This is a genomic window from Massilia sp. TWP1-3-3 (genome assembly GCF_049897805.1).
Lineage (GTDB): Bacteria > Pseudomonadota > Gammaproteobacteria > Burkholderiales > Burkholderiaceae_D > Telluria_A.
Genome location: NZ_JAFCWX010000023.1, coordinates 1 through 56,241 on the forward strand (window position 1 = coordinate 1; position 56,241 = coordinate 56,241).

Consider the following 56,241-nt stretch of genomic DNA (forward strand, 5'->3'; position numbering starts at 1 on the left):
CCAAACTTCCAAAGACATATTTCCTATAGGCCCGCAACGCGGCTCACGGGCCGGGCTTGTCCAACAAACGGTTCAGATCGAGGCGTCGCTACGCTCGCTCGATCTAACCTTATTCGTTAGGCGGGGCACTGCAATGGCATTTCGCGGCCATGTGGCTGCTGGCGGCCAACGGAATCGCGTACTTGGCCATCAATGTGGCATCGGGCCGCCTGCGCATCAAATTTTTTCCGATAGCACCACGCCAGCTGCTGCTGGATATGAGCGCAGCGTTCAAAGGCAAACTGGCCCATGCCGATCCGCAGCAGTACAACAGCGTTCAACGCCTGGCCTACCTGTTCGTCATGGTCGACTGCATCGTGCTGGTGCTCTCTGGACTGGTGCTTTGGAAATCGGTGCAGTTTCCACTGCTGCGCGAGCTGCTGTTCGGCTACGAGGGGGCGCGCCGCGTGCATTTTTTTGCGATGGCCGGCCTGTGCGCTTTCATTGTCGTGCATGTGGTGATGGTGGCGCTGGTTCCGCGCAGCCTGCTGGCCATGCTGCGCGGCCGCTGATCAAGGAGAATCGAGCATGACACTATTGAAAAAACGCGACATCGTGGTTCCCGCTGAAGGCGCGCAGATGCTTGCCGACGCCCTCAACCGGGTCGCCCATCCAGCGCGCCGCGCCTTCCTGCAGCGCAGCCTGAGCCTGGGCGGCCTGGCGCTCCTAAGCGGCTGTTCGACGGGCGACGAGGACAGCATCGACGCGGCCTTACGGCGCATCGACAGTTTCAATGACCGCGTCCAGGGCTTGCTGTTCGACCCAACGCGGCTGGCGCCAACCTACCCGGAATCGATGATTACCCGTCCGTTCCCGTTCAATGCCTATTACGGCGAGGACGAGGTGCGCGAGGTGGACGCCGACACGTGGCGCCTTGAATTGAGCGGCATGGTGGCCGACCGCAAGCCGTGGACGCTGCAGCGCCTGCGCGCGCTGCCGCAGCAAGACCAGGTCACGCGCCACATTTGCGTGGAAGGCTGGAGCGCGATCGGCAAGTGGGGCGGCGTATCGTTCGGCCACTTTCTGCGCCACGTTGGCGCGGACCTGAGCGCGAAATACGTCGGCTTCAAGTGCGCCGACGATTATCACACCAGCATCGACATGGCCACGGCGCTGCATCCGCAGACATTGATGGCGCTTACCTATGACGGGCAGGTTCTGCCGCCGCGCTATGGCTTTCCGATGAAGCTGCGCATGCCCACCAAGCTTGGCTACAAAAATCCCAAGCACATTCAGGCCATTTTTGTGACGAATACCTACCCTGGCGGCTATTGGGAAGACCAGGGGTATAACTGGTTCGGCGGCAGCTGAGCCGGACTGACGCAGCACGCAGTACCCACGTTGTTCAATCTACGTTGTTCAATTTACTTTACGAGGAATATCATGAAAAAAGTTACTACCGTCTTGTTCGCTGCTTGCCTGATGTTGACCGGCGCCGTCCACGCGCAGGACGCCATGAAAAAAGATGCGATGGCCAAGGACGAGATGCACAAGGACGAGATGCACAAGGACCAGATGCACAAGGACACGATGACAAAGCCAGCCATGAAGCACGACAACATGGGCAAAACAGGAATGAAGAAGGACGCCATGACGAAAGGCGCGATGAAGAAGGATGAGATGAAAAAAGGCGAGATGAAACAGGATGCCATGGGCAAGGACAGCATGGGCAAAGACGGCATGGCCAAGTAATAGTCCGGCCCGGCCCGGCCCGGCCCGCGCGGCCGGGCATTTCACTAGCGGCGCCATGGTCAGTGCTGACGCGCATGCCTGACTGTTTACAGTGCGGCCAGCTCACCCCAAATATGCTGCATCGTGAAGCGCAGCCTGGCAGTGTCTTCATGCAGGGCTTCAGCGATCGAGCAGTTTGCGTCGGCCGTGGAGCGCGGTTCGGGCAGTGCCAAAGGCGTGCCGTCGCTCAAGCGCAGCACATGCACCCGCAGCGCGCCGGCCTGGTCGGCTCCGCTGAACACGACGCCGGTCTCCCCGTTTGCCAGCCGCACCAGCGTGCCCGGTGGGTAGGCGCCGATCCGCGCGCTGAAGTGGGCGACAAGGTCCGGGTCGACTGGCATGTCGCTCCCGCCGGCCAGGCAGGCCAGGGCCATCGGCGGCAGCAGCGAACGGCGGTAGTTGCGCGCCGAGACAAACGCGCAATAACGGTCGGCCAGCCCGATCAATTTGGCATTTTGCGAGATTTCCTCGCCCAGCCGTCCCTGCGGATAGCCGCTGCCGTCTTCATTTTCGTGGTGCAGCAAGACCAGGTCGAGCCACGCTTCGTCGGCGATGCCGGCCCAGCGCAGCATGTCGACGCTGTCGGTCGGATGGCGGCGCACGATGGCCCGCTCCTCGTTCGACAAGGCGCCGTCGCGCCCCTGGAAGATTTCGGTCTGGCGCACCATGCCCACATTCATGGTCAGCGCGGCGGCGGCCATGATCAGCAGTTCGGCCGGGTCTTTGTGCATGGCGCGCGCGATCAGGCACACGACGATGGCAGCTTCGGTGCAGTGGCGGATCGCATAGGCGCCGGCGATCTGGTTCAGGAAGATGGCGGCCAGCGCGATGTTTTCGTCGCGCGCGACGGCGTCGATCAGTTCGCGGGCGATGGCGCGCAGTTCGGTGTCGGCGCTGGCCACGTCGCGCAGGTCCATCAGGATGCGCTCGAGGCGGCGGTTGATCTGGTTCAGGCTTTGCAGGACGGAGGCGGGCACGCCCGCTTCGGCATACAGGCCGGTTTCAAGCAGGGATAGCTGGTCAGGGGCGACCAGCGCGCCTTTTTCGAGCACTGACCGCTTGGCCAAGGGCGCACTGAAAACGTCCCAGGCAAGCGGCTTGCCAAAGGTGAGGTCGGACAGCTTGAGACGCCTGAATGCCATGATCATCCACCGATTTTTGCTGCCTTCATACGCATTTTACAAACGCGCCAACCGCTCCAGCGCGAGCTTCAGGGTGTCATCTTGTTTGGCGAAGCAAAAGCGCACAATACCCGCTTCCCGACCCTGTGCGTAGAACGCCGAAACGGGGATGGCGGCGACCTTGATTTCGGTAGTCAGCCATTGTGCGAATTCCGACTCCAGTATAGAGGAAATTGCATCGTACCTGACACATTGAAAGTAGGTTCCGTCGGCTGGCAGCAACGTGAAGCGCGAGTTCGCCAGACCGCCGCGAAACAGATCGCGCTTGCGCTGGTAAAAGGCGGGCAAGTCGCGGTAGGGCGCGCTGTTGCCCATGTAGCTGGCGATCCCGTGCTGCATGGGCGTATTCACCGTGAACACATTGTATTGGTGGACCTTGCGAAATTCGGCGCTCAGGCTGGCCGGCGCGGCCACGTAGCCCACCTTCCAGCCCGTGACATGATAGGTCTTGCCAAAGCTGGAGACAACGAAGCTGCGTTCGGCCAGCTCCGGATGGCGGCACACCGATTCATGGCGCTGGCCGTCGTAGACCATGTGTTCATAGACTTCGTCGGACAGGATCAGCAAGTCGGTGCCGCGCACGATGTCGCGCAGGGCGTCGATATCGGCCGCGCCAAACACGGTGCCGGTGGGGTTGTGCGGCGAGTTGACGACGATCAGGCGCGTGCGCGCGGTGACGGCCGCGGCCACTTGACCCCACGGTACGCCAAAGCCGCCGTCGCCCAGGGCCATTGGCACCGTCACCGCCACGGCGCCGGCCAGTGCGATGGCCGGCAAATAGCAGTCGTAGGCAGGTTCAATGACGATCACTTCGTCGCCCGCGCGAACGCAGCACAGAATGACGGTGGTGATGGCCTGCGTGGCGCCGGCGGTGATGGTGATCTCGCTGGCCGGGCAGTAACTGGCACCGTACAGGGCGCCGATCTTGGCAGCCACCGCTTCGCGCAGCGGCGGGGCGCCGGTCATCATCGGATACTGGTTGTGGCCGGCGCGCATGGCGTCGGTCACCCGGTCGACCAGCGCCGGATCGCAGGCAAAGTCGGGAAAACCCTGGCCCAGATTGACCGCGCCGTGTTCGGCGGCCAGGGCGGACATGGCGGAAAAGATGGTGGTGCCCACGGCGGGCAGTTTGGTGGACAGCGGAGGAGTAGGCATGGACGGCTCAATCGATTGCATGAGCGTGCATTTTATCGCAGGCCGGCTATTCAAGCTTGAGCCAGGCTTCCGGCACCATGATGCGGAACATGCCGGCCTGAGCGGTCTTGCGGGCCAGTTTCAGCAGTGCCTTGTCTTTGGTGATCAAAATCTCGGCCGACCCGTCGCGCGCCACTTCCAGAAATTTCTGGTCATCCTTGTCGGTGCAAACCGGCAGACGCACCAGTTTCGCCTCGGGCGAAACCACCTTGATCAGGCGGTCGAAGCTGGCGGCCGACACCGCTCGGCTGTCCTCGTCGAGCGGCAGATGCTTGTAGTGCAGCACGATCAGGTATTCGTCGCGGCAATCGGCACGGGTAATGGCTTCGACCGCGCCGCTTTCAAGTGCGGCCAGCAGGCCGTGCCAGCGCGGGTCGTTAAAGACGAACAGGTCGAGGCAGACATTAGTGTCTAGCACGATGCGTTTGGCTGGAGCAGGTATCATATTGGTCTATTTAAATGTATCGCTGATTGAGTCTATGTTGATTGTACTGTCCCCAGCCAAAACGCTGGACCTTGAAACGCCCGTCACAACCAAACTCGCCACGACAGCCGACTTTCTGGACCGCTCCGGCCAGCTGATCGACGTGCTGCGCCGCTATTCGCCGGGGCAGATCAGCGATCTGATGAGTATTTCCGATACGCTGGCGCACCTGAACGTGGGGCGCTACGCAAGCTGGAACGCCGACACCCACCATACGGACGAAGGGCGCCAGGCGATCATGGCCTTCAATGGCGACGTCTATGCCGGGTTCGATGCCCGCTCGCTCAAGCCGGCGCAGCTGGCGTACGCGCAGTCGCATGTGCGCATCCTGTCCGGCCTGTACGGCGTGCTGCGTCCGCTCGACATGATTCATCCGCACCGGCTGGAAATGGGCACACGCCTTGCAACGCCAGCCGGCAAGGACCTGTATGCATTCTGGGGCGAGTCCGTCACGGCCGCCTTAAACGGCGCGGCCGAGGCCAATAATGCCGAGGTGCTGGTCAACCTCGCGTCCGAGGAATACTTCAGGTCGGTCAAACCGAAGCTGTTGTCGGTGCCGGTGATCACGCCGGTATTCGAGGACTGGAAAAACGGCAAGTACAAGATCATTTCGTTTTTCGCCAAGCGCGCGCGCGGGATGATGGCGCGCTATGCAGCGGTCAAGGGCATTACCGACGCGGCCAAGCTCAAGCGTTTCAAAGTGGATGGGTATGCGTTCGACAAGAAGGCGTCGGATGAGACGAACTGGGTGTTCCGGCGCAAGCTGGAAGTGTAGGCCGCGAAAAAAAACCGCTCATCTCCGAGCGGTTTTTGTTAATTACTTGTTCGACTTTGACCAGAACTTCCACCACGCGCCATCGGGCCCGTTCGGATTCATGAACTTGCTGTTCCGGTAGTTCTTCGCGAACACGCGCGCCGTATCCTTTTGCAGGTCCGTCATGCCCAGTTTTTCGTAGTTACGCACCATCAGGTACAGCGCTTCTTCGCGCGCCGGTGCATCCTGGTAATCCTTGACGGCACCCATCGCGCGGTTCAGCGAAGCAAGGTAGGCGCCGCGGCGGAAGTAGTAGTTAGCCACGTGCACTTCATACTGCGACATGGCCGTTATCAGGTACCGCATGCGGTCGGCTGCATCGGGCGCGTACTTGCTGTTCGGATAGCGGTCAACCAGCGCCTTGAACGCGGCGAACGATTCGCGCGTCGCCTTCGGATCGCGCTCGGTCGGGTCTTGCGAGTACACCACGCTCAGCAAACCGATCTGGTCGTTAAAACTGATCAGGCCGCGCAGGTAATACATATAGTCCACTTGCGGATGGGTCGGATGCTCGCGGATGAAACGGTCGGCGGCGGCCAGCGCCAGAGCCTGGTCTTGTGTCTTGTAGTGCGCGTAGGCGATTTCCATCTGCGCCTGCGTTGCATAATTTCCAAACGGGTAGTTCGTTTCGAGGCGTTCCCACAGCTTGATTGCCGCTTCGTAGTGGCCGCCATCCATTTCCTCGCGCGCCTCAGCGTATAATTTCGCCACTGGCCAGCTTTTGGTCTCGTCGGTTTTTTCCGGCAACCAGCTGCAAGCCGTCATGGCCAGCAGAACACATGTAGCAACAACAGAAGATAATTTTTTTTGCATAGCTTTGTGCAGAAGAGTATTAACCGAGATTCAACGAAAGGCTGATTATAGCCGATGGGACTGCCGTGATATTAACTCCAACGCCGAATTTGGCGGATTTACCGATAGACCCTGATTTCGACGACGAGATCGACGCCGAGCTTGATGCCGAGTTTGTTCCAGACCACGGCGGCATTGATTTGTCGCCCATTACCCTGGAGCTGACCCCCGACGCGTGCGGCCACCGCCTCGACAAAGTCATTGCCGCCTTGGTGCCGCAATTTTCGCGCAGCCGCCTGCAATTATGGTTCGACAGCGGCCACGTGCACGTGGACGGCAAACCGGCGCGCGGCAAGGATACCGCGTATGGTGATGAAACGGTCGTTATCGTGCCACAAAGCGCGCCCGAAGACCATGCCTACACGCCTGAAGCAATCGACCTGAACATCGTCTTCGAGGACGAGCACATCATGGTCATCAACAAGCCGGCCGGGCTGGTAGTGCACCCTGGCGCAGGCAATTGGTCCGGCACCCTGCTCAACGGCCTGCTGCACCATTGCCCGCAGCTGGCAGGCGTGCCGCGCGCCGGCATCGTGCACCGGCTCGACAAAGATACCAGCGGCCTGATGGTCATCGGCAAAACGCTGGCGGCGCAGACCGACCTGGTGCGCCAGTTGCAGGCGCGTACCGTCAAGCGCGAGTATTTTGCGCTGGTGTGGGGCACCCCGCAGCTGAGCAGCACGATTGACGCGCCCATGGGCCGCCACCCCAAGGACCGGGTCAAGATGGCTGTGACCACCAGCCTGTCGGCCAAGCCGGCCATTACCCATTACCAGCGCCTCGAAACAGGCATGCTGGACCGCCGTCCCGTCACGCTGGTGCAGTGCCAGCTTGAAACGGGCCGCACCCACCAGATCCGCGTACACATGCTGCACATCGGCTACGCGCTGGTCGGCGATTCTGTGTACGGCAAGCAGCACCTGACGCCCGTCTTCCCGCGCCAGGCGCTGCAGGCGCGGCGCCTGGGCCTGGTCCACCCGGCCACTGGCGAACAGTGCGAATGGATCGTGCCGCTGGCCGATGACTTTGCCGAGCTGATCGCAAAAGCCGGCATTCCCGAGCCAGAGCAGGTCTGATGCCGAGCCGGTCTCGCAACTTGTCACCGATCGTGCCTGACTGGCCCGACTTGCCTGCCAACATGGGCGCTCTGGCGAGTACCCGTCAGGGCGGCGTCAGCGTGGCGCCTTACGATGACGGGCAGGGCGGCGGCGGGCTCAATCTCGGCTTGCATTGCGGGGACGACGCCGCACTGGTGCAGCAAAACCGTGCGCGGCTGGCGGCCTTGCTGCCGGGCCAGCCGGCCTGGATTTCGCAAGTGCATGGCATTGCCGTGGTCGATGCAGCCAGTGTCCGGCCCGGGCAGCCGGTGCAGGTGGCCGACGCCAGCGTTGCCAGCGCGCCCGGCGTGGTGTGTGCGGTAATGACGGCTGATTGCCTGCCGGTGTTGTTCGCCGATCTGGAAGGCAAGGTCGTCGCGGCGGCGCACGCCGGCTGGCGCGGCCTGGCGGGGGGCGTGCTGTCCGAAACCATCAACGCCATGCGCGCTGCGGGCGCGGGCGATATCACCGCGTGGATGGGGCCGGCCATTGGTCCGGAACAGTTTGAAGTGGGCGCCGATGTGCTCGACGCTTTTATTCGTGGCGCGCCGATAGGCGATGTCGATGCGCTCAAGGCGGCTTTCACGCCGTACCCCGGTCGCGAAGGCAAGTTTTTGGCGGACATTTATACGTTGGCCAGGCTGATGTTGGCGCGCGACGGCGTGACCCGCGTGGCTGGCGGCGGGCATTGCACCGCTACCGACAGCGCGCGCTTTTATTCGTATCGCCGCGATCGCGTCACGGGTCGCCAAGCGAGTTTGATTTGGATCAAATGAGGGTACGCCCAGCGGCCAATACTGCCCTAGTCGCCGCCGCTACTGCTACTGCTGTCGCTGCTGCCAGTGTCGGCGCTGTTGCTGCTGCTGTCGCTACTGCTGCTTTCACTGCTGGACGAGGTGGTATCGCGGCTGCCCTGATTGGACTGCTCCCTTGCCCTGCGGGCGCGGCGCGCTTTTCCACCCGTCAGGTAGAGCAAGATTGACAAAGGCAACACGCAATACCCTAAAAAAGTCATAATTCCGGCAACAACACTAGGTTGGCTCACGGCGATCAGGCCGACGACATAGACCCATGCAACGACGACAATCCACATACTATTCCTTGAGATCGTTTTATTAAAAGGCTGAAAATTAATGGACGCAAACAACACCATGCCAGACCCCCAAGCCATGGCCGCCGCCTGGATGAACCAGTTTTCGGACCCGGCCGCGTGGCAGGCGGTGTTCAAGACCCCTGCGCTGGAAGCGAGTCCCGTGGCAGCGATGTTCACCGATGCCAGCGCCATGCTCAAGCCCGAAAAGCTCGAAGCGCTGCGCGACGACTACCTGCAAAAGGCCGCCGCCCTGTGGCAAGACTTTCTGGCGTCCAAGACGCCCGTGCTGGAGGACCGCCGCTTTTCGTCGCCCGAATGGGCAGCGAACCCGATGTCCGCCTTCAGTGCTGCATCATACCTGCTTAACGCCGAGTTTCTGACCACGATGGCCAATGCCGTGGAAGCGCCGCCCAAGGAACAGCAAAAGATCCGCTTCGCGGTCCAGCAGATGGTCGACGCCATGTCGCCGGCCAATTTTTTAGCTACCAACCCCGAAGCGCAGCAAAAGCTGATTGAAACGAAGGGCGAGAGCCTGACCAAGGGCTTGTCCAACATGCTGGCCGACTTGCAAAAAGGGCGCATTTCCCTGTCCGACGAGTCAGCCTTTGAAGTGGGCCGCAACGTGGCCACCACCGCCGGCCAGGTCGTGTTCGAGAACGAACTGTTCCAGCTGATCCAGTACACCCCGGTCACGCCCACCGTGCACCAAGTGCCGCTGCTGATGGTGCCGCCGTGTATTAACAAGTTCTACATCCTGGACTTGCAGCCCGAAAACTCGGTCGTCCGTTACGCGGTGGAGCAGGGCAACACCGTGTTCCTGGTTTCGTGGAGCAATCCGGACGAGTCGCTCAAAGGCACCACCTGGGACGATTACATCGAGCATGGCGCCATCAAGGCGATTGAAGTCACGCGCGCCATCTCGGGCGCCGAGAAAATCAACGCGTTCGGCTTTTGCGTGGGCGGCACCATCGTCAGCACCGCGTTGGCCGTGCTGGCGGCGCGCGGCGAGCAGCCGGCGGCGAGCCTGACATTGCTGACCACGCTGCTCGACTTTGCCGATACCGGCGTGCTCGACGTCTTCATCGACGAGCAACAAGTGTCGCAACGCGAAAAAGCGCTGTCCAAAGGCGGATTGATGCCGGGCCGCGACCTGGCGACGACGTTTTCGGCGCTGCGTCCGAACGACCTGGTGTGGAATTACGTGCAGTCGAACTACCTCAAAGGCAACGAGCCGCCGCCGTTCGACTTGCTGTATTGGAATTCGGACAGCACCAACTTGCCTGGTCCCATGTTCTGCTGGTACTTGCGCAACACCTATTTGGAAAACAGCCTGAAGCAGGCGGGCAAGCTCACAGTGGCCGGAGAGAAAGTCGACCTGGCCAGCATCAAGGCGCCCGTGTTCATTTATGGATCGAAGGAAGACCACATCGTGCCGTGGAATGCCGCGTATGCATCGATGCATCTGCTCAATCCCGGCAACGCCAAAGCCAACCGTTTCGTGCTCGGCGCGTCCGGCCACATTGCCGGCGTCATCAATCCGGCCTCGAAAAAGAAACGCAGTTACTGGACCAACGATGCCAAGGCCAAGGGCGTGACTGCGGCTGACGCCTGGATGGCCGGCGCCAGCGAGCACGTCGGCAGCTGGTGGCCCGAATGGTCGGCATTTTTGGCCGACCACGGCGGCAAGTCGGTCAAGGCGCCCGCCAAGGCCGGCAACGCCAAGTTCAAGCCGATCGAGGCGGCGCCTGGACGCTACGTGAAAGTGCGCGCAGACTAGCGGCTACGGCAACCGGAGTTGCTTTCCGGTTGCTATTTGGTTGCGTTGCAATAAATGGTGCGCCTAACGGCGCAAAGTGGTATTTTCGGGAACATCCATCCTATAATGCAAAAAGTAGGCTTGTCAGGAGCGGACCGAAGTCCGCTTTTTTTTCGTAATCATTACAACTGCGCTGCGGCGCAATAAGTGGAACTTGAGATGAGTAGTGCAAAAAAGAGTACGGAACGCCTGATCAAGAAATACCCGAACCGACGCTTGTACGACACCCAGACCAGCTCGTACATCACGCTGACCGACGTCAAGCAACTGGTGCTCGACGCCGACGAGTTCACCGTGATCGATGCCAAGTCGAACGAAGACCTCACGCGCAGCATCCTGCTTCAGATTATTCTGGAAGAAGAAGCCAACGGCGCGCCCATGTTCTCAAGCAACGTGTTGTCGCAAATTATTCGTTACTACGGGCATGCCATGCAGGGCATGATGGGTTCCTACCTGGAAAAAAATGTCCAGGCCTTCACGGACATCCAGACCAAGTTCACGACCGGCAGCACGGGTACGTTCGAGGGCAAGCCGTTCAGCCCGGAGATGTGGACCCAGTTCATGAATGTGCAAGGGCCGATGATGCAGGGGATGATGAACAACTATATCGACCAGAGCAAGAGCCTGTTCGTGCAGATGCAGGAACAGATGCAAAGCCAGAGCAAGAATATTTTCGGCACCTTTCCTTTCCCCCCAGTCGAGAAAAAGTAAGCGGCGCACGGACAGCAGGCACAGGGCAGGGCGGAAAAGCCCGAAGGGGCTCGGCCCTCGGTTACAATAGCGGATTCCCCTGCCTTTTTGCGCCCCTATCATGTCCGAACTTCGCCGTATTCCCCTTCCTGGTGCCGCTCCAAAAGTTGGCTTCGTTTCGCTCGGCTGCCCCAAGGCGCTGGTCGACTCCGAACAGATCCTGACCCAGTTGCGCGCCGAAGGTTACGAGACGGCCAAGTCCTATGACGGGGCCGACCTCGTCATCGTGAACACCTGCGGCTTCATTGACGCTGCCGTGCAAGAGTCGCTCGACGCCATCGGCGAAGCGCTGGCCGAAAACGGGCGCGTCATCGTCACCGGCTGCCTGGGCGCCAAAAAAGATGCTGCCGGCGACGACATCATCATGAAGATCCACCCCAAGGTGCTGGCCGTGACGGGTCCGCATGCACTGGCCGAGGTGATGGATTCAGTTCACCTGCACCTGCCCAAGCCGCATGCGCCGTTTTTCGACCTGGTGCCGGCGCAGGGCATCAAGCTCACGCCGAAGCACTACGCTTACCTCAAGATCTCCGAAGGCTGCAACCACCGCTGCAGCTTTTGCATCATCCCGTCGATGCGCGGCGACCTGGTCTCGCGTCCGATCGCCGACCTGATGCTGGAAGCGGAAAACCTGTTCAAGGCGGGCGTTAAGGAGTTGCTGGTCATCTCGCAAGACACCAGCGCCTATGGCGTGGACGTCAAGTTCCGCTCGGGCTTCTGGAACGGCCGTCCGGTAAAAACCCACATGACGCAGCTGGTGGAAGCGCTTGGCCAGCTGGCCGCGCAATACGGCGCGTGGGTGCGCCTGCACTATGTGTACCCGTATCCGCACGTCGACCAGATCATCCCGATGATGAGCGGCGGCCATGTGCTGCCTTACCTCGACATCCCGATGCAGCACGCGCACCCGGATGTGTTAAAGCGCATGAAGCGCCCGGCCAGCGGCGAGAAAAACCTGGACCGCATCCAGGCATGGCGCGCCATGAATCCGGATTTGACGATCCGCTCGACCTTCATCGCCGGCTTTCCGGGCGAAACGGACGAAGAATTCGAGTACCTGCTGGACTTTCTGAAGGAAGCCCAGATCGACCGCCTGGGTTGCTTTGCCTATTCGCCGGTGGAAGGCGCCACGGCCAATTTGCTGGCCAACCCGGTGCCTGAAGAAGTGCGCGAAGAGCGCCGCGCGCGCGTCATGCTGCTTCAGGAAGACATTTCGGCCAAGCGCCTGCAGGCAAAAGTGGGCAAGACCATCCGCGTGCTCATCGATGAAGTGGGCGGCAAGGAAGCAATTGGCCGCTCGTCGGCGGACGCCCCGGAAATCGACGGCGTGGTGCACATCAAGCGCTCGCTGGTGCCTGGCAAAAAGCTGACGGTGGGCGAGTTCGCCGATGTCACGGTGACGGCGGCCGATGCGCACGACCTGTGGGCGTCGGTGGCCTGAACTTCTTGATGGGCCGCGTGGGTTGCTTGACGTTTTTGAAGTGACGTTGGCACTGCGGTAAGCGCAGCAACAGCAGAATAGATACATCGTCCTCGCGAACGCGGGGACCCATAGAACGGGTCAACTGAGCAACTGTTCCATGGATCCCCGCGTTCGCGAGGACGATGTGGTGGAAATGCAGGCTTCCCGGCTAGTGTCCTGAGTTGGAAGTTCGTTGCTTATAAATGTTCCGAAATCGCCGAGAGACAAGGAACAAAAGCGGAACAAAAGCGGAGCAAGGCCGAGACCTTGCGAGCATTTTTGACGCAGTATCGCGGGGATTCTCGGGATGTTTATACAACGAACTTCCAACTCGGGACACTAGCGGGCCACGTAGATGCTTAAGCGCTCATCGTACCCACGATCCAGGATGCACCTGAACCCACCAGCGACCAGCGCAGTCCCCCATCCTTGCAAACCCCCATGAAAAAATCCCCCCAAACCGCCCTGATCCACAACGACTACACCGCGCCCGAAGGCTTCGCCGCCTTCCCGACGGCGATCCACCACGCCTCCACGGTGCTGTTCAAGGACGTGGCCGCGATGCGCTCGGGCGACTGGAAAGAAAAAAACGGCTACACCTACGGCCTGCACGGCACGCCAACCACCTTCACCCTCGAAGCGCGCCTGGCCGACATTGAGGGCGGCGAGCACTGCCTGCTGGCCCCCAGCGGCCTGGCCGCAATCGCGATGGTCGACTTCGCGCTGCTGAAAACCGGCGACGACGTCCTGCTGCCCGAAAACGTCTACAGCCCCAACCGCGAGCTGGGCGCCTGGCTCAGCCGCGACTTCGGCATCACCGCGCGCTATTACGATCCTTTGATCGGAGACGGCATCGCCGCACTGATCGCACCGAACACGCGCCTGATCTGGACCGAGGCGCCCGGCTCGGTATCGATGGAAGTGCCGGACCTGCCGGCCATCTGCAAGGCGGCCCACGAACGCGGCGTGCTCGTTGCGCTCGACAATACCTGGTCGGCGGGGCTTGCGCTGCGCGGCTTTGACCTGGGCGTGGACATCATCATGCAGGCGCTCACCAAGTACCAGTCAGGCGGCTCGGATGTGCTGATGGGCGCCCTGATCACGCGCGAGCGCGCGCTGAACGACCGCCTGGCGCTGGCGCATATGCGCCTGGGCATGGGCGTGAGTCCAGACGACGCTTACCTGGTCATGCGCGGCCTGCCGAGCATGCGCCTGCGCTTCGAGGCGCATGACGCCGGCGCGCGCAAGGTCGCCACCTGGCTCAAGGCGCGCCCCGAAATTACCAAGGTGCTGCACCCGGCGTTTGAGGACTGCCCGGGCCACGACATCTGGAAGCGCGACTTTACCGGCGCCGGCGGCTTGTTTTCGGTGCTGTTCGACGAGCGCTTCAGCGAAGCACAGACCGATCGCTTCGTCGACAGCCTGGCGCTGTTCGGTCTGGGCTACAGCTGGGGCGGAGCCAACAGCCTGGTGATGCCGTACCGGGTCAAAGCCATGCGCAGTGGCTGGCAAGGCAACGGTACGCTGGTGCGCTTTAATATCGGCCTGGAAGACACGGCCGACCTGATCGCCGACCTGGAACGCGCGCTCGCCACGCTCCAGGCTTAACTTCAAGCGCTGCTTCAGGCAGGCACCGGCTCGTTTGCGCTAAGGGCGAGGAACCCGCGGATCAGCCGGTAAGCCTTCCACAGCCACACCACGCCCCACACGGCGTACGCCAGCGGGATGCCGATGATGGTGATGAACAGCACGCCGCCGACCGCCATCCAGATGACGAACCACCAGAATGAATGGATCATCCAGGTATGGTGGCTGTAGACCAGCGTGCCCTGCGTGGCTGGCCGTTTGCTGTAGTTGATGATGATGGGGATGATCGACAGCAGTCCCAGTGAAAAGAAGAAGGTCAGTGCGTGCACGATGTACAGCACGCGTGCCATGTTTTTTTCGCCTTCGAGCTTACTGTCGAGTATCAATTCTTGGGTCATGATTGTTCCTGAATGGTGATGTTAATCAGCGGGCACCGGCTTGCGCCTGGGCCCAGTTGACGATGGAACCGGCATCCATGGCGCCGGCCTGGCGCGCCACTTCATGCCCGTTGCGAAACAGCGCAAGGGTCGGGATGCTGCGGATATTGAAACGGGCGGCGACGTCTTGCACGTTCTCGGTATCGACCTTGAGCAAGCGGAAGGCGGGTTCGAGCCGCTGCGCGGCCTGGTGGAAGGCCGGCGCCATCATCTTGCACGGCCCGCACCAGGCGGCCCAGAAATCGACCAGCACCAAAATGTCGTTGCGCTCGATGTGCTTGCTAAAACGCGCGCTCGTGACGTCGATCGGTTTACCCAGGAATAGCTCGCGCGTGCACTTGCCGCACACGGGCGCGTCGCCCAGGCGCTCCTGCCCCACGCGGTTGACCGCGTCGCAGTGGGGACAGACGATATGGACTGGTTCGGTCATGCGCTACTCCGGCGTTGGTCGTTATGATATCGACATTGTATGACGCGCGCGGTTTGTACCGTGTTCCGGTAGCGCGCGCTACGCTGGTAGACTCGGCGCCCATGACAGAACGCACTGAACAAAACAACGGGGCGGGGCGGGTGCTGGTCGGTTGCGCGGGCTGGACCATTCCGCGCGACGCCGTCGCTGCCTTTCCAGCCGAGGGCAGCCACCTGCAGCGCTACGCCGCCGTGCTCGGCGCGGTGGAGATCAATTCATCATTTTATCGCCCGCACCAGGTTAAAACCTACGAGCGCTGGGCGGCCAGCGTGCCGGATGATTTCCGCTTCTCCGTCAAATTGCCGCGTTCGATCACGCATGATGCAAAACTGGTCGGCATCGACGAACCGCTGGCCCAGTTCGCGCGCGAGGCGGGGGCGCTCGGCGACAAGCTCGGTTGCGTGCTGGTCCAGTTGCCGCCCAAACGAGAGTTCGATGCCGGCGTGGTACAGGATTTTTTCTTGCGCCTGCAAGACACATTCGGATGCACGATTGCCTGTGAGGCGCGCAATGCGGCGTGGTTTGAGGCAGATGCCACGGCACTGCTGCAGGAAAGCGGCGTCACGCGGGTGATCGCCGATCCGGCCAAGGGGCAACCGGGCGCGCATGTGCCAACCAGCGCGACCATCTGTGCTCGGCTGCACGGTTCGCCGCGGATTTATTACTCGTCCTACGAGCCTGCATACCTTGCGCAACTGGCGCGCGACATGGATGACCATGTGGCCGCAGGACGAACAGTGTGGCTTATTTTTGACAATACCGCCTCGCGGGCCGCCGTGCCCAATGCGCTGGACGTTCAGCGGCGCTAAAGGCGGGGTTCAGACCCGCAAAGGCGCAACGGCTGGTCAGCGGTGGCCGCCGCGGAAATGCCCACCGCGAAAATGCCCGCCACCGTAGCCCCGGCCCCAGTGTTGGCCTAAGACAAAGCCCAGGCTTAAGCTCACCGGCGGCCAGTAATACGATGGCTGCGGCGCGTACACGGGAGCGGGGTAGTAGACTGGTGCTGAACCGTACACCGGCGCCTGGCTGTACACGGGCGTCTGGCTGAAGATCGGCGCGCTGCTATAGACGGGGCGCGGCACTGTCGTCGATGAATATTCGACCGGTTTGCCGTCCGGCGACTTGGCGGCCACCTTGGCTGCAGTTCCCACAGGCACTGGTGTCACCGACACCACGCGCCACTGTGACGGGTCGCGCGGCTGCGCATAGGCGTTGGTGCCGTAGCCTTGTTGCTGCGGCATCTCTGCACAACCGGCCAGGGCAGTAGCCAGGGCAACCACAAGTAATTTTCTCATCGCGCAATCCTCCACTATCAGACGAACACTATAAAATAATTGTAGCCCGTATCAGGGGCCATTTACAGCCTGTTACAACGACGCGCAAAGCAGTTACGGCGCCGGTGTCGCTGTACCGTAAAAATCGATCAGCGGAAAAAACATGTATACCCTTCGACTTGCGCAAGAAGCGGAAAAAACCGAATTGAACGCACTGATTCGCGCTTCCGGCGTGGGCCTGTCGGTCGGGTTTTATACCGACGAGCAGGCTGCCGCCATCACCCGCGACGTGTTCGGCGTCGACAGTGCGCTCGTTGCCGACGGCACCTACCACGTAGTTGAAGACAACGGCGTGCTCGTCGCCTGCGGTGGCTGGAGTGCCCGTGCGACCGATTTCGGCGGCGACCAGGCAAAAAGCGGCAATGATCGGGCGCTCGATCCCGCCACCGAGCCGGCCCGCATCCGCGCCTTCTTTGTTGATCCCAGGATGGCGCGGCGCGGTCTCGGCACCATGCTGCTGCAGCACTGCACCAGCGCCGCCGCCAAAGCTGGCTTCAAAGCGCTCGAACTGGTGTCGACCATGCCGGGTGTGCCGCTTTACGCGCGTCATGGGTTTGTGCCTACTGAGCACATCACGCTGGCCTTGTCGGGCGGCGTCACAGTGGCGCTTACGCGCATGCGCAAAGAAATGTAGACAGGAACTGCGCGCGCCGCCAAATTTGCACCTCTATAGAAGCGCTTCCAACTCGACACCGATCCGTGCCCGGTTTGCTTTCGCGATGATCTCTTATCCGATTCGGTATCAGTGAAAAACTTTCCTCCAATTTGCGCGGAAATCTATGCAATCTGGATTGACATGAAAGCTTTCAAAAAGCTAACCTTGAATCAGCGCGACACAATTCGGCATGTTTTCAACTTGACGAGAACGACTGAATTACGCCATTTTATCGTCATTTTTTGCACAAAAATGCACACCACGGCAAAAGTCAACGCCGTTTTTTTTCGAGATGCAATGAAAACGATTTCATAAGTCGGTAAATAGTAAAACGCTGTGATACCGCGCGACGGACGCGTCGCTCGGTGATACTCCTCGCTGGCATTGTTCTGCGTAGTGAAAGAGCAGCCGGCCCAAGTTGGCGTCCGCATCCTGCGGCCGTTCCGAAAGCCCATATTCGTAGGAGACGAATAGTGAATAACTCGACCAACAACGTACACTGCAATGCCGCCGCGTCGCCACCGGCACCATCGACGGGTGCGCGCATCGTGCATAGTGCCTTGCGCAACCTGAAAGTGTTGTCGGTGACGGCCGGTACGGCCGCCGCGCTCGCCATGCCGTTCATGGCGCCGGCACACGCAGCGCCAGACGCGGAATACAACAAGCGTTTTCTGGCCCAATACCAAAAAATCAAGAACCCGGCCAATGGTTACTTCAGTGCGCAGGGCGTGCCCTACCATTCGATCGAAACGCTGATGGTCGAGGCGCCCGACTACGGCCACGAAACCACGTCCGAGGCCTACAGCTTCTGGCTCTGGCTGGAAGCCCAATACGGCCGCGCCACCGGCGACTGGGCGCCGCTCAATGCGGCATGGGCCAATATGGAAGCTTTCATTATCCCGACGCAGGCCGACCAGCCCACCAACAGCTTCTACAATCCGGCCAAGCCTGCCACCTACGCGGCTGAATACAATCTGCCATCGAGCTATCCGGCGCCGCTGGCAAGCGGCGTGCCGGTCGGCACCGACCCCATCGCCAACGAATTGCAAGCCACCTACGGCACCCGCAACATCTACGGCATGCACTGGCTGGTCGACGTCGACAACTGGTACGGGTACGGACGCTGCGGCGACGGCGTGAGCAAACCCGCGTATATCAACACGTTCCAGCGCGGCGCGCAGGAATCGGTGTGGGAAACCGTGCCGCACCCCTCCTGCGAGACCTTCAAGTGGGGCAAGAACGGCGCCAGCCAGGGCTTTCTTGGCCTGTTCATCGGCGACGCGAGCTACGCCAAGCAGTGGCGCTACACCAATGCGCCCGACGCCGACGCGCGCGCGGTGCAGGCGGTGTACTGGGCATCGGTGTGGGCCAAAGCGCAGGGCAAGAGCGCGGACGTGGCCGAGCTGGTCAAGAAAGCGGCCAAGATGGGCGACTATCTGCGCTACGCGATGTTCGACAAGTACTTCAAAAAAGTCGGCAACTGCATCGACAAATATGGCTGCCCGGGCGGCAGCGGGGCCACCAACGCGCAGGGCCTGCGCGACAACCAGCATTACCTGATGAGCTGGTACTACGCCTGGGGCGGCGCCACTGATCCCAACGCCGGCTGGGCATGGCGTATCGGTTCCAGCCACAATCACTTCGGCTACCAGAATCCGCTGGCTGCCTGGGTCTTGTCGAGCCAGGCGGAGTTCAAGCCACTTTCGCCGACGGGCGCCGGCGACTGGGGCAAAAGCCTGGGCCGCCAGCTGGAGCTGTACCGCTGGCTGCAGTCGGCCGACGGGGCCATCGCCGGCGGGGCCACCAACAGCTACGGCGGCGACTACCTGGCCCCGCCGCCGGGCACGGCCAGCTTCTACGGCATGTACTACGACGAAAAACCGGTCTACCATGACCCGGCGTCGAACACCTGGTTCGGCTTCCAGGCGTGGTCCATGCAGCGCGTGGCCGAGTACTACTATGCGACCGGCGACGCGCGCGCCAAGACGGTGCTCGACAAGTGGGTGGCGTGGGCTGCGGCCAACACGGCGCTGCTGGCCGACGGCGGCTATGCGATTCCCAACACGCTGGCGTGGAGCGGCCAGCCCGACACCTGGAACGCCGCCGCTCCGGGCGGCAATGCCGGCCTGCGCGTGAGCGTCACCGACAAGACCGACGACGTGGGCGTGGCTGCGGCCTATGCGCGCACGCTGATCTACTACGCGGCCAAATCAAACAGCAGCAGCGCCAAAACACTGGCCAGGGAACTGCTGGACCGCATGTGGGCCAGGCACCAGGATGCGCAGGGCCTGTCGGTGGAGGAAACGCGGGGCGACTACAAGCGCTTTACGGAAGCCTACAACCCGGCCACCGGCTCGGGCGTGTATATTCCGCCCGGCTGGAGCGGGACCAACGGCCAGGGCGCGACGATCGATGCAAGTGCCACCTTCCTGAGCATGCGGCCCAAGTACCTGCAAGACCCGCAGTGGCCGGCGCTCAAGGCTTACCTGGACGGCGGCGCGGCGCCCAAATGGCGCTACCACCGGTTCTGGGCGCAGGCCGACATTGCAATGGCGATGGCCGACTACGCCAACCTGATCGGCGGCGTCGACTCGCCGTCGGTGCTGGCCAGCGCCGCTGCGCTCACGGTGCCCGAAGGCGGCAGCGCCGCAGTTGGCATCACGCTGTCCAAAGCGCCGGCGGCCAACGTGACGGTGTCGGTAGCCAAGGCGGCCGGCGGCGACGCGGACCTGGCCACCGCCAGCGCCAGCCTGGTCTTCACGCCGGCCGACTACAACGTCGCCCAGAACGTGGCGATCAGCGCCGCGCCGGACGCCGACCAGGTCAACGGCAGCGCCAGTTTCAACTTCGGCGCGCCCGGCCATACCGGTGTCAGCGTGGCGGCAGTGGAGGCTGACCGTGACGTCGTGGCGCCGGTGACGCTGGTGGTCAGCGGTGCGCCGCTGGCTGTGCCCGAAGGCGCCTCGCGCAGCTTCCGGGTGCGCCTGGCCACCGCCCCTGCGGCCAACATCAGCGTGTCGGTGGCGCGGGTGGGCGGCGACGTTGATCTGGGCGTGGCGGGGGGCGCCACACTCACGTTCACGCCCGCTAATTGGAACCTGGACCAGAACGTGACGCTGGCCGCCGCAGTGGACGCCGACAGCATCAACGGCAGCGCCAGCTTTACGGTGACGGCCCCGAACGCCGCCGCGCTTACCGTGCTTGCCACCGAGGTGGACAAGGACGTGGTGGCCGCAGCCGGCTGCGCGGTCGAGTTCAACACGGCCAGCGACTGGGGTAATGGCCAGGTTCCGTCCGTCACGCTGCGCAACACCGGCAGCGCGCCGATCAATGGCTGGTCGGTCAGCTGGACCGAGTCGAACGACGTCACGCTGTCCAATTCGTGGAATGCGATGCTGGCTAAATCGGGTCGTGCATTCGTGGCCACGCCGATGTCGTACAACGGCACGGTACCGGCCAATGGCAGCGTCAACTTTGGCATGCAGATTGGCTACAGCGGCGCCAAACCGCTGCCCACTGCGCTGGCCTGGAGTGGGCGCAACTGCACCATCGTCGTAAAATAGAACCGGCGGCGCCGCAGGCTGCGGGCCAGCGGCGCCGCAATTGGACCCACGGAAGGAAGCTATGCATCAGTACAAAAAAATCGCCTTGAGTGCGGTGCTGGTCGCTGCAATGATGGCGCTGGCGGGCGCGATTGCGCCGGCGCGTGAACTGGTGCGCGCTCGGGCTGATAGCGAAGCTGCCTGGCACGACATCGTGCGTATCCACGCCTCGCGCATCGAGGCCGCCAGTGCCGCGCTTGACGCCGAGCGCACCATTGACGCGGCGCCGGCACGCAGTTCGCTGGCCAGGGCCAGGGCGGTGCGCGCCGACGACAGCGTCTTGTATGACGCACAGCGCATCAACCATTACAAGCAGCAGCAAGGGGAGCTGACCGGCGCGCTGCATATGCTGGCCGCCGGTGAGCACGGCGGGGCGGGCGCGCTGGACGCGTTGCGCGAGCGCCTGGTGCGCGACGAAGTCGCGCTTTCTGCCGCGCGTGCGCGTTATGGCGAGGCCAGCGCCCGTTACCAGTCGATCATTCGTACGGCCACCGGGGCGACGCTGGTCGCTGTGCTGCGCTATCCCGAGCTGCCGGCCGCGCTGTAAATCGCGCCTGACGATTTTTCAGGCAATCACAGGGGAGTTAATATGAAGACAACTACAACAGGTCGCAGGCTGGCCACGCTTGGCGTGGTCTTGCTGGCGTTTGGCGCGAGCGGATCGGGCCAAGCGCATAGCGTGAGCGGCAGCAAACTGCTCGACACCAGCGGCAAGGAAGTGGTGTTGCGCGGCGTGAACTGGTTCGGCTTTGAAACCTACGACGGCGCGGTGCACGGCCTGTGGGCGCGCAACTGGCGCGACATGCTCGACCAGATCCAGGCAACCGGCTTTAACGCGCTGCGCCTTCCCCTGTGCCCGGCGGCGTTTCGCGGCGATGGCAAACCGAATTTCGACGCCAGGTTCAACCCCGAACTGGTGGGGATGAACACGCGCCAGTTCCTCGATCTGTTCCTGACCGAGGTGGACCGGCGCGGCATGTACATCTTGCTCGACCATCACCGGCCCGACTGCAATGCCATTTCTCCGCTGTGGTACACCTCGACCTACAGCGAGGCGCAGTGGCTGACCGATCTTGAATTTTTGGCCCGCAAATACGCAGGCCTGAAAAACCTGATCGGCATCGATCTCAAAAACGAGCCTTACGGCGCAAGCTGGGGCACGGGCGACGCCACGCGCGACTGGAATTTGGCGGCCGAGCGTGCCGCGGCGCGCATCCTGGCGGCCAATCCGAACCTGCTAGTGTTTGTGGAGGGCGTGGCGGCCAACCCGGTCTGCAGCGCCAACACGCCCGTGTTTTGGGGTGAAAACCTGGAACCGCTCAAGTGCAAGGCGCTCAATATTGCGCGCAACAAGCTGGTGCTCTCGCCCCATGTGTACGGGCCGGACGTGTACAACCAGAGCTACTTCGGCGCATCCAATTTTCCGGCCAATATGCCGGCCATCTGGGACCAGCATTTTGGCCAGTTCGCCGCCACTTATCCGGTCGTGCTCGGAGAATTTGGCGGCAAATATGGCCACGGCGGCAATCCGAATGACAAGGTATGGCAAGACGCGCTGGTCACCTACATGAAGCAGCGCGGCATGGGCAGCTCGTTTTACTGGACTTGGAACCCGAACAGCGGCGACACTGGCGGCATATTGCAGGATGACTGGAAGACCGTCTGGCCGGACAAGGTAGCGCTGCTCAAGCGCCTGTGGGATGGGGCCGCGACGCCACCGCCACCGCCACCGCCACCGCCCCCACCGGCCAGCGCCGTCAGTGCGACTTTACGCATCACGTCCGACTGGGCTGCCGGCTACTGCGCCGACGTCGCAGTCAAGAACAGCGGCAGTGTGCCAGTCGTGTGGAAGGTGCTGTTGACGGTGCAGGGCAGGGTGAACAACCTGTGGAATGCCGACTACACGCAAAGCGGGGCCACGCTCGCGGCGAGCGGCAAGAGCTACAACGCTACGGTGCAGCCGAACGGCACCCAGTCGTTCGGCTTTTGCGCTGTCCGCTAACTATGCGGCAGGCGAGACGCCCTCCCTGCGCGCGGCCAACCAAAAGTTGCCACATGCTGCACGACGGCGCGCTGGCCCTGATGGGCTTGATGGACACGATCCGCAGCCAAATCGTCGTCCACTATCCCGCCGCCCAATAACAACAGGGCACAAACCGAACCAACTGCCCAAACCTCGACCGGGGTCAGTTCCCCCATTACGACACGGTCTCATCTGTAACGGCAGCTACAGATGAGGCCGTGTCGCAATGGGGGAACTGACCCCGGTGGAGGTTTTTGTGACCGGCGGTACATGCTGCCGCGGGTGAGCCGTGCGCTTACTACTTCGTCCGGCAGTTCGATGGGGTCGAGCACTTCTTGATTCGACGCATCAGCCGAGAATGGCGAGCAAGCCGTCCAGGCCGCAGTAGTTGAGGGCGACGTCGGCCTGGGCGCGCACCACCGGCTTGGCGCGAAACGCCACCGACAGGCCGGCGACGCCCATCATTTTCTGGTCATTGGCGCCGTCGCCCATGACGATGGCTTGCGCCGGCGCGATGCCCATGCCGGCGCAGACCTGTTCCACGGTGCGTCTTTTTTCATCGGCGTCGACAATGGTGCCCGTCACGCGGCCGGTCAGCTTGCCGTCGATGATTTCAAGGGCGTTGGCGTGGGTGTAGTCCAGGCCAAGGCGTGTCTTGAGTCGCTCGGTAAAAAAGGTGAAGCCGCCCGAGACCAGCAGCGTTTTCAGCCCTGCCGCCTTGACCGCGGCCAGCATCGCTTCGCCGCCCATCGAAATGGCCAGGCGTTCCTGGTACACGCGTTCCAGCGCGCCGGCGTCGAGCCCTTCGAGCAGCGCCACGCGGCGCTTGAGGCTTTCGGAAAAATCGAGTTCGCCACGCATTGCAGCTTCGGTGATCTCGGATACCTGTGCTTTCAAGCCCTGCATGTCGGCGATTTCGTCGATGCACTCGATGGTGATCAGCGTCGAATCCATGTCCATGGCAACTAGCTTGAAGTCGGCCAGCGTGCGTCCCGGCGCAATGAAGGTGGCGTCAAGACATGCTCCGTCGGCAGCCAGTTCGATATTGGCCTTGAGGATGTCGGAGTAAGCGACTTCCTCGCAGCGCACGGCGTGTGCGCCCAGATGCACAACGCGCGCCGGATTGGCCAGCGCGGCGATGCGCAAGAGCGTGTCGGTAGTCGCATCAAGGCCTTGCAAGACCAGGTTCATGTTCATTTTTTTGTCAGCCCAGTAGTGATTTGATCGTTTGCTTTATCTGCGTCACGCGCGCGGCCAGGTCGGGCATGCTGGCGGTGATCTTCAGCTTGTCCTGGCCGGCCAGCTTGATATGGCGATTTTTCTGAATCAACGTGATGATGCGCAGCGAGTCGATCGGCGGGTTGACCATGAACTGCATGCTGGCCGCTTCGCTGTGGGCGTCGATTTTGATGATGCCCACCGCCTTGGCCGCAACGCGCAGGCGGTGCGTTTCGATCAGCGCCTGCACCGGGTCGGGCAGCTTGCCGAAGCGGTCGATCAGCTCTTCCTGCATGTCGTCGATTTTTTCCTGGGTGGCACAGTTGGCCAGCCGCTTGTAGACCGACAGCCGTTCGTGCACGTCGCCGCAGAAGTCGGCCGGCAGCAGCGCCGGCACGTGCAGGTTGATTTCGGTGGTGGTGGCCAGGGGCGCAGCCAGGTCCGGCTCTTTGCCCGCCTTGAGTGAGCGTACGGCGGCGTTAAGCATGTCCGAATACAGCTGAAAGCCGATTTCAAGCATCTCGCCGGACTGGTTCTCGCCGAGCACTTCGCCGGCCCCGCGGATTTCAAGGTCGTGCATCGCCAGGAAAAAGCCGCTGCCCAGTTCTTCCATCTGCTGGATCGCGTCCAGGCGGCGCTGCGCCTGCTTGGTCAGCCCCGTGACATCGGTCACCAGCAGGTAGGCGTAAGCCTGGTGGTGCGAACGGCCCACGCGACCACGCAGCTGGTGCAGCTGCGCCAGGCCGAACTTGTCGGCGCGGTGCATGATGATGGTGTTCGCGGTCGGCACGTCGATACCGGTTTCAATGATGGTCGTGCACAGCAAAATGTTGTAGCGCTGCGCCACGAAGTCGCGCATGACCTTTTCAAGGTCGCGTTCGTGCATCTGGCCGTGCGCCACGCCGATGCGCGCCTCGGGCAGCAGCTCGGTCAACATCGCCATGCGGTTCTGGATGGTTTCCACTTCGTTGTGCAAAAAGTAGATCTGGCCGCCGCGTTTCAGTTCGCGCAGGCAGGCCTCGCGAATGATGGAGCCGTCTTCGCTGCGCACAAACGTCTTGATCGCCAGGCGTTTTTGCGGCGCGGTGGCGATGATCGAAAAGTCGCGCAAGCCTTCCAGGGCCATGCCGAGCGTGCGCGGAATCGGGGTCGCCGTGAGCGTCAGCACGTCCACTTCGGCGCGCAGCGCCTTGAGCGCTTCTTTCTGGCGCACGCCGAAGCGGTGTTCTTCGTCGATGATGACCAGGCCCAGCCGCTCGAACTTGACGTCGGGCGAGAGCAGCTTGTGGGTGCCGATGACGATGTCGAGCGTGCCGTCGGCCATGCCCTTGATGGCGGTGTTGATTTCCTTGCCGGTTCTGAAACGCGACAGCTCGGCGATGCGCACCGGCCAGTCGGCGAAGCGGTCGGCGAAGGTTTGCGCGTGCTGCTCGGCCAACAGCGTGGTTGGCGCGAGGATGGCGACCTGCTTGCCGCCCATGACGGCGATGAAGGCGGCGCGCAGCGCAACTTCGGTCTTGCCAAAACCAACGTCGCCGCACACCAGGCGGTCCATTGGTTTGCCACCGGTCATGTCCTTGATGACGTTGTTGATCGCCTCGGCCTGGTCGGGCGTTTCCTCGAAGCCGAAGCTGTCGGCGAAGTTCTGGTAGTCGTGCGCCGAATACTCGAACGCGTGGCCCTTGCGCAGCGCGCGGCGCGCGTACAGGTTAAGCAGTTCGGCGGCGGTGTCGCGCACCTGTTCGGCGGCCTTGCGCTTGGCCTTTTCCCATTGACCGGAGCCGAGCGAGTGCAAGGGCGCGTCTTCGGGCGTGGCGCCCGAGTAACGCGAAATGACGTGCAGCTGCGAGACCGGCACATACAGCTTGGTGTCCTTGGCGTATTCGAGGTGCAAAAACTCAGTCTCGCCTTCGCCCAGGTCCATGCTGGTCAGGCCCATGTAGCGCCCGATGCCGTGGTTGATGTGAACGACCGGGTCGCCGATTTTTAGTTCCGACAGGTCGCGCACCATCGACTCGACCTGGGTGACGCCTTCCTGCTTCTTTTTGCCGGCGCGCCGGCCGGAACCGGCATACAGCTCGGTCTCGGTGATGAAAACGATGTCGCCGGCGCTTTTTTCGGTCAGTTCGAACCCGGCCTGCAAGGGAGCGACGCCCAGCGCCAGTTTGGCGTTCGAGGCCATGAAGCCGGCAAAGCCTTCGACCGGGCTGGGGGCCAGCTGGTATTCATTGAAGTACTGCTGCAGCGTTTCGCGCCGGCCGTTCGATTCGGCGCAGATCATCACGCGCTTGCCGCTCTGGAGCAAAAAAGCGCGCAGATTGGTCAGCGGGTCTTCGATGCGGCGGTTGACGGCGATGTTGGGAATCGGCGCGGACAGTTCGGAAGGCTGCTGGTCGGCTTCCTTGGAGATGGTCCAGCGACCGAGCGGCTTGGCCAGCGTGAAAAACGCTTCGTCGGACAGGAAAATCTCGTCGGGCGCGAGAATCGGACGGTCGCGGTCAGCTTTCAGGAAGCGGTAGCGCGACTCCGTGTCGACCCAGAAGCGCTTGATGGCCGCGTCGATGTCGCCCACCAGCGCCATGTTGGCGCCTTCCGGCAGGTAGTCGAACAGCGTGGCGGTTTGTTCGAAAAACAGCGGCAGGTAGTATTCGATACCGGCCGAGGCGATGCCGCTGCTGACGTCCTTGTACACCACCGAGCGCGATGGGTCGCCTTCGAAACGCTCGCGCCAGCGGCTGCGGAAAGTGGTGCGGGCGGCGTCGTCCATCGGGAATTCGCGGCCCGGCAGCAGGCGCACTTCGCGCACCGGATAGAGCGAGCGCTGGGTGTCGGCATCAAACGTGCGGATGGTTTCGATCTCGTCGCCGAACAGGTCGAGCCGGTAGGGTAGGGCCGAACCCATCGGGAACAGGTCGATCAGGCCGCCGCGCACCGAATATTCGCCGGGCGACATGACCTGCGAATTATGGGTGTAGCCGGCCAGCGTGAGCTGGGCCTTGAGCTTGGCCTCGTCGAGCTTTTCGCCCTGCTTGAAAAAGAAGGTGTAGCCGGCCAAAAACGAGGGCGGCGCCAGGCGCACCAGCGCGGTGGTGGCCGGAACGAGCAGCACGTCGCAATGGCCGTTCTGGATTTCGTACAGCGTGGCCAGACGCTCGGAGACCAGGTCCTGGTGCGGCGAGAAAGCGTCGTAAGGCAGCGTTTCCCAGTCCGGCAGCAGGTGGCAGGCGAGCTTTTCTTCGGCGAACCAGGGGATTTCGTCGAGCAGGCGCTGGCCGTCGCTGGCGTTGGCCACGATCACGACCAGCATCTGCTTGTTCGCCTTGAGCGCGAGCGCGGCCACCGCCAGCGCATAGGCGTCCGCCGAGCCATACAGGGTCGGCAGCGCGAAGCGGCTGCCGGACTTGGGGAGGGACTTTTTTAAATCGAAGGGCATGCAGGCGGCGGGGCGAGAAGGCGTAATTGGTAGCCTTTCATTATAGCGTACAGGGGAAAATCACATCGGCCCCTATGCGGCGGGTATTTACGCCGCGGGCGCTCGCCTGTTCGCAATCCCGAACGGTACGTGCACCATCGGGATGGTGCCCCCGGGCGACGATTTCAGGTGGGTAATCTGGTCATCGAAGAAAATGTGCGGCTTGAATACCGACAGCACGCGCGCCTTGTCCATCCCGCCCAGGAAAAACGTCTCGTTGGCCGACACGCCCCAGCTCTTGAGCGTGGTGACCACGCGCTCATGCGAGGGCGCGTTGCGCGCCGTGATGATCGCGATGCGCAAAATTTTGCGGTAGTTCGGGTCGCGCTTTTGCGCGCGCTCTTCCATGCGCTGCATCAGCGCCAGCTTCTGGAACATGTCGGCCAGCGGTCCTGGCTGGTGCGGCACGGCCATGTGCTTGGTTTCGTGCGCGTGGAACTCGTTGACGTCGTTGTTGCGCTTGAAGATGGTCTCGGACTCATCATCGGCGAGCACGCCGTCAAAATCGAAGGCGATGCGCAGCTCGATATCGTCGCTGTCGTCGTCCACCAGCGATGGCAGCACCAGGCCGGCCGGATAATTGGCCGCGATGGCGCTCTGCACGTCTTCCTCGTTCGCGCTCAGGAACAGCGCGGCATTGAAGGCGGGCAGGTAGGTATAGGGCGACTTGCCGGTCATGAAGGCGGCGCGCGAGATGTCCAGGTCGTAATGGGCGATCGAACGCATCACGCGCAGCCCGGTTTCGGGTGAATTGCGGGAAAACAGCACCACTTCGACCGGGTTTTGGCGCGGAAAGCATTTGTTGATGTTCAGGAAGCGGCGGATGAAAGGGAAGGCCACGCCCTTGCCCAGGATGGTATCGAGATGCGCTTCCTGGTATTTGCGGTATTCGTCCGGTCCGCTGTCAAGATAGACCTGGTGCGACGCGGTCAGGTCGAACAGGGCGCTGGAAGCGACGCCGATCACCAGTTTGTGCTCAATCTGAAACGCCATCAGTGATCCTCGATCGTGGGTGCGGGACGCCAGATTCTACAGGATGCGTTCCAGGTCGCGCTGTGATCGCCCGCCAATGGCGGATTTGAGACAAAAACGCGGTTTGCCGGCGTGCAGTGTTTGCGTACGGAATGTCTTTAAGTATGATGGTTGTTCGCTAACCGGATGTTACGCCATGAAGAAGCCTGAAAGTATCGGACCCTACACCTTGCTCTCGCCGCTTGGCGATAGCGTGCGCAACCGTACGTGGCTCGCGGCAAGCGGGCCGCGCCAGGACCAGGTGGTGTTGAAGCTGGCGCAAAAGGACAATGCGCATGAGCGCGCGCGCTTGCTGCATGAACTCACCGTTTTGGCCGCACTGGACCAGGAAAATATCGTCCGCCTGCTCGACAGCGGCGAATGGGAAGGCCGAATGTGGATGGCGTTGACGTATATTCGTGGGCCGTCCGCGCCTTTGCAATTGGCCAATTTCCGGCAACTGCTGCTGGCACTGGTGCATGTGCATGCCCATGGCGTGGTGCACGCCGATATCAAGCCAGCCAATTTGTTGCTCGATGCGCAAGGCGACCTGCACCTTGCGGGCTTCGGTAACGCGCGCCGGTTCGGCGCGGGACCGCTGGGACCGGGCGGCATGCCGCAGTATATGTCTCCCGAACAATTGCGCGGCGAGGCACTGGATGTGCGGGCCGACTTCTTTTCCGCCGGTGCGGTCCTGTTTCAACTATTGACGGGGAGCCGCCCCTTTGACGGCAAGGCTGCGCTGCGCGGCAAGGATGACGTCGAGCCGGGCTTGCCCTTGCCGTCCGCGCTCGTGCCTGGGCTGGGAACGGGGTTCGACGGGTTGACGAGCAAGCTGCTGGCGCCCGACAGGCGCGACCGCCACGACAGTGCGTTTGCCGTGCTGGGCGACTTTGACGTTGCCTGCCATCGGGGCGTTCGCGCAGCCGCTTGAACATAGCGGCACTGTCCGTCCACACTATTGCTTGACCGCTTCCACCGCAATGGAAAGGGTGACGTCATCGCTGACCCCGGGCGCGTACTTGCCGGCATTGAAGTCGCTGCGGCGGATGGTGGTCGTGGCGTTCGCGCCGCAGGCTTCCTTCTTGAGCATGGGGTGCGGCATGCACTTGAGCGTGGCAATGTCGAGCGTAACCGGTTTGGTAACGCCTTTTACGGTCAGGTTGCCGTCCACCGACGCCGGTACGTCTCCCTTGAAATGCATCTTGGTCGATTTGAACGTGATGGCCGGGTATTTTTTCGTATCGAAAAAGTCAGCGTCCTGGATGTGCTTATTCAATTCGCCGTTGCCGGTATTGACGGAAGTGGCGTCGATCGACACCTCGACCGCGCCGGTTCTGGCCGCCCGGTCGAGCGTGATGGTGCCGCTGGTCTTGTCAAAGTGGCTGACCTGCCTGGACAGGCCGAAATGGCTGTATTCGAAGCGGGCAAAGGTATGGTTGTTGTCGATGATGTAGTTTTCGGGCGTGGCTGCGGCACCCAGCGCGAAACCTGCGCCAACGGTTAAGGCAATCAATTTTTTCATGAACATTTCCAGGGTCAAGGGAAAGGAGGGCGTCAGTCTTTTGGACAACGCTGCCTCCCGTCCGTTCCCCGCTTATTGTGTACACTGCAGCAGCACGACAGTGATGTTGTCGCGGCTGCGGTTGCGTTTGGCCGCGTCGATCAGTTCGGCGCAGGTCGTTTCCAGGTCCGTGGACGCGGCCAGCAGCGCCGCAATCTGTTCGTCGGGGCAGGCGCCGTGCAGGCCGTCGCTGCACAGCAAGTACAAGTCGCCCGGCTCGGTTGTCTGCATCTGCAGTTCGGGCCGTACTCCCGATGATGGCCCGAGCGCTTGCAACAGCAGGTTGCGCCCCGGCAGATTGTGCACAACGCCTGCTTCAATTGCCCGCTGATACATGGTCTGGTCGCGCGTGAGCTGGGTCAGGTGGCCGTGGCGAAAACGGTACAGGCGCGTATCGCCCACATGGAACACGAACTGCGGCCCGTCCGGCACTGGCTGCCAGATGCCGGTCAGCGTGGTGCCCATACCGCCGCCTTCGGCGCGGCGGTTGCCGCGGTTGATCTGGTACATGCGCTGGTTGGCAAATTCCACCGCGTGGTGCAGCGTCGTCATGGCCGCGCTGGTCGTCTGGTTCCAATCGACAAAGGGATCGGTGAGCGCCGGGTCGTAGTTGCTCGGCACAAAATCAGGCATCGGTTCGCCGTGCTCGCGCGCGGCGCTGGCGCGGATGAAGTGGGCCAGCGAGATCAAGGCGTCGGAACTGGCCACTTCGCCCGCTTCGTGGCCGCCCATGCCGTCGGCCACGGCGAGCAGGCCAAGTTCACGGTCGATGTAAAAATTGTCTTCGTTGGAAGGGCGGACATTGCCGACGTCGGTCATCCCGAATGCAATGCCCAGATCCAGTTGTTGCTGCACCGAAGGTGAGAGTTGTTTCCAAACGTACACGGACAGCTCCAAGGGTTGGCGTTGCAAACCGACATGGTTGCCACTTGCACCGCCAACATCCTAGCACGCGAAGTGCACATTTGTTAATGAATATTGCTTTTCGACTCATTAATTTATTCGGGCGGCAACACAATGACGTCGGTTTCCGCCGCCACCGGTGGCTCGCGCGGCGCTTCCGGGTCGATTGGCTGCTGCTCGGGCTCGGGCGCGGCAGCGGCGGGCTCGATGTCGATGCCTTTAAAGTCCAGGGTGCCTGCGTATTCGCCATACATCCAGTCGTCGCCGTCGCGCACCACGCCTTCCGGGGGGGCGCGCTCGGTCACGCTCTGCTTGGCCAGCGCCACTTTCATATAGTCGATCCAGATCGGCATGGCCAGCGTGGCGCCAAATTCCTTGCCCCCCAGGGAACGCGGATCGTCGTAGCCCATCCACGACACCGCCACCACATTGCCCGCATACCCGGCAAACCAGCCATCGACCGCGTCGCTGGTGGTGCCGGTCTTGCCGGCCAGGTCGGTGCGGCGCAGCAGCTTGGTGGAGGCGGCGCCGGTGCCGTAGCGCGTCACGTCGCGCAGCATGCTGTCGACGATAAAGGCGTTGCGCGCATCGAGCACGCGCGCGCTTTCTTCCTGCACCGACGGCACCGTGTGCGAGAGCACCTGGCCGCCGGCATCCTTGACGGTGTCGATCAGGTAGGGTTTGATCTGATAGCCGCCGTTGGCAAAGATGGCGTAGGCGTCGGCCATCTGCAGCGGCGTGACCGCCCCCGTGCCCAGCGCCAGCGTCAGGTTGCGCGGGTGCTTGTCGGCCTCGAAACCGAATTTTTGCAAGAACATGTGGGCGTAGTCGACGCCGACGGCGCGCAGCAGGCGCACCGAGGGCACGTTCTTGGAGTGCGCCAGCGCGAAGCGCATCGTCACCTTGCCGTCGTACTTGCCGTCGTCGTTCTTGGGCGACCAGGTCGCGCCGGCGTTTTCGCCCGGCATATCGAGCGGCTCGTCGAGGATCTGGGTTGACGGCGAGTAGCCGCGTTCCAGCGCGGCCGAATAGATAAAGGGCTTGATGGACGATCCAGGCTGGCGCCAGGCCTGGATCACGTGATTGTACTTTTTGAGGTTGAAGTCAAAGCCGCCGACCAGTGCGCGGTAAGCGCCGGTCTTGAAGTCGATGGCCACAAAGGCCGCTTCCACCTGCGGCACCTGGACGATCGACCAGCTTTGGTCGGGCGCGCGCGCGATGCGGATCACGGCGCCGGTGCGCAGCTTGATGTCAGGTTTGGCGGTGGGCGCCAGCGCCCTGGCGGCAAAGCGCAAGCCGTCGCCGCTGATCTCGATATTGTCGCCGTCGACGTTTTCCACGGTGACCAGCTTGGGCGAGGCGCTGGTGACCACCACCGGCACCAGGGAGTCGCTGACCGGGCGCGCGCGCAGGGCGTCGTTGATGGCGTCTGCGCGCTCTTCCGCCGCCAGCGGCAGCTCGATGAAGGTTTCGGGACCGCGGTAGCCGTGGCGCTGGTCGTAATCGAGTACGTTGCGGCGCACCGACTGGTAGGCCGCTTCCTGTTCGGCCTTGCTGATGGTGGTGATCACGGACAGGCCGCGGGTGTAGGCGTCTTCCTTGAATTCGGCATACACCGCCTGGCGCACCGTCTCGGCGACAAACTCGGCGTGGGCGTCGAATTCCTGGCGTACGGTGGCGATGCGCACCTGCTCGGCGACGGCCGCACTGTATTGCACCGGCGTGATGAACCCGACGTCGCGCATGCGCGCGAGCACCGCCTCCTGGCGCTGCTTGGCGCGGCGCGGATTGACGGCCGGATTGTGGCGCACCGGGTCTTGCGGGATCCCGGCCAGCATCGCCATCTCGGCGATCGACAGCTTTTGCAGGGGTTTGCCGAAGTAGGCCTGGGCCGCGCTGCCAAAGCCGTACGAACGCCGGCCCATGAAGATCTGGTTGACGTACAGTTCCAGGATCTGGTCTTTGGAGAGCGCCGCTTCTATCTTGTAGGCCAGCGCCACTTCATTGACCTTGCGTGAAATGACCTTGTCACGCGACAGAAAAAAATTACGCGCCACCTGCATGGTGATGGTGGATGCGCCCTGGCGAAAGCCGCCTTTCAGGTTGGCGCGGGCCGCGCCCATGGCGCGCTTCCAGTCGATGCCGCCGTGCTCATAGAAGCGCGTGTCCTCGATGGCCAGGATCGCCTTTTTTTGCAGGTCAGGTACCTGGGCGATGGGGACGAAGTCGCGGTGCTCTTCGCCAAATTCGCCGATCAGGACATTGTCGGACGTGTAAATGCGCAGCGGGATCTTGGGCTTGTAGTCGATGACGGCGTCGATCGCCGGCACCTTGGGGTAAATCGAGAAGTAAAAATACGCCAGCAAGCCCAATGCCAGCAGCAGGCCGGCGCCAAACAGGGCGGCCGCGCTGATGATTAAGGCGCGCCGCGTCGGCCAGCGCAAGGAGAATCTGCTTGTTGTTGTCAAAAGGGTACTCTCCGCGTTCACGCCGTACAGTTGTTGACGGCTCTGTACTGAAGATTATAATCCAACGATTTTGGCTTCCCTTTTAATCATCCAAGGCGCGTGCGGCGGTATTGCGCGGCCCGACTTCAGGAACTAGCTCCATGCCTCTCGATCCTACGCCCACCGGCTTCAAGCCGTACATTCCGGCTTCGGCGCACCTGCCCGAAATGACCGCGCGCGCCCTTATCATGGGCATCGTGCTTGGCATGGTGTTCGGCGCGTCGTCGCTGTACCTGGTCCTCAAAGTGGGCCTGACGGTCAGCGCCTCGATTCCCGTGGCCGTGATCGCGATCACGCTTTTCGGGATGGCCAAGAAAATGGGTGGCAAGGATTCGACCATCCTTGAAAACAGCATTACCCAGACCGCCGGTTCAGCCGGCGAATCGATCGCCTTTGGCCTGGGCGTGACGATGCCGGCCATTATGATCCTCGGCTTCGACCTCGAAATTTCGCGCGTGATGCTCGTTGGCGTGCTCGGTGGCCTGCTGGGCATCCTGATGATGATCCCGATGCGGCGCACCATGATCGTCGACCAGCACAAGGAACTGAAGTACCCGGAAGGGACGGCCTGCGCCGAAGTGCTCAAGGCCGCCGCCACCGAAACCTCGCGCGCAGCCGCCGGCGAAATGCGCGAGGAAGGCTCGGACGCCGCGCGCGACGCCAAGCAGCGCGCGATGATCATCTTTGGCGGCTTTTTTGTCGGGCTGCTGTACAAGACCGTCAATATTTCGCTCAAGGGGTGGAAGGATACGTCGAACTTCATCTTCGGTTCGCCGCTGGCGGCCGGCTCGATTGGCGCCGAAGTCTCGCCCGAGCTGCTGGGCGTGGGCTACATCATCGGCCCGCGCATTGCCATGACCATGGCCGCCGGCGGCGTGCTGTCGTACCTGCTCTTGATCCCGATGATCAAGTTTTTCGGTGACTTGCTGACGGTGCCGGTGGCGCCCGGCACCATGCTGATCCGCGACATGAGCCCGGACGACATCCGCAGCGCCTACGTGCTCTATATCGGCGCCGGCGCGGTGGCCGCCGGTGGGCTTATCAGCCTGGTGCGCGCGATGCCGATGATCTGGAAGGGACTCAAATCGGGCTTGTCCGGCATGGGCAAGGGCGCTTCGTCGGCCGACGCCACGCTGCGCACCGACCAGGATATTTCAATGAAGTGGGTCGTCATCGGCTGCCTGGCGATCATCGCCGTGATCACCGTGGCCACGCCCTTGCACATGAATTTGCTGGGCGCCTTGCTGATCCTGGTGTTCGGCTTTTTGTTTTCAACCGTGTCGTCGCGCCTGACCGGCGAAGTCGGTTCCTCGTCCAACCCGATCTCCGGCATGGCGGTGGCCACGCTGCTGTTTACCTGCCTGATTTTCCTGTTCATGGGCTGGACCGGGGGCCAGTACTACGTGACGGCGCTGTCGGTGGGCGCCATCGTCTGCATCGCGGCCAGCAACGCCGGCACCACCTCGCAAGACCTCAAGACCGGCTACCTGATCGGCGCCACGCCGCGCCTGCAGCAGTATGCGATCCTGTGCGGCGCGCTGGCGTCGGCGCTGATCCTCGGCCCGATTCTGCTCAAGCTCAATGACGCCAACACCACCTACGTGCCGGCCGCGCAGGTCGCGCCTGGCATCAAGGTGGACCCCAGCAAGCTGACCGTCACGGCGCAGCTGCAAGGCCCGCAGGCCAGGGTCGACGGCAAGACCTACAAGGTATGGCAAAAGGGCGATACCGCGGGCGGCCCGGCGGGCAAGTACCTGGTGGCCGATGATGGCACGCTCGCTTACCTGGTCGACCCGGGCATCAACGGCACCCACAAAGTGCGTCCGGACGGCTCCAAGGTGGCCAAGTTCGATGCGCCCAAGGCGGTGCTGATGTCGTACATTATCAAGGGGATTTTGGACCGTCAGCTGCCGTGGACGCTGGTGCTGCTGGGGGTGATGATTGCCGTGGTGCTGGAGATGGCGGGCGTGCAGGCGCTGGCGTTTTCGGTGGGCGTGTACCTGCCCCTGGTGTCCACGCTGCCGATCGCCATTGGCGGCGCGGTGCGCTGGCTGGTCGACAAGCGCAACAACAAGCTGGCGCACAATGCGGTGTTGAACGAGGAAGAACAGCAGGCGGCGGGCGACCGCAGTTCGGGCGTGCTGCTGGCGTCGGGGTATATTGCGGGCGGGGCCCTGGCGGGGATTGTGATTGCCATTACGGCCGGCGTGATGACCGATTTTGATGCGGTCGTGACGACCTGGGCGAGCGCGGCCAATCCGTTCTTTGCGGGGGAGCGAGCCGATTTGCTGACGATGGCGCCGTATGCGGCGATCATCGTGCTGCTGTATTGGGTGGCGCGGGAGAAGAAAACGGTGGCGTGACGCGGGCAGTGCGCAATGCGCTGTCGCTTTTGCGCTTTACGTTCTGCAACGGCCATGCACTTTTGGGCCCTACGATCTGCGAAGGCCATGCTCTTTTGCATCATGCGATCTGCGAGGGCCGTAGGGCGGAAAAGAGCGAAGCTCGCATTCCGCCAAGCTGAGTGTTGAACGAACTATATTGGGTGGCGCGGGAGAAGCTAGCGGTGGCGTGACGCCGGCATGGCGGAATGCGCTGTCGCTTTTCCGCCCCACGATCGGCCACGGCCATGCACTTTTCCGCTATATGATCTGCGATAGCCGTAGGGCGGAAAAGAGCGAAGCTCGCATTCCGCCATGCTCAGTGTTGAACGAACTATATTGGGCGGCGCGGGAGATGATTACGGTGCGCCGGCATGGCGCAATGCGCTATCGCTTTTCAGCCCTTCGTTCTGCAACGGCCATGCTCGTTTCCGCCATGCCCGGTGTTAAACGAACGCCAGATCGTGCTGGCGAATCAAATCGTCGAGCCACTCGTCGCTGTGGCCGAACTTGTACCCCAGCGCTACTGCGCGGCTCATATCCATCATGAACGGCGCCGGGTAGTCGAACGGGCTGAGCTCTCCCGGCGCACCGGCCTGCGTGACCGGCAGCGCCCGCACCGGCTGGTCCAGCACCATCCCCACGCGCTGGTAAATGTCGAACGCTGACAAACCACCATCGCACGCCGCATTCACCGGCCCGGTGAAATCCTGTGCGCCGGCCCACACCAGAAAATCGCTGATCACCTGAGCGCTTAAAAATGAGCTGCACGCCGCCGCATTCGTATAGCGCAGCGCCCCGTACTGGCGCGCCAGGTCGACGTAATGCGCCAGGCGCCCGGTAACGTCTTCTGAGCCGGCCAGGACATGGCCGATGCGCACTGTCACCAGCGGCAGCGACGCGTCCCGGTAAAGGTAAGCCTCGGCCTGGACCTTGCCCGCCACGTAGCTTTGGGTGGCCAGCTTGGGATCATGCCACGCAAACTGCGTGTCGATCGGCTGGGCCAGCACGTTCAGGTCAGCCTCGGCGAAAGGCGTGTTTTGCTGCCCCAGCAAGCTACGGTAGACGTCAATGGTGGAGGCGACGATGTAGCGTTTGGCCTTGCCCGCAAAAACCTTGACGGCAATCGCAGCGTCGATCGGGCTGTAGCACATTTGGTCGTAGACGACGTCGTAGTCATCGACGAGGGCAAACGCGGCCAGCATGGCGCGCTCGTTGCGGCGATCGACGCGGATGCGCGTGATGCGGCTGCCAAAAGGGTCGGGCGCATGCCCGTGGGTGGCAATCGTTACCTGGTGGCCGGCGGCCAACAGACGCTGCACCAGCAATTTACCGAAGTAGCGCGTACCACCGATAACCAATATATTCTTGCCCATGGCATTTCCTTTTGTTTTGAAGTATATTTTCTTCTTAGTGTGCTAATTGAACAACCGAGAAATTTTGACGCAATGACTAAGAAAAACTTATGCATGGGGGCGCGATGAAGCCTTTGCGCAGCCTGTCCGGCCTGCTCGACTTCGATTGCGCTGCGCGCTGGGGCAGCTTCAAGCTGGCCGCGCTCGAACTGCACAAGACGCCGGCGGCGATCAGCCAGCAAGTCAAGCACCTCGAGGAGATGGTCGGCTTTGCGCTGTTCATTCGCCATCCGCGCCACATCACGCTGACCGAAAAAGGGCAGGAGCTGGCTATTTCCGTGGGCCGCACGCTGGGCGAACTGCGCGCCAAGATCGGTGCCCTGCAAAGCGGGGACGAGGAATCGGTGCTGCGCATCTCAACCACGCATTCGTTCGCGATCAAGTGGTTGGTGCCGCGCATGCACCGCTTTACCGAGCTCTATCCGGAGCTCGACATCCGGCTCGATTCGAACGACGCGCCGGTCAACCTGGACGACGACAGCACCGACGTGGCGGTGCGCTACGGCCCGGTGAGCGAGGGCGACCCGGACATGCTGTTTCGCGAGCGCCTGATCGCCGTCTACAGCCCCGAGCTGCTGGGACCCGGCCAGCGCGAAATCACGCTCGCCGACCTGCCCAACTTTCCACTGCTGTACGAAAAAACGCCGGAGTCGTGGCTGCAGCTACTGAACGAAAACAAGGCAAAGGGTAAATACGATTTCTCGCGCGGCTACAGCCACTGGGGCGTGCTGGCGCAGGCGGCGGTGGCGGGGCAGGGGATTGCATTGGTGGCGTACGGGATCGCGTTCCAGGACATCCTGAAGGGCGCGCTCAAGCAGATCAACTGCCGCAGCGCGCCGTTTGGCAGCGGCTACCGCTTCCTGGTCAACCCGCGCAAGGAAAAGATGCCCAAAGTGCAGCGCTTTCGCGCCTGGCTGGTGGCCGAGATGAGCGACATGCAGCGCGCGCTCGAGCAAACGGTATAAATAAGAACGGCCCAAAAAAACGGCGGCCCGCAGGCCGCCGTTGTCAACGCAGGCGTATAACTTACTTCACGCCGTGCATCAGCTTCTGGATCAACGGTGCGAGCAGGAACAGAATCACGCCGCCTACCATCAAGATCCAGAATCCTTGCGTGTAGCCGGTGAGCGCCGATTGTACCGACATGCCGGTTTCGCCGCTGATCAGGCCGGCGATGATGCCCGACAGATTATTGCCGATACCGGTCGAGAGGAACCAGCCGCCCATGCCCAGGCCAACCAGGCGCACAGGCGCAAGCTTGGTGACCATCGACAGGCCGATCGGGGACAGACACAGTTCGCCCACCGACTGAATCCAGTAAACGGCGAACAAGGTCCAGAATGGAATCTTGCCGATGGTCGGATCGACCAGGAAGGTCAGCGAATACATCAGCAAGCCAAACGCCAGGCCGTTGAAGATGATACCCAGGCCAAATTTGCGTGGAATGGACGGGTTGACGTTCTTTTTGCCCATGGCCACCCAGATCCAGGCGATCAGCGGAGCGCAGGCGATCACGGCGACCGAGTTCACGCTCTGGAAGTAAGCAGTCGGGAACATCTCCATGCCCAAGGCGCCGGCGCGGTTGACGACTTTTTCGGCCAGGAAGGTAAACGAGCTGCCTGCCTGCTCGAAAAACGCCCAGAACAGGATGTTGAAGGCGAAGATGATCATCATGGCGATGGTCTTGTCGCGGGCGATTGCGCCGTCCTTGATGCCTTCGGCCATCAGCATGACGGCGAGCACGGCAAACAGGCTCATGAGTACGTATTGCAGCGGCTCGGCGCCTGCCTTGAGCAGGAAGTACATGACCGGGATGACGAATAAGGCGCCGATGGCGACCATGACCATGCGCATCGGATTCTTGGCGTCGCCTTCCGGTGCGCCAATGCCCTTGAGCGTTGCGCGGCCAAAGTAAAACCATACCAGGCTGATCAGCATACCGATGCCGGCAGCGAAGAACACGATCTTGTATGCCGGGGTGTCGCCCGTATTGAACACTTTTTGCGCGAGGTATTGGGTCAGGATCGGTGCAAAAAACGCACCCATGTTGATACCCATGTAAAAAATCGTAAAACCGGAATCGCGGCGGGTGTCGTTCAATGCATACAGTTTGCCGACCATGGTCGAGATGTTCGGCTTGAACATGCCGTTACCGACGATGATGGTGGCCAGACCGAGCTTGAAGATGTCCGGGTTGGGCATGGTGATCATGAACAGGCCGGCGGCCATGAAGATCGCGCCCAGCAGGATCGAGCGCTGGTAGCCAATCACCTTGTCGGCCACGTAGCCGCCGAAGACGGCGCCCGCATACACCAGCGCCAGGTAGGAACCGTAGGTCAGGTTGGCGTCTGCCTCGCCGACCGATTGGCCGCCGTAGAACTGGGTCACGATATACAGAACCAGCGCCCAGCGAATGCCGTAGAAAGCGAAGCGCTCCCAGAATTCGGTCATGAACAGCATCCACAGGGGACTTGGGTGCCCCATGATTTGCTTGAACTCTGGAATGACAACTTCCTTGTGCGTACTAGTGGTACCGCTCATCCGGTATCTCCTGATTTTATTGGTTTATGAAATGGATAAATCATATGAAGCGCCCATGCTTGTGGCTCGGGAATTCCAATAGGGACGCATTTTAATGTAAAACCTGCCACGCAAAGCGAAATTTCATAATGTGTGCTAAATACGCCCGGCGGCGCCCGTGTGCAGGCACAATATAATTCGTGGCCCCAAGAGGCGTGAGTTGTCGTATATTGGCATTGCAGGCTTGTTTGTATCACCAGATAGATAAGGAATCCGCACTATGGAACATGAAGTTGTCGATACCCTGATTTCGCCCGAAGGCCAGCTCGAGGTGCTCTCCAAAGCCGAAGTCTTCAAGCTTCTCGACACCAGCCAGGGCGGCCTGTACCAGATTTTCCGCAATTGCGCCCTTGCGGTGCTCAATTGCGGCAGCTCGATCGACGATGGCAAGGAATTGCTGGAACGGTACAAATCGTTCGATATCAGCATCGTGCAGCGCGAACGGGGCATCAAGCTCGAGATCAAGGGTGCGCCGGCCATCGCTTTTGTCGACGGCAAGATGATCAAGGGGATTCACGAGCACTTGTTTGCGGTGCTGCGCGATATTATTTTCATCAGCAGCGAAGTGACCGACAATCCGAAATTCGACATGTCGCGCACCGAGGGCATCACCGATTCGGTTTTCCATATCCTGCGCAACGCCAACGTGCTGCAGCCGCTGCGCAACCCGAATCTGGTGGTGTGCTGGGGCGGGCACTCGATCAACCGCATCGAATACAACTATTCGAAGGAAGTCGGTTATCAAATGGGGCTGCGCGACCTTGATATTTGCACCGGTTGCGGTCCTGGCGCGATGAAGGGGCCCATGAAGGGCGCCACCATCGGCCACGCCAAGCAGCGCCTGACGGGCGGTCGCTACCTGGGCATTTCTGAGCCGGGCATTATCGCGGCCGAGTCGCCCAACCCGATCGTCAACGATTTGGTGATCATGCCCGACATTGAAAAGCGGCTGGAAGCGTTTGTGCGCACCGGGCACGGCATCATTGTGTTCCCGGGCGGCGCCGGGACGGCCGAAGAGATCCTGTATATCCTTGGCATCCTGCTGCATCCCGAGAATGCGGACATGCCGTATCCGCTTATTTTTACGGGGCCGGAAACGGCGCGCGACTACTTCATCCAGATCAACCAGTTCATCGCCGATACGCTGGGCGAGGAAGCGCAGAAGCGCTACCAGATCATCATTGACGACCCGGAAATGGTGGCCAGGGAGATGCAGCGCGGGATCAAGCAGGTGCGTGAATTTCGCAAGACGCGCAGCGACGCTTATTATTTTAACTGGCTGCTGAAGATTGACGAGGAATTCCAGAAGCCGTTCCGTCCGACGCACGAGAACATGCGCAACCTGAGCCTGCACAAAAACCAGGCAAAGCACCTGCTGGCGGCAAATTTGCGGCGCGCGTTTTCGGGCGTGGTGGCGGGGAATGTGAAGGATGAAGGGATCCGGGCGATTGAAAAATTCGGGCACTTTGAAATTCATGGCGACGCGGCGATCATGGGTCCGATGGACGCGCTGCTGTCGTCGTTCGTGGCGCAAAGCCGGATGAAGTTGCCTGGCAAAACGTACACGCCTTGCTACAAGGTGATCCAGTAAGGCGGCCGCCAAGCGGTTGATACAAAGGGTGTGAAAGCGAGCGCTTTTCCACCCTTTTTTTACGCCTGGGGCCTCCAGCTCGCTTCGACCAGGTCGTCCTGGCGCCGTTCCAGCGTGTGGACCTGAGCGCCGATATGCTCGAGGATGGCGTGGACGAATGCCAGTTCGGCCGGCGTTGTCCATCCCGGCCAGCGGATGATGCGCAGCAGTTCCTGCAAGTTGCTGCCGCGCCCAAGATGGGCCAGCGCATCAAGCAAATGCCGGATCTTGTTTTCCAGCTCGTGGATGTGGTGCGGCGGCCGGTGATGGCATTTGTGGTCCTTGTGATCGTCGTTGGCAGTTTGCGCGACCTGCTGTTGCCGCTGCTCTGGCAAGTTTTCTTTGGCCTCCATGGTATTACACCTCGTCGAGCCGGAAAAAATGACGGGCCGCTGTGGCTCACTGGCGGCCTGTAACCAGCCTAACGAGAAAGGATGAGGTCACTTTAATCAAAATTAACGCCGGTCTCAGTGGATTTTGTTTAAATTTTTCATTGGAATAACCCGTAAAGCGCGGCGTTTAATTCTGATGAGACATCGCTAGTCGGGAACCTGATCCAGGCTGGAAATTTCGATGCGGGGCTGGGCATTGCGCTCGTGGCGAAAGGCCGATGACGCCTCGTAAGCCTTGATCCGGGCGCGCATGATGGACCCGAGGGGACGGTGCGCCTCAATGCAGTGCCAGGGATTGAACGACAGGACATCGTCGGTAAACACGCGGCGCGCATGGCTGTAGGCTTGCTGGGGCGGGATGGTCAGCTTGGCCACGCTCTGGTAGGGCGAGAGCGCTTGCGGCCAGTCCACCGACGCGTCCTCGATCGGCATCTGGTCCACGCCCGTGCATAGCTGGGCGCGCAGTTCATATTCGGCTCCCTGGTGCTTGAAAAAATCCACCACCAGGTCGCGCAGGACCGAGTCGCCGTCGTCGTGCTCGATCAGCTGCCCGGTGAGCGCCTTGAGATTGTCCGACAGCGGCGCGGCGCACAGCTTGGCCACGTAGTTGCCGTAGCGCACGGCCGCCATGCTGTAAAAGGTCTCGCCAAGGATATGATTGTTCGGCATGCCGATGGTGTCGATGGTCGCGCTTTCAATGCCGAACGCATGTAGCGCCTTGCTGCCGCCGCGCGCCAGCGCCGCCATGATGCGCTTGGTGGTGTCCGGATCGTCCATGTGCTTTTCCAGCAGCTTTTGGGTCTTGAGGTAGGCGGCGGCGTGGCCGAACGCGATCACGGGATGGTTCACCAGCAGCAGGTCCTGGGTGCTGGCCTGCTGGCGCGCGGGCAGGAACTGGCGGCCTGGCACGCCCAGCATCTTGATCGCCATGCCGCGCGCCACCGGGACCTTGTCGCTATGGATGTCGCCGAACGCGGTGGACAGGCGGATCACGACCGGGTAGGTGGCCGCTGTGGCGAATACGCCCTGGGCCAGGTGGGCGGGAAGATGATCGTAGACGGTGACTTCGCCCACCAGCACGCCGTGGCTTTTGGCATGCGCATCGCGCTTGGCGTGGCGGTGCTTGTCGAAGACTTTTTCGTTCACGCGCATCATCGAGGCGACGATGGTGTCGATGATGGCGTCTTCGTTTTCCTGCTGTTGTTCGAGCTTGTCGTGGTAGCGAATATAGGCGGACATGCGAGCTCCCTGCTTGTAAAGGAAGCAAGATGGTAGCTCCCGCCACACGGCGTTCGCTAGAGAGCAAGCTCTAACTAAACTTCCACCCCGGGGTGGATTTGCGGTTCGTTACTCTTCGCGGCGCAGGTGGGGGAACAGGATGACGTCGCGAATGTTGGGCGAGTCGGTGATCAGCATCATCAGGCGGTCGATGCCGATGCCGCAGCCGCCGGCCGGCGGCATGCCGTATTCCAGCGCACGGATGTAGTCGGCGTCGTAGAACATCGCCTCTTCATCGCCCGCATCCTTGGCCGCTACCTGCGCCAGGAAGCGCGCCGCCTGGTCTTCGGCGTCGTTCAGCTCCGAAAAACCATTGGCGATTTCGCGGCCCACCATGAAGAGCTCAAAGCGCTCGGTCACGCCGGGCATGGTGTCGGAGGCGCGCGCCAGCGGCGACACTTCGGCCGGGTAGTCGATGATGAAGGTCGGCTCCCACAACTGCGCTTCGGCCGTCTCTTCAAACAGCGATAGCTGCATCGAGCCTAAGCCCGACGTCGAGAACGGCTTGACGCCGAACTTGAGCAGCTCGCCCTTCAGGAAGTCGATGTCGTTCAGTTGTTCGGTCGTGTAGTGCGGCGCGCATTTGTTGATTGCTTCAACGATCGTCAGGCGATGGAAGGGCTTGGACAGGTCGAGCTCGCGCCCGCCATAGGTCAGCACCGCAGTGCCATGCGCGTCCACCGCAGCCCTGCGAATCACGGCTTCGGTGAAGTTCATGATCCACTGATAGTCGGTGTAGGCGGCGTAAAACTCCATCATCGTAAATTCAGGATTGTGGCGCGGCGAGACGCCCTCATTGCGAAAGTTGCGGTTCACTTCGAACACGCGGTCAAAGCCGCCCACGACCAGGCGCTTCAAGTACAGTTCGGGCGCGATGCGCAGGAACATTTCCATGTCCAGCGCATTGTGGTGCGTGATAAAAGGCTTGGCCGCAGCGCCCCCGGGAATGGTGTGCAGCATCGGCGTTTCGACTTCCATGAAGTCGTTTTCTTCCATGAAGCGGCGGATCGACGACATCGCGGCGGTACGCGCCTTGAAGGTGCGGCGCGTCTCTTCGCTCATGATCAGGTCCACGTAGCGCTGGCGGTACTTGGTCTCCTGGTCGGCCAGGCCGTGGAACTTGTCAGGCAGCGGACGCAGCGACTTGGTGATCAGGCGCAGGCTGGTCACCTTGATGGTCAGTTCGTCGGTCTTGGTCTTGAACAGCGTGCCTTGCACGCCCAAAATGTCGCCTAGGTCGTAGGAGTGCAGCTCTTCCATCGCCGCTTCGCCGGTTTTGTCGAGCGTGACGTAGATCTGGATGCGGCCGTCGCCGGCGCCGGACGAATCCTGCAGGACCGCGAACGCGGCCTTCTTTCCCGCCGGGCGCGAGAGCATCATGCGCCCGGCCACGATTACCGTCACTTCGTTCGCCTCGAGCTCTTCGCGCGACTTGTCGCCATACTGCGCGTGCAGGTCGGCGGCCTTGTGCTGGGGGCGGAAGTCGTTCGGAAAAGCGACGCCTTTGGCGCGGATGGCCGCCAGCTTGACGCGCCGCTCGGCGATCAGCTTGTTTTCGTCGGCGCCCGGGGCGGCTGCTTGGTCTTGAATGTCGGTGGTCATGATGAGTATCGCTCGTCTTTTTGAATAGTCTGCTTGACTATTCGTGTTGTTTATTCAGGATCGTTCGGGATTATTCTGGATTATTCGGGGAACAGTTCATCGATCGTCAGCTGCGAAAAATCGCTGGCGATGTGGAGGACATTGTCGAATTCGGCGAACGCTTCGGCGGGTAGGGTGGTGCTGAGCACCACCGCTTTCATACCCGCGCGGCGCGCAGCTTCCACGCCCAGCGGCGCGTCTTCAAACACGATGCAGTGCTCGGGCGCGACGCCGCAGCGCTGCGCCGCCAGCAGGAACACGTCCGGGTGCGGCTTGCCGCGCGCAACATCGGCCGCGCCGACGACAGCGTCAAAGTGACGCCGCACGTCTAGCCCGTCGAGCGTGAAGGTGATGTTGGCGTCGGGCGCGGCGGTGGCCACGGCCAGCGCCACGCCGCGCAGCTTGGCCTGGTCGATCAGGTCGTCGAAGCCGTCCACCGTTTTGCGATGCGGCGCATACAGTTCGCGGTAGACCGATTCCTTTTCCTGGTTCAGCGCCAGCACGGCGGCGTCGTCAAGATGCTCGCCCAGGTACGAACGGATGATCTCCTTGCCCTGGCGCCCGGCGGTGGCGCGGAAAAAGGCGTCGGCATCGATGTCCTGGCCGCGGCGCTGGAAAAACGTGATCCAGGACGCGGTGTGAAAGGACATGTTGTCGACGATGGTGCCGTCCATGTCGAAGATGAATGCGCGTTTCGTCATCTACACGCCTTGCTTGAGCGAGGCCGAGATGAAGTCGTCCAGGTCGCCGTCCAGCACGCCTTTGGTATTGCCCGTCTCGAAATTGGTGCGCAAATCCTTGATGCGCGACTGGTCGAGCACATACGAACGGATCTGGTGGCCCCAGCCCACGTCGGTCTTGGAGTCTTCCAGCTTTTGCTGCTCGCTCATGCGCTTGCGCAGTTCGTGCTCGTACAGCTTGGCCTTCAACATCTCCATCGCCTCAGCGCGGTTGCGGTGCTGGCTTCGGTCGTTCTGGCACTGGACCACGATGCCGGTCGGGCCGTGCGTCATGCGCACTGCGGAATCGGTCTTGTTGATGTGCTGTCCGCCGGCGCCCGATGCACGGTAGGTATCGACCCGGATGTCGGCCGGGTTGACGTCGATCTCGATCGAGTCGTCCACCTCGGGGTAGACGAACAGGCTGGTGAACGATGTGTGGCGCCCGTTGGCCGAGTCGAAAGGCGACTTGCGCACCAGGCGGTGAACGCCGGTCTCGGTGCGCAGGTGGCCGTAGGCGTATTCGCCTTCGACTTTGAGCGTGGCGGTCTTGATGCCGGCGATTTCACCGTCCGACTGCTCCATGATGTCGACCTTGAAGCCCTTGCGCTCGCAATAGCGCAGGTACTGGCGCAGCAGCATCGAAGCCCAGTCCTGCGCCTCGGTGCCGCCGGCGCCGGCCTGGATGTCGATGAAGCAGTTGTTGGCGTCGAGCTGGCCGCTGAACATGCGACGAAACTCCATCGCTTCGATCACGGCCTTGATGGTGTCGGCGTCGAGCACGACCGCTTCAAGCGTTTCTTCGTCGGCTTCTTCGCGCGCCATGGCAAACAGGTCGTTCGCGTCTTTGAGGTCGTTTTCAGCCTTGATCAAGGTATGGACGACCGCTTCCAGCGCTTTTTTCTCCTTGCCGAGATCTTGCGCGCGTTTCGGGTCGTTCCAGACCGTCGGGTCTTCCAGTTCTTCGTTTACTTGTTCGAGCTTCTCTGACTTTTTATCGAAGTCAAAGATACCTCCGAAGTTCGGCTTCACGTTCCGTGAGGTCGTTGAGCAGTGCTGCGAGGGCGTTAATGCGTTCGGCTTCCATGGCTTGTCCGGTCTTAAATTGGTTGAATCGAACTTTCGATTATACCGTATCTGCCCGCTTCCCAGAATGGCGCGCGCGTCCGGCTTGATCGCAGGGCGCGCGCTGCGTATGATCGAGGCACATTTCATATCAAAAAGCGTCCACTCTTCCCTATGCGTTATCAACTATGCACTCAACTATGTACCGCAGTGGTGGGCCTGCTGGCCGCCGCCTGCGCCCATGCCGCCACGCCGCCGCCGGTTGGCACGCACGCCGTCATTGCCGTGCTCGAGACCACCGACGTGCATTCGAATGTGCTCGGCTACGATTACTTCCGGCTTGCGTTCGAGCCTGCACTGGGCCTGGAGCGCACCGCCGCCCTGATCGCCACGGCGCGCGCGCAGTATCCGAACAACGTCCTGATCGACAATGGCGACACCATCCAGGGCACCGCGCTGGCCGACTATGAAGCGCTGGTCAGGCCGCTCGCCTGCGACAAGACGCTGGCCGTCTACAAGGCCATGAACCTGATCGGCTTTGACGGCGGCGGCATCGGCAACCATGAATTCAATTACGGCCTGTCCTACCTGAGCCAGGTGACGGGCAGCCGTTTCGACGTGGCGGGCGTCGACCCGGCCAGACCTCGCTGCGCGGGGCCCAATTTTCCGCTGGTGCTCGCCAATATCTACAGCCTGAAGACCAGGCTGCCCCTGTTTGCGCCCTGGCGCATCATCGACAAGCAGGTGATTGCCTCGGGCCCCGACAGCACGCCGGTGCAGGTGACGCTCAAGGTAGGCATCATTGGCTTTACGCCGCCGACCATCATGTCGTGGGATAAGCGCTGGCTCGACGGCAAGGTCTACGCCGAGGGCCTGCGCGAGAGCGCCATCAAGTTCATCCCCGAGATGAAGGCGCAAGGCGCCGACATCATCATCGCCATTTCGCATGGGGGCCTCGATGACAGCGCCTATTCGCCCAGCATGGAAAACGGTAACTGGCATTTGTCGAAAGTGCCGGGCATTGACGCCATGCTGATCGGGCATTCGCACCAGGTGTTCCCGAACGCCGCCAGTACGGTGCCGCAATTTAACCTGCCGGGCGTGGACAAGGCCCGCGGCCTGGTCAATGGCGTGCCGACGGTGATGGCCAATATGTGGGGCAAGCACCTTGGCGTGATCGGCCTGCACCTGCAGTACGACGGCCAGCGCTGGGTTGTCGACAAGGACAGTACAACGGTCGAGGCGCGCTCGGCGCAGCTGGCCGACAAAAGCTTCGTGGCGCCCGATCCGGCCATCGCTGCGCTGGTCGCGCAGGAGCACGAGGCGACGATCGCCTATGTCAAGACGGCTGTGGGGACGACCGATTTTCGGATGTCGTCCTATTTTGCCGACGTCGGCGACGTGTCGGCAATTGCCGTCGTCAACCTGGCGCAGGCCGATTACGTGCAACGCTTCGTGAAAACGTCATTGCCTCAGTACGCGGCGCTGCCGGTGCTGTCGATGGCCTCGCCCTTGAAGAGCGGCCACGCCGGCGCGGGCGACTTTACCGATGTTCCGGCCGGTCCCCTGGCACTGAACAATGTGGCCGACCTGTACCTGTATCCGAACGCGCTGCACGCAGTCAAGGTCAATGGGGCGCAGCTCAAGGCATGGCTGGAGCGCTCGGCCAAGCGCTTCAATACCATCGACCCGGCCAAGACCGGGCAGCAGGAGCTGATCAACCCGTCGTATCCCACCTATAACTACGATGCCATGACCGCGAAAGAGGTCAGCTACCAGATCGACCTGGCGCGCCCGCCCGGCGAGCGCATCGTCGCGTTGCGCTACAAGGGCAAGCCGGTCAATCCGGCCAAGGAGTTTTTGGTGGCGACCAACAGCTACCGCGCCAGCGGAGGGGGCGACTTTCCCGGCCTTGACGGCAGCAAGACGGTAATCGCTTCGCCCGACAGCAACCGCGATGTGCTGATTGCCTATATCAAGAAAACGGGCGCGCTCACGCGGGCGGCGCACGGCCAGCCGCGCAGCTGGCGCTTTGCCGCCATGAAGACGGCTGGACCGGTGGTGTTTCGCTCGGCGCAGGGCAAGCTGGAACTGGCGCAGCAGGCCGGCTTGAATAATATCTCGGTACTCAAGGACGATGACGGGCAGGGCAAGGGCGTCTCGGTGTATCAGATCGACTTGTCGAAATGATGCGGCAATTGACGATCTTGCGCGCTGCCGTGCTGGCCTTGTGCGCGGCAGCGCTGCATGCGCCGGCCCACGCCGCGCCGCAGCTTGATGCGACTTTTGAGCTGGGGCGACAGTACCGCCATGGCGCCGATATGCCGCGTGACAGTGCGCGCGCCTATGCGCTGATCGAGAGCGCGGCGCGTGCCGGCCATGCGCAAGCGATGTTCATCGCGGCGGCCATGCTGGCGACGGGCGAGGGCGTGCGGCGCGACGGGGTGCTCGCCCGGCGCTGGCTGGAGGCGGCGGCAGAGCTGGAAAACCCGGAAGCGATGCAGCAGCTGGCAATGAATCTGCGCGAAGGCGCGCCGGGTTACGAGCGGGATGAACAGCGCGCCGCGCAACTGCTTGACGAACTGGCGCACGCCATGAAACACCGCGCGCACTGATGCCTCAGATGGCCGCGTCGTGCGACGTGGTCGCCTTGAGGTGAAACTCCTCTCGCAGTAAACCGTAGACAAACAGATCGACATACTCGCCGTTGAGCAGTTCAGCCTCGCGCAGCATGCCTTCCCACGTAAAACCGAGCCGCTTGGCCACCATCTGGCTGGCCAGATTGGTGCTTGTACACTGCAGTTCGATCCGGTTGAAACCGAGTTTGTCGAAACAGTAGCCGATCACCGCGCGCACCGACGCACTGGCCAGACCCTGCCCCTGGAAGTTCTCACCGATGTAATAACCCATCGACGCCTTGCGGTTCTCCAGCTCGATTTTATTCACGCGAATCGCGCCGCACAGCTTGTCGTTGGCAAAAATATGCCACTCGAACAGCTCGTCGACCTGGCCGGCCTCGATTACGTGCTGCACATGCGCGGTGCACGCGGCAATGCTCGACAGTGTGACGACTTTCGGCAGATATTTCTTCAGGTATGCAGTATTTTCCTGGATCAGTGCGGCCAGCCCGGCCGCATCGGCAAGTGCCACCGGGGTCACGCTGACCGACGAGGAAATGCGCAGTGTTTCAGTTTTCAGGGTAACTCCGTAGTGTCGCTATCTTTACAGCCGAATAGTATATAGGTTATGTTGCCTGCCAACGGCGCAGCCGGCGCCTACCGAAAAATACTGAAAGTAATTGATGAAAAAAACAATACCCGCCATCCTGCTGGTTCTTGTCGCAGCAGTCGGCGCGACCGGTTGCACCATCGTCGATACGGGCGAAGTGGGCTTGCGGGTCAATTTCGACAAGACCATCGAAAACAGCGAACTGGTGGCGGGCAGCTTCAACCAGACGCTGGTGGGCCACGTGCTGACGTTCCCGGTCAAGGATGTGAGCGTGGACGTCAAGGACTTGATGCCGCTGGCCGCCGACAATTCGACGATGAAGGATTTCGACATCAGCGTGGTGTACAACATCACGCCGTCGGCCGTGTCGGAGCTGTACATTAACAAGAGCCGCTCCTTCCATATGGTGGACAACACCGGCGACATTTACCTGATGCACAACTATATTTACCAGACCGCGCGCAACGCGATCTACAAGACGGCGCGCAAATACGAGGCGCTGAACATGAACGACAGCCGCTCGCAGATCGAGCAAGAGATCCAGGAGATCATGGTCAAGACGCTGATCGACGAAAAGCTCGCCGGCATCGTCATCTCGCAGGTGCGGGTCGGCAGCATGGTGCCGAGCGACGCCGTCAAGGCCAGCGCCGACAACCTGGTGCGCGCCAAGAACGAGGAAAAAACCAAGGAAGTCGAAGTGCAGATCGCGAAAAAAGAAGCGGAGCGCATCGCCGCGCTGAACGCCAATGCAGGCGCGATCGCTTACATGCAGGCGCAGGCGCAGATGAAGATAGCAGAAGGCATCGCCGAGGGCAAGGTCAATACGGTCGTCATTCCTTACGACTTCAAGGGCATGGTCAACATCACGGCGCCAGACAAGTAAAGGCTGGCCGCCTTTTCGTATAGAATTTCGCGCTTACCCTTATTGGAAACCACCATGTCTATCCCGCTGCCGATCGCAAAAAACATCACTGCCACGCCGGCCTTCACGCTCGACATGCTCTCGAGCCTGGTCAACCGCCATGGCTGCATCACCGGCGCGACCGGCACCGGCAAGACCGTGACGCTGCAAACGATCGCGCAATCGCTCTCGGACATCGGCGTGCCCGTCTTCATGGCCGACGTCAAGGGCGACCTGTCTGGCATGGCCAAGGCCGGTGCGCTGTCCGACAAAATGAAGGCGCGCTTGGAGATGCTGGGCGTGGAGGAGCCGGCGTGGGCGGCCTGTCCGGTGACGTTCTGGGATGTGTACGGCGAGCACGGTCACCCGGTGCGCGCGACCATTTCCGACCTCGGCCCGCTGCTGCTGGCGCGTATGCTCAACCTGAACGACACCCAGGAAGGCGTGCTGCAGCTGGTCTTCAAGATCGCCGACGACAATGGTCTGCTGCTGCTCGACTCCAAGGACTTGCGCGCGATGCTGCAAAACGTGGGCGACAACGCGGCCGACTACCGCACCTCGTACGGGAACATCTCGGCGGCCAGCATCGGCGCCATCCAGCGCGGCCTGATGGCGATCGAGGAGCAGGGCGGCGAGCAGTTCTTCGGCGAGCCGATGCTCAACATCGACGACCTGCTGCAGACCGATGCGCACGGCAAGGGCATCGTCAACATCCTCGCTGCCGACAAGCTGATGAACGCGCCGCGCATGTACGGCGTGTTCCTGCTGTGGCTACTGTCCGAGCTGTTCGAAAACCTGCCTGAGGTAGGCGACCTGGAAAAGCCGAAGCTGGTGTTTTTCTTCGACGAGGCGCACTTGCTCTTTGCCGAGGCGCCCAAGGAACTGCTGCAGAAAATCGAACAGGTGGTGCGCCTGATTCGCTCGAAAGGCGTGGGCGTGTTTTTCATCACCCAAAACCCGCTCGATATTCCGGACACGGTGCTTGGACAGCTAGGCAACCGCGTGCAGCACGCGCTGCGCGCCTACACGCCGCGCGACCAGAAAGCGGTCAAGGCGGCGGCCGAAACCTTCCGCCCGAATCCGGCGCTCGATACGGCGCAGGTGATTTCGGAGCTGGGCGTGGGCGAGGCGCTGGTCTCCTTTCTTGATGAAAAGGGGCGGCCCAATATCGTCGAGCGCGCGTTCATCCTGCCGCCGGCGTCGCAGCTCGGGCCGATCGACGCGGCCGAGCGCAAGGCGGCCATTGCCGCTTCCGTAGTCGCCGGCGTGTACGAAAAAACCGTGGACCGCGAATCGGCGCACGAAATCCTTGCGCGGCGCGCCAGCGCGACGGCAGCGACCGAACAGGAAGCGCGCGCCGCCAAAAAAGCAGATGCACCAGCGGCCGATTCGGGTGGCTTTGGCAGCATCCTGGGCGGCTTGTTTGGCAATGGCGGCAGCAAGCGCGAGTCGCCGGTGCAGGCGATGGTCAAGTCGGCCGCGCGCAGCATTGGTTCGTCGGTGGGCCGTGAAATCATTCGCGGTGTGCTCGGCTCGATCCTGAAAAGCAAACGCTGATTGTTTCTGCGGCGCGCTCCACGCGCCGTAATGAAACGCGCGACACTGCGGCGACGCGCTTGCGCTTTTGGCGCCCGTCGCAAGCGGAAATCCAACCGTCGCCCCTGCCAACGCCAGCGGCGTCGCATACCTTACGCAAACAGAGGAATCAAAAACGTTCTCTTGCCATCAAGGCAACGTTGCTGGTACGCTGAGCCTTGGCGCAGCGCGGTCGCCGGCCAACAGCAAAACGTCGTGATCGTACAAACGAGTACAAGCCGAAAAGGAAGCAATGACAACCGAAAGCAATGCTTATTTGCCAACAGGTTGCGCTGCGGTGCATGGTATGTTCAGCCGGGCCCAAGATCCTCTCGTCATCATTGCCACCAGCGGAACAGGTGGCGACTTGCTTCCGTTCATCACGATAGCGCAGGGCTTGCTTGCACGCGGAAGACGGGTATTGATGCTCGTACCGGGTTTTCATGCTGCGACCGTCCACGCTGCGGGCCTTCCTTTTCAAACTTTCGGCACCCATGAGCAATTCCAGGCGCAGCTAAGCGACCCCGACCTTTGGGATGAACGCAAAGGCTGGGGCGTGGTCTGGAAGGGATTGGTGCCCCACCTTAATGCCATATGCCAGATCATTGAGCGGCTGCCAGCCGAGCAATCGTGCGTGGTGCTATGCCACCCGATTCTCGTTCCAATGGCTGTGCTTGCAAGGGCGATTCGACCGGATTTGCGGATTGTTTGCCAATATCTCGCCCCGTCGAACCTGTGCAGCAGCCATGACATGCTCACGGCCGCCTCGTTGCGTATTCCGTCCTGGATTCCGATCAATTGGCGACAGGCGCTGTGGAGACTGATTCACAAGGGCTGGGTCGACCCCCTGACCTTGCCTAGCCTTAACGCGGCACGAGAGCAACACAAGCTGCCGCTAGTGCGGCATTTTTTTGAGCATATGTTGACAGCGCCTGATGTGTCGGTGGGCTTGTTTCCAAGCTGGTACGCCTGCGTTCAAGTCGATTGGCCTCAGCCTTTCGTGGAAGGTGATTTTGTCAGTGCCCCTTCACGCGGCGGGGCCCCCTTGGCGCCGGAACTGGAGCAATTTTTGGTCAATGGCAGCCCGCCGATTGTGTTTACTCCCGGGACCGGACACCAGCACGCCGCACGCTATTTCGATACTGCGGCGAAGGCTTTAAAGCGCCTAGGGCGGCGCGGACTTTTCATCACTCCACATGCAGCACAACTGCCCGATTCATTACCGCCCGATATTTTGTGGCAAGCGCATGTACCTTTCGATGCATTGCTGCCGCGCGCGGCCGCCGTTGTGCACCACGGTGGCATTGGGACCACTGCCGAAGCCTTTGGTGCAGGAATACCGCAACTCATCGTGCCATTTGCCTACGACCAGTTCGATAACGGTCTTCGCGCCAAGCGCTTAGGCGTGGCTGAAGTGCTGCTCGCGAAACGCCTGTCGAGTAGGCGAATGGAAAAGCAACTCACCAATTTACTCACCTCTCCCGATGTAGCGCAGGCATGCAGCACGCTTGCAAAGAAATCGACTCAGAAGCCGGAGTTGCCTTGGCTGCTGGATCGCGTGGACGAGGCCTTATTCCAAACATCCAAAACCAAGCCTGATGTGGACGCTCTGACTGGGGCGTTCATGCCAGTGTTGTCGTAGTCATGTTCGGCCAACAGCAGACGTAGCGGTACTTTTTATAGAATTTTAACGGGGAGATATTTTGAGAAATTGGATTGGTAAGTGGGTGATGTTTGTCGCTATCGGACACACTGTCTCTGCATCGCTTTTCTTTGGTGGAGCTTATCGTGAATTGATTGCTGGTGGGCTCTATGATTCCGTACAGTCAGTAAAATCCGAAAGGGCTGTCTGGTTTGCGCTATTTGGCATCGTGTTGTTCATTGTTGGAATGCTGATTTCCAACCTTGAAAAAAATAGGCTGCAAGTGTCAAAATCGGTGGGGTTGGCACTTTTGTTGCTAACTACCCTCGGCGTGTTGATGATGCCAATTTCAGGATTCTGGTTGATGTTTCCGGCAATATTTGGGATATTTTATAATTGCACATCTGTCGCGCCCAATGCGAGCGCATGACCGGCGCTACGACCGCCCGCCAAGCAAGGGATAAGGATTGATCGCGCCCTCATCGGCATAGACGCCGTAGTGCAGATGCGGTGGCGTGGTTTTGGCATTGCCAGTGTTACCAACATATCCCAGCAGCGTGCCGGCCCGCAACCGATCGCCGGCTCTGACAGTGCCGAAGCGGTCCAGGTGAGCATAGTAGTGATGGTGCCCGGCCGGCCCGAGCACCCACACCACCTTGCCGCCGACGGGCGTTTCCTCGAGCCGCAGCACAATGCCTTCGGTAGCTGCTAACACCGGCGTTCCCTTTTTCGCAAAGATGTCGATCCCTTCATGGCGGCGATTCGGCGCCCTCGCGGCATGCCACGTGTCTCTGAGGGCGTGGGGGTCAATCGCATCAACAGGCATCGCCAGCTCAGTTGGCTGCGGCATGGAAGACAGCCGGACGGCATACCAGGCGAGGTCCAGCCAGGGAAACGCCAGGTACGCCAGGGCGATGAACAGTACGGTAGCAAGGAGACGGCGAATGATGGTTAACAAGAGCGGATTCACAGTGCAGAGTAACGTCGGTTGGGCAGCGTAACACCAGACTTTACTGCCGATGTGTGCAGGCACGATGCGTTTCCAATGTAATGCCTGCGCGTTGATCTGCAGACGAGCGCTGATGTTTTTCTTGCAAGCCCTCTAAAATTGATTTTTGATCCGTGACCTCAGCAAGCCAACCCATTTTTTGAAAGGAGTTTGATATGACTAACTTGAACATCTCCACTCCTTTTCTGGGTCTGGCTGGTCACGTCCTGCATTAAGCCGTAGTTCCTCCAGCGACGAATCACTCGTCCGCCCACCGCCAGCGCCCAATCCTTTTTCTATTTTTTGGATTGGCATTACATGGGCAATTTTGTTCAACAAATTTCTGATCGCGTATCGATCATTGCGTCCGAGCGCCTGTGGCTCGAGGACGCGGCTATTCAACAGGCAAAGACCACGTCGCTTTTGCCAGGCATGCAGCGCGTGGTCGGACTGCCGGACTTGCATCCCGGCCGCGGTTACCCGGTCGGCGCCGCTTTTTTCTCGACGGGGCGTTTTTATCCGGCGCTGGTGGGCAACGACATTGGCTGCGGCATGGCGCTGTGGCAGACTGACATCCTGGCCGGGAAGGCCAAGCTCGACAAGCTCGACAAACAGATCGGCAACCTGGACGAGGTCATGGATGAGGACGAATGGGCCAGCCTTGACGAGGGCTTGCTCGCGCGCCTCGCGCAATTGACGGCGCTGATGCAGGCAGCTGGCCTGGACCCGGCGCATCTGCGCTCGCTCGGCACGATCGGCAAGGGCAATCACTTCGCCGAACTGCAGGTGATCGACGCGGTGGAGGCGCCCGACGTGCTGGCCGCAACTGCGCTGGCGCCAAAGTGCCTGCAACTGCTGGTGCACAGCGGTTCGCGCGGCCTGGGCCAGCAGGTGCTGCGCGCGCATGTCGATGCGTTCAGCCATGCGGGGCTGGCCGAAGGGAGCGAGGAGGCTCTTGCCTACCTGCTGCAGCACGATGCTGCGGTGCGGTTTGCAGAGCTCAATCGCAGCCTGATCGCCGCGCGAATGTTTAATCGGTTGCGCTGCACAAGTAAAGCAGTCTTGGAAGTGAACCACAACACCGTCAACGCCGCCTCCATCGATGGCGTGCAGGGCTGGTTGCATCGCAAAGGCGCCACGCCCAGCGATGGTCCGCTGGTCGTGCTGCCTGGGTCGCGCGACGACTACAGCTACCTGATCGAGCCGCTCGTGGAAGTAGGATCGCTCAGCCTGCATTCGCTGGCGCATGGCGCCGGGCGCAAGTGGATGCGCACCGACTGCAAAGGGCGGCTGGACCGTATCGCCACGCCGGCGCAATTGAGCCGCACGACAATGGGCGGGCGCGTGATCTGCAATGACCGCGCGTTGATTTACGAGGAGGCGCCGCAGGCATACAAGAACGTCGACAGCGTGCTCGCGTGCCTGGTTGGCGCAGGACTTGCGCGCGTTGTTGCGCGCAGCAGACCGCTGCTGACGTACAAAACACGCGGGGAGTGCTGCTGATGATCTGG

At 61.5% G+C, this 56,241-nt stretch carries 50 protein-coding genes and 1 pseudogene (1 of these 51 only partly in view); 27 read left to right on the top strand and 24 right to left on the bottom strand.

Features of this window, described 5'->3' with window-relative positions:
• Window positions 1-116: 116 nt before the first annotated feature.
• From ACP7D4_RS19775 to ACP7D4_RS19785, 3 genes and pseudogenes are all read left to right on the top strand, one after another.
• Window positions 117-551, top strand: a pseudogene (locus ACP7D4_RS19775) (cytochrome b/b6 domain-containing protein); the annotation flags it as partial.
• Between the two features lie 67 nt (window positions 552-618).
• Complete coding sequence (locus tag ACP7D4_RS19780) at window positions 619-1,350, top strand: molybdopterin-dependent oxidoreductase (RefSeq protein ID WP_426104957.1); 732 nt, start codon at window positions 619-621, stop codon at window positions 1,348-1,350.
• 72 nt (window positions 1,351-1,422) lie between these two features.
• The gene (locus ACP7D4_RS19785) at window positions 1,423-1,731 is read left to right on the top strand and encodes a pentapeptide MXKDX repeat protein (RefSeq protein ID WP_426210869.1); all 309 of its coding nucleotides are present in this window, start codon (window positions 1,423-1,425) and stop codon (window positions 1,729-1,731) included.
• Between the two features lie 86 nt (window positions 1,732-1,817).
• Here the strand turns inward: ACP7D4_RS19785 and ACP7D4_RS19790 are convergent, their stop codons facing one another.
• The 3 genes from ACP7D4_RS19790 to ACP7D4_RS19800 are packed head-to-tail and all read right to left on the bottom strand — an operon-like array spanning window position 1,818 to window position 4,590.
• Window positions 1,818-2,912: an HD-GYP domain-containing protein gene (locus tag ACP7D4_RS19790; RefSeq protein ID WP_426210871.1), complete on the bottom strand. Its 1,095-nt coding sequence runs from the start codon at window positions 2,910-2,912 to the stop codon at window positions 1,818-1,820.
• Window positions 2,913-2,948: 36 nt separating this feature from the next.
• Window positions 2,949-4,106 carry a pyridoxal phosphate-dependent aminotransferase gene (locus tag ACP7D4_RS19795; protein WP_426104892.1) on the bottom strand — a complete coding sequence of 386 codons (1,158 nt, stop codon included), beginning with the start codon at window positions 4,104-4,106 and terminating at the stop codon, window positions 2,949-2,951.
• 46 nt (window positions 4,107-4,152) lie between these two features.
• A complete protein-coding gene (locus tag ACP7D4_RS19800) occupies window positions 4,153-4,590 on the bottom strand; it encodes a putative toxin-antitoxin system toxin component, PIN family (RefSeq protein WP_426104893.1) in 438 nt (145 codons plus the stop codon).
• Between the two features lie 34 nt (window positions 4,591-4,624).
• On the opposite strand from ACP7D4_RS19800, the gene yaaA reads away from it, so the two are divergent.
• Window positions 4,625-5,404, top strand: a complete 780-nt coding sequence (gene yaaA / locus ACP7D4_RS19805; protein ID WP_426210872.1) for a peroxide stress protein YaaA — start codon at window positions 4,625-4,627, stop codon at window positions 5,402-5,404.
• 42 nt (window positions 5,405-5,446) lie between these two features.
• Here yaaA and ACP7D4_RS19810 read toward each other — a convergent pair whose 3' ends face one another.
• Complete coding sequence (locus ACP7D4_RS19810) at window positions 5,447-6,256, bottom strand: outer membrane protein assembly factor BamD (protein WP_426210874.1); 810 nt, start codon at window positions 6,254-6,256, stop codon at window positions 5,447-5,449.
• A gap of 65 nt (window positions 6,257-6,321) precedes the next feature.
• Between ACP7D4_RS19810 and ACP7D4_RS19815 the strand changes: the two genes are divergently transcribed.
• Window positions 6,322-7,371: an RluA family pseudouridine synthase gene (locus ACP7D4_RS19815; RefSeq protein WP_426104898.1), complete on the top strand. Its 1,050-nt coding sequence runs from the start codon at window positions 6,322-6,324 to the stop codon at window positions 7,369-7,371.
• Window positions 7,371-8,168 (top strand): peptidoglycan editing factor PgeF, encoded by a 798-nt coding sequence (pgeF, locus tag ACP7D4_RS19820; protein WP_426210875.1) that lies wholly within the window; start codon window positions 7,371-7,373, stop codon window positions 8,166-8,168. The genes ACP7D4_RS19815 and pgeF overlap by 1 nt, the downstream gene beginning before the upstream one ends.
• A 26-nt stretch (window positions 8,169-8,194) precedes the next feature.
• Here the strand turns inward: pgeF and ACP7D4_RS19825 are convergent, their stop codons facing one another.
• On the bottom strand, window positions 8,195-8,485 hold the full coding sequence (locus ACP7D4_RS19825) for a hypothetical protein (RefSeq protein WP_426104900.1): 291 nt from the start codon (window positions 8,483-8,485) through the stop codon (window positions 8,195-8,197).
• A 58-nt stretch (window positions 8,486-8,543) separates the two neighbouring features.
• Between ACP7D4_RS19825 and phaC the strand changes: the two genes are divergently transcribed.
• From phaC to ACP7D4_RS19845, 4 genes are all read left to right on the top strand, one after another.
• On the top strand, window positions 8,544-10,262 hold the full coding sequence (gene phaC / locus ACP7D4_RS19830; RefSeq protein WP_426210877.1) for a class I poly(R)-hydroxyalkanoic acid synthase: 1,719 nt from the start codon (window positions 8,544-8,546) through the stop codon (window positions 10,260-10,262).
• A gap of 198 nt (window positions 10,263-10,460) precedes the next feature.
• Window positions 10,461-11,012: a polyhydroxyalkanoate synthesis repressor PhaR gene (gene phaR / locus ACP7D4_RS19835; RefSeq protein WP_426104904.1), complete on the top strand. Its 552-nt coding sequence runs from the start codon at window positions 10,461-10,463 to the stop codon at window positions 11,010-11,012.
• A 100-nt stretch (window positions 11,013-11,112) separates the two neighbouring features.
• The gene (gene rimO, locus ACP7D4_RS19840; protein WP_426210878.1) at window positions 11,113-12,492 is read left to right on the top strand and encodes a 30S ribosomal protein S12 methylthiotransferase RimO; all 1,380 of its coding nucleotides are present in this window, start codon (window positions 11,113-11,115) and stop codon (window positions 12,490-12,492) included.
• 462 nt (window positions 12,493-12,954) lie between these two features.
• Entirely contained in the window at window positions 12,955-14,121 is a 1,167-nt protein-coding gene (locus tag ACP7D4_RS19845; RefSeq protein WP_426104907.1) for a cystathionine beta-lyase, read from the top strand.
• Between the two features lie 14 nt (window positions 14,122-14,135).
• Here ACP7D4_RS19845 and ACP7D4_RS19850 read toward each other — a convergent pair whose 3' ends face one another.
• Complete coding sequence (locus ACP7D4_RS19850; RefSeq protein WP_426104908.1) at window positions 14,136-14,498, bottom strand: DUF4870 family protein; 363 nt, start codon at window positions 14,496-14,498, stop codon at window positions 14,136-14,138.
• Window positions 14,499-14,523: 25 nt separating this feature from the next.
• Window positions 14,524-14,967: a thioredoxin TrxC gene (gene trxC / locus ACP7D4_RS19855; RefSeq protein ID WP_426104910.1), complete on the bottom strand. Its 444-nt coding sequence runs from the start codon at window positions 14,965-14,967 to the stop codon at window positions 14,524-14,526.
• 101 nt (window positions 14,968-15,068) lie between these two features.
• On the opposite strand from trxC, the gene ACP7D4_RS19860 reads away from it, so the two are divergent.
• Window positions 15,069-15,815 carry a DUF72 domain-containing protein gene (locus tag ACP7D4_RS19860; RefSeq protein WP_426210880.1) on the top strand — a complete coding sequence of 249 codons (747 nt, stop codon included), beginning with the start codon at window positions 15,069-15,071 and terminating at the stop codon, window positions 15,813-15,815.
• A gap of 36 nt (window positions 15,816-15,851) precedes the next feature.
• Here the strand turns inward: ACP7D4_RS19860 and ACP7D4_RS19865 are convergent, their stop codons facing one another.
• On the bottom strand, window positions 15,852-16,301 hold the full coding sequence (locus tag ACP7D4_RS19865; protein ID WP_426210881.1) for a hypothetical protein: 450 nt from the start codon (window positions 16,299-16,301) through the stop codon (window positions 15,852-15,854).
• A 142-nt stretch (window positions 16,302-16,443) separates the two neighbouring features.
• On the opposite strand from ACP7D4_RS19865, the gene ACP7D4_RS19870 reads away from it, so the two are divergent.
• The 4 genes from ACP7D4_RS19870 to ACP7D4_RS19885 all read left to right on the top strand — a co-directional run bounded on the left by ACP7D4_RS19870 (window position 16,444) and on the right by ACP7D4_RS19885 (window position 22,599).
• A complete protein-coding gene (locus ACP7D4_RS19870) occupies window positions 16,444-16,974 on the top strand; it encodes a GNAT family N-acetyltransferase (protein WP_426104914.1) in 531 nt (176 codons plus the stop codon).
• A gap of 494 nt (window positions 16,975-17,468) precedes the next feature.
• Complete coding sequence (locus ACP7D4_RS19875) at window positions 17,469-20,558, top strand: glycoside hydrolase family 48 protein (RefSeq protein WP_426210883.1); 3,090 nt, start codon at window positions 17,469-17,471, stop codon at window positions 20,556-20,558.
• 61 nt (window positions 20,559-20,619) lie between these two features.
• Window positions 20,620-21,144 (top strand): hypothetical protein, encoded by a 525-nt coding sequence (locus ACP7D4_RS19880; protein ID WP_426210885.1) that lies wholly within the window; start codon window positions 20,620-20,622, stop codon window positions 21,142-21,144.
• A gap of 42 nt (window positions 21,145-21,186) precedes the next feature.
• Window positions 21,187-22,599 (top strand): cellulase family glycosylhydrolase, encoded by a 1,413-nt coding sequence (locus ACP7D4_RS19885; protein ID WP_426210887.1) that lies wholly within the window; start codon window positions 21,187-21,189, stop codon window positions 22,597-22,599.
• Window positions 22,600-22,968: 369 nt separating this feature from the next.
• Here ACP7D4_RS19885 and serB read toward each other — a convergent pair whose 3' ends face one another.
• The 3 genes from serB to ACP7D4_RS19900 all read right to left on the bottom strand — a co-directional run bounded on the left by serB (window position 22,969) and on the right by ACP7D4_RS19900 (window position 28,303).
• Entirely contained in the window at window positions 22,969-23,811 is an 843-nt protein-coding gene (gene serB, locus ACP7D4_RS19890) for a phosphoserine phosphatase SerB (RefSeq protein ID WP_426210888.1), read from the bottom strand.
• A gap of 13 nt (window positions 23,812-23,824) precedes the next feature.
• Window positions 23,825-27,271: a transcription-repair coupling factor gene (gene mfd, locus ACP7D4_RS19895; RefSeq protein WP_426104919.1), complete on the bottom strand. Its 3,447-nt coding sequence runs from the start codon at window positions 27,269-27,271 to the stop codon at window positions 23,825-23,827.
• Window positions 27,272-27,358: 87 nt separating this feature from the next.
• On the bottom strand, window positions 27,359-28,303 hold the full coding sequence (locus ACP7D4_RS19900; protein ID WP_426104921.1) for a 5'-nucleotidase: 945 nt from the start codon (window positions 28,301-28,303) through the stop codon (window positions 27,359-27,361).
• A 175-nt stretch (window positions 28,304-28,478) separates the two neighbouring features.
• On the opposite strand from ACP7D4_RS19900, the gene ACP7D4_RS19905 reads away from it, so the two are divergent.
• Window positions 28,479-29,255: a serine/threonine protein kinase gene (locus tag ACP7D4_RS19905; protein ID WP_426210890.1), complete on the top strand. Its 777-nt coding sequence runs from the start codon at window positions 28,479-28,481 to the stop codon at window positions 29,253-29,255.
• A 24-nt stretch (window positions 29,256-29,279) separates the two neighbouring features.
• Here the strand turns inward: ACP7D4_RS19905 and ACP7D4_RS19910 are convergent, their stop codons facing one another.
• The 3 genes from ACP7D4_RS19910 to ACP7D4_RS19920 all read right to left on the bottom strand — a co-directional run bounded on the left by ACP7D4_RS19910 (window position 29,280) and on the right by ACP7D4_RS19920 (window position 33,232).
• Window positions 29,280-29,846, bottom strand: a complete 567-nt coding sequence (locus ACP7D4_RS19910) for a YceI family protein (protein ID WP_426104923.1) — start codon at window positions 29,844-29,846, stop codon at window positions 29,280-29,282.
• 72 nt (window positions 29,847-29,918) lie between these two features.
• Window positions 29,919-30,770 (bottom strand): PP2C family protein-serine/threonine phosphatase, encoded by an 852-nt coding sequence (locus ACP7D4_RS19915; RefSeq protein WP_426210892.1) that lies wholly within the window; start codon window positions 30,768-30,770, stop codon window positions 29,919-29,921.
• A gap of 113 nt (window positions 30,771-30,883) precedes the next feature.
• A complete protein-coding gene (locus ACP7D4_RS19920; protein WP_426104926.1) occupies window positions 30,884-33,232 on the bottom strand; it encodes a penicillin-binding protein 1A in 2,349 nt (782 codons plus the stop codon).
• A 164-nt stretch (window positions 33,233-33,396) separates the two neighbouring features.
• Between ACP7D4_RS19920 and ACP7D4_RS19925 the strand changes: the two genes are divergently transcribed.
• Complete coding sequence (locus ACP7D4_RS19925) at window positions 33,397-35,658, top strand: OPT family oligopeptide transporter (protein ID WP_426210894.1); 2,262 nt, start codon at window positions 33,397-33,399, stop codon at window positions 35,656-35,658.
• Between the two features lie 464 nt (window positions 35,659-36,122).
• Here the strand turns inward: ACP7D4_RS19925 and ACP7D4_RS19930 are convergent, their stop codons facing one another.
• Window positions 36,123-37,052, bottom strand: coding sequence for an NAD-dependent epimerase/dehydratase family protein (locus ACP7D4_RS19930; protein WP_426210896.1), 930 nt, complete (start codon window positions 37,050-37,052; stop codon window positions 36,123-36,125).
• A gap of 104 nt (window positions 37,053-37,156) precedes the next feature.
• Here ACP7D4_RS19930 and ACP7D4_RS19935 point away from each other — a divergent pair, with 104 nt between their 5' ends.
• On the top strand, window positions 37,157-38,056 hold the full coding sequence (locus ACP7D4_RS19935) for a LysR substrate-binding domain-containing protein (protein ID WP_426104931.1): 900 nt from the start codon (window positions 37,157-37,159) through the stop codon (window positions 38,054-38,056).
• Window positions 38,057-38,117: 61 nt separating this feature from the next.
• On the opposite strand, the gene ACP7D4_RS19940 is transcribed toward ACP7D4_RS19935, so the two are convergent.
• A complete protein-coding gene (locus tag ACP7D4_RS19940; RefSeq protein WP_426104933.1) occupies window positions 38,118-39,632 on the bottom strand; it encodes a peptide MFS transporter in 1,515 nt (504 codons plus the stop codon).
• Window positions 39,633-39,891: 259 nt separating this feature from the next.
• Between ACP7D4_RS19940 and ppnN the strand changes: the two genes are divergently transcribed.
• Window positions 39,892-41,262 carry a nucleotide 5'-monophosphate nucleosidase PpnN gene (gene ppnN / locus ACP7D4_RS19945; protein ID WP_426104934.1) on the top strand — a complete coding sequence of 457 codons (1,371 nt, stop codon included), beginning with the start codon at window positions 39,892-39,894 and terminating at the stop codon, window positions 41,260-41,262.
• A gap of 59 nt (window positions 41,263-41,321) precedes the next feature.
• Here ppnN and ACP7D4_RS19950 read toward each other — a convergent pair whose 3' ends face one another.
• The 5 genes from ACP7D4_RS19950 to prfB form a co-directional block, all read right to left on the bottom strand.
• Window positions 41,322-41,654, bottom strand: a complete 333-nt coding sequence (locus ACP7D4_RS19950; protein ID WP_426210898.1) for a hypothetical protein — start codon at window positions 41,652-41,654, stop codon at window positions 41,322-41,324.
• A 186-nt stretch (window positions 41,655-41,840) separates the two neighbouring features.
• Window positions 41,841-42,932, bottom strand: coding sequence for a catalase family protein (locus ACP7D4_RS19955; RefSeq protein WP_426210900.1), 1,092 nt, complete (start codon window positions 42,930-42,932; stop codon window positions 41,841-41,843).
• A 108-nt stretch (window positions 42,933-43,040) separates the two neighbouring features.
• Window positions 43,041-44,573 (bottom strand): lysine--tRNA ligase, encoded by a 1,533-nt coding sequence (gene lysS / locus ACP7D4_RS19960; protein WP_426210901.1) that lies wholly within the window; start codon window positions 44,571-44,573, stop codon window positions 43,041-43,043.
• Between the two features lie 80 nt (window positions 44,574-44,653).
• Window positions 44,654-45,313 carry an HAD family hydrolase gene (locus ACP7D4_RS19965; RefSeq protein WP_426104942.1) on the bottom strand — a complete coding sequence of 220 codons (660 nt, stop codon included), beginning with the start codon at window positions 45,311-45,313 and terminating at the stop codon, window positions 44,654-44,656.
• A protein-coding gene (gene prfB, locus ACP7D4_RS19970; RefSeq protein ID WP_426104944.1) for a peptide chain release factor 2 occupies window positions 45,314-46,418 on the bottom strand; the annotation gives its coding sequence in 2 pieces (ribosomal slippage) (window positions 45,314-46,336 and window positions 46,338-46,418; 1,104 coding nt in all).
• 152 nt (window positions 46,419-46,570) lie between these two features.
• On the opposite strand from prfB, the gene ACP7D4_RS19975 reads away from it, so the two are divergent.
• Both ACP7D4_RS19975 and ACP7D4_RS19980 read left to right on the top strand, forming a co-directional pair.
• A complete protein-coding gene (locus ACP7D4_RS19975) occupies window positions 46,571-48,586 on the top strand; it encodes a bifunctional 2',3'-cyclic-nucleotide 2'-phosphodiesterase/3'-nucleotidase (RefSeq protein WP_426210903.1) in 2,016 nt (671 codons plus the stop codon).
• Window positions 48,583-49,011 carry a tetratricopeptide repeat protein gene (locus ACP7D4_RS19980; protein WP_426210904.1) on the top strand — a complete coding sequence of 143 codons (429 nt, stop codon included), beginning with the start codon at window positions 48,583-48,585 and terminating at the stop codon, window positions 49,009-49,011. The genes ACP7D4_RS19975 and ACP7D4_RS19980 overlap by 4 nt, the downstream gene beginning before the upstream one ends.
• A 4-nt stretch (window positions 49,012-49,015) precedes the next feature.
• Here the strand turns inward: ACP7D4_RS19980 and ACP7D4_RS19985 are convergent, their stop codons facing one another.
• The gene (locus ACP7D4_RS19985) at window positions 49,016-49,555 is read right to left on the bottom strand and encodes a GNAT family N-acetyltransferase (protein WP_426210906.1); all 540 of its coding nucleotides are present in this window, start codon (window positions 49,553-49,555) and stop codon (window positions 49,016-49,018) included.
• Window positions 49,556-49,697: 142 nt separating this feature from the next.
• On the opposite strand from ACP7D4_RS19985, the gene ACP7D4_RS19990 reads away from it, so the two are divergent.
• The 4 genes from ACP7D4_RS19990 to ACP7D4_RS20005 all read left to right on the top strand — a co-directional run bounded on the left by ACP7D4_RS19990 (window position 49,698) and on the right by ACP7D4_RS20005 (window position 54,172).
• Window positions 49,698-50,507 (top strand): SPFH domain-containing protein, encoded by an 810-nt coding sequence (locus ACP7D4_RS19990; protein ID WP_426210908.1) that lies wholly within the window; start codon window positions 49,698-49,700, stop codon window positions 50,505-50,507.
• 54 nt (window positions 50,508-50,561) lie between these two features.
• A complete protein-coding gene (locus tag ACP7D4_RS19995) occupies window positions 50,562-52,082 on the top strand; it encodes a helicase HerA-like C-terminal domain-containing protein (protein ID WP_426210910.1) in 1,521 nt (506 codons plus the stop codon).
• A 271-nt stretch (window positions 52,083-52,353) separates the two neighbouring features.
• On the top strand, window positions 52,354-53,742 hold the full coding sequence (locus ACP7D4_RS20000) for a glycosyltransferase (protein ID WP_426210912.1): 1,389 nt from the start codon (window positions 52,354-52,356) through the stop codon (window positions 53,740-53,742).
• 61 nt (window positions 53,743-53,803) lie between these two features.
• Window positions 53,804-54,172: a DUF6463 family protein gene (locus ACP7D4_RS20005; protein WP_426210914.1), complete on the top strand. Its 369-nt coding sequence runs from the start codon at window positions 53,804-53,806 to the stop codon at window positions 54,170-54,172.
• Window positions 54,173-54,178: 6 nt separating this feature from the next.
• Here ACP7D4_RS20005 and ACP7D4_RS20010 read toward each other — a convergent pair whose 3' ends face one another.
• Complete coding sequence (locus tag ACP7D4_RS20010) at window positions 54,179-54,700, bottom strand: M23 family metallopeptidase (protein ID WP_426210916.1); 522 nt, start codon at window positions 54,698-54,700, stop codon at window positions 54,179-54,181.
• A 52-nt stretch (window positions 54,701-54,752) separates the two neighbouring features.
• Window positions 54,753-54,923: a hypothetical protein gene (locus tag ACP7D4_RS20015; protein ID WP_426210917.1), complete on the bottom strand. Its 171-nt coding sequence runs from the start codon at window positions 54,921-54,923 to the stop codon at window positions 54,753-54,755.
• 125 nt (window positions 54,924-55,048) lie between these two features.
• Here ACP7D4_RS20015 and ACP7D4_RS20020 point away from each other — a divergent pair, with 125 nt between their 5' ends.
• On the top strand, window positions 55,049-56,233 hold the full coding sequence (locus ACP7D4_RS20020; protein WP_426210919.1) for an RNA ligase RtcB family protein: 1,185 nt from the start codon (window positions 55,049-55,051) through the stop codon (window positions 56,231-56,233).
• A protein-coding gene (gene prfH / locus ACP7D4_RS20025; RefSeq protein ID WP_426106222.1) for a peptide chain release factor H crosses the window boundary here: on the top strand, window positions 56,233-56,241 show its 5' portion. Its footprint extends 612 nt past the window's final position; 9 of the gene's 621 nt are visible here — the first part of the coding sequence; the start codon lies at window positions 56,233-56,235; its stop codon lies beyond the right edge, outside the window. Before ACP7D4_RS20020 ends, prfH begins: the two co-directional genes overlap by 1 nt.

Bases quoted from the DNA above. Each gene is read 5' to 3' on its own strand.
- ACP7D4_RS19780 (WP_426104957.1), top strand. From the start codon at position 619: ATGCTTGCCGACGCCCTCAACCGGGTCGCCCATCCAGCGCGCCGCGCC.
- ACP7D4_RS19785 (WP_426210869.1), top strand. From the start codon at position 1,423: ATGAAAAAAGTTACTACCGTCTTGTTCGCTGCTTGCCTGATGTTGACC.
- ACP7D4_RS19790 (WP_426210871.1), bottom strand. From the start codon at position 2,912: ATGGCATTCAGGCGTCTCAAGCTGTCCGACCTCACCTTTGGCAAGCCG.
- ACP7D4_RS19795 (WP_426104892.1), bottom strand. From the start codon at position 4,106: ATGCCTACTCCTCCGCTGTCCACCAAACTGCCCGCCGTGGGCACCACC.
- ACP7D4_RS19800 (WP_426104893.1), bottom strand. From the start codon at position 4,590: ATGATACCTGCTCCAGCCAAACGCATCGTGCTAGACACTAATGTCTGC.
- yaaA (WP_426210872.1), top strand. From the start codon at position 4,625: ATGTTGATTGTACTGTCCCCAGCCAAAACGCTGGACCTTGAAACGCCC.
- ACP7D4_RS19810 (WP_426210874.1), bottom strand. From the start codon at position 6,256: ATGCAAAAAAAATTATCTTCTGTTGTTGCTACATGTGTTCTGCTGGCC.
- pgeF (WP_426210875.1), top strand. From the start codon at position 7,371: ATGCCGAGCCGGTCTCGCAACTTGTCACCGATCGTGCCTGACTGGCCC.
- ACP7D4_RS19825 (WP_426104900.1), bottom strand. From the start codon at position 8,485: ATGTGGATTGTCGTCGTTGCATGGGTCTATGTCGTCGGCCTGATCGCC.
- phaC (WP_426210877.1), top strand. From the start codon at position 8,544: ATGCCAGACCCCCAAGCCATGGCCGCCGCCTGGATGAACCAGTTTTCG.
- phaR (WP_426104904.1), top strand. From the start codon at position 10,461: ATGAGTAGTGCAAAAAAGAGTACGGAACGCCTGATCAAGAAATACCCG.
- rimO (WP_426210878.1), top strand. From the start codon at position 11,113: ATGTCCGAACTTCGCCGTATTCCCCTTCCTGGTGCCGCTCCAAAAGTT.
- ACP7D4_RS19845 (WP_426104907.1), top strand. From the start codon at position 12,955: ATGAAAAAATCCCCCCAAACCGCCCTGATCCACAACGACTACACCGCG.
- ACP7D4_RS19850 (WP_426104908.1), bottom strand. From the start codon at position 14,498: ATGACCCAAGAATTGATACTCGACAGTAAGCTCGAAGGCGAAAAAAAC.
- trxC (WP_426104910.1), bottom strand. From the start codon at position 14,967: ATGACCGAACCAGTCCATATCGTCTGTCCCCACTGCGACGCGGTCAAC.
- ACP7D4_RS19860 (WP_426210880.1), top strand. From the start codon at position 15,069: ATGACAGAACGCACTGAACAAAACAACGGGGCGGGGCGGGTGCTGGTC.
- ACP7D4_RS19865 (WP_426210881.1), bottom strand. From the start codon at position 16,301: ATGAGAAAATTACTTGTGGTTGCCCTGGCTACTGCCCTGGCCGGTTGT.
- ACP7D4_RS19870 (WP_426104914.1), top strand. From the start codon at position 16,444: ATGTATACCCTTCGACTTGCGCAAGAAGCGGAAAAAACCGAATTGAAC.
- ACP7D4_RS19880 (WP_426210885.1), top strand. From the start codon at position 20,620: ATGCATCAGTACAAAAAAATCGCCTTGAGTGCGGTGCTGGTCGCTGCA.
- ACP7D4_RS19885 (WP_426210887.1), top strand. From the start codon at position 21,187: ATGAAGACAACTACAACAGGTCGCAGGCTGGCCACGCTTGGCGTGGTC.
- serB (WP_426210888.1), bottom strand. From the start codon at position 23,811: ATGAACCTGGTCTTGCAAGGCCTTGATGCGACTACCGACACGCTCTTG.
- mfd (WP_426104919.1), bottom strand. From the start codon at position 27,271: ATGCCCTTCGATTTAAAAAAGTCCCTCCCCAAGTCCGGCAGCCGCTTC.
- ACP7D4_RS19900 (WP_426104921.1), bottom strand. From the start codon at position 28,303: ATGGCGTTTCAGATTGAGCACAAACTGGTGATCGGCGTCGCTTCCAGC.
- ACP7D4_RS19905 (WP_426210890.1), top strand. From the start codon at position 28,479: ATGAAGAAGCCTGAAAGTATCGGACCCTACACCTTGCTCTCGCCGCTT.
- ACP7D4_RS19910 (WP_426104923.1), bottom strand. From the start codon at position 29,846: ATGAAAAAATTGATTGCCTTAACCGTTGGCGCAGGTTTCGCGCTGGGT.
- ACP7D4_RS19925 (WP_426210894.1), top strand. From the start codon at position 33,397: ATGCCTCTCGATCCTACGCCCACCGGCTTCAAGCCGTACATTCCGGCT.
- ACP7D4_RS19930 (WP_426210896.1), bottom strand. From the start codon at position 37,052: ATGGGCAAGAATATATTGGTTATCGGTGGTACGCGCTACTTCGGTAAA.
- ACP7D4_RS19935 (WP_426104931.1), top strand. From the start codon at position 37,157: ATGAAGCCTTTGCGCAGCCTGTCCGGCCTGCTCGACTTCGATTGCGCT.
- ACP7D4_RS19940 (WP_426104933.1), bottom strand. From the start codon at position 39,632: ATGAGCGGTACCACTAGTACGCACAAGGAAGTTGTCATTCCAGAGTTC.
- ppnN (WP_426104934.1), top strand. From the start codon at position 39,892: ATGGAACATGAAGTTGTCGATACCCTGATTTCGCCCGAAGGCCAGCTC.
- ACP7D4_RS19950 (WP_426210898.1), bottom strand. From the start codon at position 41,654: ATGGAGGCCAAAGAAAACTTGCCAGAGCAGCGGCAACAGCAGGTCGCG.
- ACP7D4_RS19955 (WP_426210900.1), bottom strand. From the start codon at position 42,932: ATGTCCGCCTATATTCGCTACCACGACAAGCTCGAACAACAGCAGGAA.
- lysS (WP_426210901.1), bottom strand. From the start codon at position 44,573: ATGACCACCGACATTCAAGACCAAGCAGCCGCCCCGGGCGCCGACGAA.
- ACP7D4_RS19965 (WP_426104942.1), bottom strand. From the start codon at position 45,313: ATGACGAAACGCGCATTCATCTTCGACATGGACGGCACCATCGTCGAC.
- ACP7D4_RS19975 (WP_426210903.1), top strand. From the start codon at position 46,571: ATGCGTTATCAACTATGCACTCAACTATGTACCGCAGTGGTGGGCCTG.
- ACP7D4_RS19980 (WP_426210904.1), top strand. From the start codon at position 48,583: ATGATGCGGCAATTGACGATCTTGCGCGCTGCCGTGCTGGCCTTGTGC.
- ACP7D4_RS19990 (WP_426210908.1), top strand. From the start codon at position 49,698: ATGAAAAAAACAATACCCGCCATCCTGCTGGTTCTTGTCGCAGCAGTC.
- ACP7D4_RS19995 (WP_426210910.1), top strand. From the start codon at position 50,562: ATGTCTATCCCGCTGCCGATCGCAAAAAACATCACTGCCACGCCGGCC.
- ACP7D4_RS20000 (WP_426210912.1), top strand. From the start codon at position 52,354: ATGACAACCGAAAGCAATGCTTATTTGCCAACAGGTTGCGCTGCGGTG.
- ACP7D4_RS20015 (WP_426210917.1), bottom strand. From the start codon at position 54,923: ATGTTCAAGTTAGTCATATCAAACTCCTTTCAAAAAATGGGTTGGCTT.
- ACP7D4_RS20020 (WP_426210919.1), top strand. From the start codon at position 55,049: ATGGGCAATTTTGTTCAACAAATTTCTGATCGCGTATCGATCATTGCG.